This window comes from Maritimibacter sp. 55A14 (assembly GCF_003122205.1).
Classification (GTDB): Bacteria; Pseudomonadota; Alphaproteobacteria; order Rhodobacterales; family Rhodobacteraceae; genus QEYE01.
The window spans coordinates 1-56,350 of record NZ_QEYE01000009.1 but is presented as its reverse complement, the minus strand read 5'-3'; the positions used below and the strand labels follow the sequence as shown (position 1 = coordinate 56,350).

54 protein-coding genes and 1 pseudogene (1 of these 55 cut by a window edge) are annotated in these 56,350 nt (G+C 66.8%); 25 read left to right on the top strand and 30 right to left on the bottom strand.

Annotation, left to right across the window (positions count from 1 at the left end; translation table 11 throughout):
* The 13 genes from DDZ14_RS09330 to DDZ14_RS09270 form a co-directional block, all read right to left on the bottom strand.
* Window positions 1-1,125 carry the 5' portion of an ABC transporter ATP-binding protein gene (locus tag DDZ14_RS09330; protein ID WP_109424697.1) on the bottom strand. The gene continues 522 nt to the left of window position 1, outside the view, so 1,125 of the gene's 1,647 nt are visible here — the first part of the coding sequence; the start codon lies at window positions 1,123-1,125; its stop codon lies beyond the left edge, outside the window.
* A 12-nt stretch (window positions 1,126-1,137) separates the two neighbouring features.
* Window positions 1,138-2,211 carry an ABC transporter permease gene (locus DDZ14_RS09325; protein WP_109424696.1) on the bottom strand — a complete coding sequence of 358 codons (1,074 nt, stop codon included), beginning with the start codon at window positions 2,209-2,211 and terminating at the stop codon, window positions 1,138-1,140.
* Window positions 2,212-2,221: 10 nt separating this feature from the next.
* Window positions 2,222-3,178, bottom strand: coding sequence for an ABC transporter permease (locus DDZ14_RS09320; RefSeq protein WP_109424695.1), 957 nt, complete (start codon window positions 3,176-3,178; stop codon window positions 2,222-2,224).
* A gap of 215 nt (window positions 3,179-3,393) precedes the next feature.
* Complete coding sequence (locus DDZ14_RS09315; RefSeq protein WP_109424694.1) at window positions 3,394-5,007, bottom strand: ABC transporter substrate-binding protein; 1,614 nt, start codon at window positions 5,005-5,007, stop codon at window positions 3,394-3,396.
* 447 nt (window positions 5,008-5,454) lie between these two features.
* A complete protein-coding gene (locus DDZ14_RS09310; RefSeq protein WP_109424693.1) occupies window positions 5,455-6,831 on the bottom strand; it encodes a TRAP transporter large permease in 1,377 nt (458 codons plus the stop codon).
* Window positions 6,832-6,835: 4 nt separating this feature from the next.
* Window positions 6,836-7,525 (bottom strand): TRAP transporter small permease, encoded by a 690-nt coding sequence (locus DDZ14_RS09305; protein ID WP_109424692.1) that lies wholly within the window; start codon window positions 7,523-7,525, stop codon window positions 6,836-6,838.
* 75 nt (window positions 7,526-7,600) lie between these two features.
* A complete protein-coding gene (locus DDZ14_RS09300) occupies window positions 7,601-8,602 on the bottom strand; it encodes a DctP family TRAP transporter solute-binding subunit (RefSeq protein WP_109424691.1) in 1,002 nt (333 codons plus the stop codon).
* Between the two features lie 240 nt (window positions 8,603-8,842).
* On the bottom strand, window positions 8,843-10,075 hold the full coding sequence (locus DDZ14_RS09295) for a sigma-54 dependent transcriptional regulator (RefSeq protein ID WP_109424690.1): 1,233 nt from the start codon (window positions 10,073-10,075) through the stop codon (window positions 8,843-8,845).
* Window positions 10,072-11,880, bottom strand: coding sequence for an ATP-binding protein (locus DDZ14_RS09290; RefSeq protein ID WP_109424689.1), 1,809 nt, complete (start codon window positions 11,878-11,880; stop codon window positions 10,072-10,074). Before DDZ14_RS09290 ends, DDZ14_RS09295 begins: the two co-directional genes overlap by 4 nt.
* Window positions 11,881-11,946: 66 nt before the next feature.
* The gene (locus DDZ14_RS09285; RefSeq protein ID WP_109424688.1) at window positions 11,947-12,429 is read right to left on the bottom strand and encodes a DUF6505 family protein; all 483 of its coding nucleotides are present in this window, start codon (window positions 12,427-12,429) and stop codon (window positions 11,947-11,949) included.
* Window positions 12,426-13,142, bottom strand: coding sequence for a biotin/lipoate--protein ligase family protein (locus DDZ14_RS09280; protein WP_109424687.1), 717 nt, complete (start codon window positions 13,140-13,142; stop codon window positions 12,426-12,428). The genes DDZ14_RS09285 and DDZ14_RS09280 overlap by 4 nt, the downstream gene beginning before the upstream one ends.
* Complete coding sequence (locus DDZ14_RS09275) at window positions 13,139-14,212, bottom strand: Mrp/NBP35 family ATP-binding protein (protein ID WP_369914772.1); 1,074 nt, start codon at window positions 14,210-14,212, stop codon at window positions 13,139-13,141. The genes DDZ14_RS09280 and DDZ14_RS09275 overlap by 4 nt, the downstream gene beginning before the upstream one ends.
* A complete protein-coding gene (locus DDZ14_RS09270) occupies window positions 14,212-14,409 on the bottom strand; it encodes a DUF6494 family protein (protein ID WP_109424796.1) in 198 nt (65 codons plus the stop codon). Before DDZ14_RS09270 ends, DDZ14_RS09275 begins: the two co-directional genes overlap by 1 nt.
* A gap of 86 nt (window positions 14,410-14,495) precedes the next feature.
* On the opposite strand from DDZ14_RS09270, the gene DDZ14_RS09265 reads away from it, so the two are divergent.
* The gene (locus DDZ14_RS09265; RefSeq protein ID WP_109424685.1) at window positions 14,496-15,212 is read left to right on the top strand and encodes a cytochrome c; all 717 of its coding nucleotides are present in this window, start codon (window positions 14,496-14,498) and stop codon (window positions 15,210-15,212) included.
* Here DDZ14_RS09265 and DDZ14_RS09260 read toward each other — a convergent pair.
* A complete protein-coding gene (locus tag DDZ14_RS09260; protein WP_109424684.1) occupies window positions 15,206-17,161 on the bottom strand; it encodes a 4Fe-4S binding protein in 1,956 nt (651 codons plus the stop codon). The two genes, DDZ14_RS09265 and DDZ14_RS09260, sit on opposite strands and share 7 nt — an antisense overlap.
* A gap of 345 nt (window positions 17,162-17,506) precedes the next feature.
* On the opposite strand from DDZ14_RS09260, the gene DDZ14_RS09255 reads away from it, so the two are divergent.
* From DDZ14_RS09255 to DDZ14_RS09215, 10 genes are all read left to right on the top strand, one after another.
* On the top strand, window positions 17,507-18,058 hold the full coding sequence (locus tag DDZ14_RS09255) for a DUF3305 domain-containing protein (protein WP_233252534.1): 552 nt from the start codon (window positions 17,507-17,509) through the stop codon (window positions 18,056-18,058).
* A complete protein-coding gene (locus DDZ14_RS09250; RefSeq protein ID WP_109424683.1) occupies window positions 18,058-18,660 on the top strand; it encodes a DUF3306 domain-containing protein in 603 nt (200 codons plus the stop codon). The genes DDZ14_RS09255 and DDZ14_RS09250 overlap by 1 nt, the downstream gene beginning before the upstream one ends.
* Window positions 18,661-18,670: 10 nt before the next feature.
* On the top strand, window positions 18,671-19,279 hold the full coding sequence (locus DDZ14_RS09245) for a molecular chaperone (RefSeq protein ID WP_109424794.1): 609 nt from the start codon (window positions 18,671-18,673) through the stop codon (window positions 19,277-19,279).
* A gap of 52 nt (window positions 19,280-19,331) precedes the next feature.
* Window positions 19,332-19,523, top strand: a complete 192-nt coding sequence (locus tag DDZ14_RS09240; protein WP_109424682.1) for a twin-arginine translocation signal domain-containing protein — start codon at window positions 19,332-19,334, stop codon at window positions 19,521-19,523.
* A 111-nt stretch (window positions 19,524-19,634) separates the two neighbouring features.
* Window positions 19,635-22,532: a formate dehydrogenase subunit alpha gene (locus DDZ14_RS09235; protein WP_109424681.1), complete on the top strand. Its 2,898-nt coding sequence runs from the start codon at window positions 19,635-19,637 to the stop codon at window positions 22,530-22,532.
* A gap of 14 nt (window positions 22,533-22,546) precedes the next feature.
* The gene (fdh3B, locus tag DDZ14_RS09230) at window positions 22,547-23,140 is read left to right on the top strand and encodes a formate dehydrogenase FDH3 subunit beta (RefSeq protein WP_109424680.1); all 594 of its coding nucleotides are present in this window, start codon (window positions 22,547-22,549) and stop codon (window positions 23,138-23,140) included.
* Window positions 23,141-23,267: 127 nt separating this feature from the next.
* On the top strand, window positions 23,268-24,485 hold the full coding sequence (locus DDZ14_RS09225) for a formate dehydrogenase subunit gamma (RefSeq protein ID WP_109424679.1): 1,218 nt from the start codon (window positions 23,268-23,270) through the stop codon (window positions 24,483-24,485).
* The gene (locus DDZ14_RS09220) at window positions 24,485-25,783 is read left to right on the top strand and encodes a c-type cytochrome (RefSeq protein WP_109424678.1); all 1,299 of its coding nucleotides are present in this window, start codon (window positions 24,485-24,487) and stop codon (window positions 25,781-25,783) included. Before DDZ14_RS09225 ends, DDZ14_RS09220 begins: the two co-directional genes overlap by 1 nt.
* A 1-nt stretch (window position 25,784) precedes the next feature.
* Window positions 25,785-25,910 (top strand): hypothetical protein, encoded by a 126-nt coding sequence (locus DDZ14_RS20130; protein ID WP_255417499.1) that lies wholly within the window; start codon window positions 25,785-25,787, stop codon window positions 25,908-25,910.
* Window positions 25,911-25,929: 19 nt separating this feature from the next.
* Complete coding sequence (locus DDZ14_RS09215; protein ID WP_109424677.1) at window positions 25,930-27,300, top strand: sigma-54 dependent transcriptional regulator; 1,371 nt, start codon at window positions 25,930-25,932, stop codon at window positions 27,298-27,300.
* A 13-nt stretch (window positions 27,301-27,313) separates the two neighbouring features.
* Here the strand turns inward: DDZ14_RS09215 and hemC are convergent, their stop codons facing one another.
* Entirely contained in the window at window positions 27,314-28,261 is a 948-nt protein-coding gene (hemC, locus tag DDZ14_RS09210; protein ID WP_109424676.1) for a hydroxymethylbilane synthase, read from the bottom strand.
* A 104-nt stretch (window positions 28,262-28,365) separates the two neighbouring features.
* On the opposite strand from hemC, the gene hemE reads away from it, so the two are divergent.
* Window positions 28,366-29,397 carry a uroporphyrinogen decarboxylase gene (gene hemE, locus DDZ14_RS09205; protein WP_109424675.1) on the top strand — a complete coding sequence of 344 codons (1,032 nt, stop codon included), beginning with the start codon at window positions 28,366-28,368 and terminating at the stop codon, window positions 29,395-29,397.
* A gap of 19 nt (window positions 29,398-29,416) precedes the next feature.
* Here the strand turns inward: hemE and DDZ14_RS09200 are convergent, their stop codons facing one another.
* From DDZ14_RS09200 to DDZ14_RS09170, 7 genes are all read right to left on the bottom strand, one after another.
* Window positions 29,417-30,649 carry an MFS transporter gene (locus DDZ14_RS09200; RefSeq protein WP_369914764.1) on the bottom strand — a complete coding sequence of 411 codons (1,233 nt, stop codon included), beginning with the start codon at window positions 30,647-30,649 and terminating at the stop codon, window positions 29,417-29,419.
* Entirely contained in the window at window positions 30,636-32,519 is a 1,884-nt protein-coding gene (uvrC, locus tag DDZ14_RS09195) for an excinuclease ABC subunit UvrC (RefSeq protein ID WP_109424674.1), read from the bottom strand. The genes DDZ14_RS09200 and uvrC overlap by 14 nt, the downstream gene beginning before the upstream one ends.
* A 311-nt stretch (window positions 32,520-32,830) precedes the next feature.
* Window positions 32,831-33,616 (bottom strand): SDR family oxidoreductase, encoded by a 786-nt coding sequence (locus DDZ14_RS09190; protein ID WP_109424673.1) that lies wholly within the window; start codon window positions 33,614-33,616, stop codon window positions 32,831-32,833.
* A complete protein-coding gene (locus tag DDZ14_RS09185) occupies window positions 33,613-34,587 on the bottom strand; it encodes a calcium/sodium antiporter (RefSeq protein ID WP_109424672.1) in 975 nt (324 codons plus the stop codon). Before DDZ14_RS09185 ends, DDZ14_RS09190 begins: the two co-directional genes overlap by 4 nt.
* 33 nt (window positions 34,588-34,620) lie before the next feature.
* Window positions 34,621-34,806 (bottom strand): hypothetical protein, encoded by a 186-nt coding sequence (locus tag DDZ14_RS09180; protein ID WP_109424671.1) that lies wholly within the window; start codon window positions 34,804-34,806, stop codon window positions 34,621-34,623.
* Window position 34,807: 1 nt separating this feature from the next.
* Complete coding sequence (locus tag DDZ14_RS09175; protein ID WP_109424670.1) at window positions 34,808-35,614, bottom strand: S49 family peptidase; 807 nt, start codon at window positions 35,612-35,614, stop codon at window positions 34,808-34,810.
* 405 nt (window positions 35,615-36,019) lie between these two features.
* The gene (locus DDZ14_RS09170; protein ID WP_109424669.1) at window positions 36,020-36,496 is read right to left on the bottom strand and encodes a MarR family winged helix-turn-helix transcriptional regulator; all 477 of its coding nucleotides are present in this window, start codon (window positions 36,494-36,496) and stop codon (window positions 36,020-36,022) included.
* A 296-nt stretch (window positions 36,497-36,792) separates the two neighbouring features.
* On the opposite strand from DDZ14_RS09170, the gene ectA reads away from it, so the two are divergent.
* From ectA to DDZ14_RS09110, 12 genes are all read left to right on the top strand, one after another.
* Window positions 36,793-37,278, top strand: a complete 486-nt coding sequence (gene ectA / locus DDZ14_RS09165; protein WP_109424792.1) for a diaminobutyrate acetyltransferase — start codon at window positions 36,793-36,795, stop codon at window positions 37,276-37,278.
* A gap of 46 nt (window positions 37,279-37,324) precedes the next feature.
* Window positions 37,325-38,614: a diaminobutyrate--2-oxoglutarate transaminase gene (gene ectB / locus DDZ14_RS09160; RefSeq protein WP_109424668.1), complete on the top strand. Its 1,290-nt coding sequence runs from the start codon at window positions 37,325-37,327 to the stop codon at window positions 38,612-38,614.
* Between the two features lie 3 nt (window positions 38,615-38,617).
* Window positions 38,618-39,004 (top strand): ectoine synthase, encoded by a 387-nt coding sequence (locus DDZ14_RS09155; RefSeq protein ID WP_109424667.1) that lies wholly within the window; start codon window positions 38,618-38,620, stop codon window positions 39,002-39,004.
* A gap of 41 nt (window positions 39,005-39,045) precedes the next feature.
* Window positions 39,046-40,482, top strand: coding sequence for an aspartate kinase (locus DDZ14_RS09150; RefSeq protein ID WP_255417498.1), 1,437 nt, complete (start codon window positions 39,046-39,048; stop codon window positions 40,480-40,482).
* Window positions 40,483-40,751: 269 nt separating this feature from the next.
* Window positions 40,752-41,942, top strand: coding sequence for an ABC transporter substrate-binding protein (locus tag DDZ14_RS09145; protein ID WP_109424665.1), 1,191 nt, complete (start codon window positions 40,752-40,754; stop codon window positions 41,940-41,942).
* Between the two features lie 2 nt (window positions 41,943-41,944).
* Window positions 41,945-42,910 carry a YVTN family beta-propeller repeat protein gene (locus DDZ14_RS09140; protein ID WP_109424664.1) on the top strand — a complete coding sequence of 322 codons (966 nt, stop codon included), beginning with the start codon at window positions 41,945-41,947 and terminating at the stop codon, window positions 42,908-42,910.
* Window positions 42,911-42,947: 37 nt separating this feature from the next.
* A complete protein-coding gene (locus DDZ14_RS09135; protein WP_109424663.1) occupies window positions 42,948-43,388 on the top strand; it encodes a hypothetical protein in 441 nt (146 codons plus the stop codon).
* Between the two features lie 48 nt (window positions 43,389-43,436).
* Window positions 43,437-44,156, top strand: coding sequence for an ABC transporter ATP-binding protein (locus DDZ14_RS09130; protein ID WP_109424662.1), 720 nt, complete (start codon window positions 43,437-43,439; stop codon window positions 44,154-44,156).
* Window positions 44,153-44,944, top strand: a complete 792-nt coding sequence (locus tag DDZ14_RS09125; RefSeq protein ID WP_109424661.1) for an ABC transporter permease — start codon at window positions 44,153-44,155, stop codon at window positions 44,942-44,944. The genes DDZ14_RS09130 and DDZ14_RS09125 overlap by 4 nt, the downstream gene beginning before the upstream one ends.
* A gap of 61 nt (window positions 44,945-45,005) precedes the next feature.
* A complete protein-coding gene (locus DDZ14_RS09120; RefSeq protein ID WP_109424660.1) occupies window positions 45,006-45,728 on the top strand; it encodes a response regulator transcription factor in 723 nt (240 codons plus the stop codon).
* Between the two features lie 44 nt (window positions 45,729-45,772).
* Complete coding sequence (locus DDZ14_RS09115; protein WP_109424659.1) at window positions 45,773-46,939, top strand: FIST N-terminal domain-containing protein; 1,167 nt, start codon at window positions 45,773-45,775, stop codon at window positions 46,937-46,939.
* Complete coding sequence (locus DDZ14_RS09110; RefSeq protein ID WP_109424658.1) at window positions 46,936-49,140, top strand: PAS-domain containing protein; 2,205 nt, start codon at window positions 46,936-46,938, stop codon at window positions 49,138-49,140. The genes DDZ14_RS09115 and DDZ14_RS09110 overlap by 4 nt, the downstream gene beginning before the upstream one ends.
* Here DDZ14_RS09110 and DDZ14_RS09105 read toward each other — a convergent pair.
* Genes DDZ14_RS09105 through DDZ14_RS09095 form a run of 3 tightly spaced genes read right to left on the bottom strand, consistent with a single transcriptional unit; the run spans window position 49,130 to window position 51,458 of the window.
* A complete protein-coding gene (locus DDZ14_RS09105; protein WP_109424657.1) occupies window positions 49,130-49,723 on the bottom strand; it encodes an ABC transporter ATP-binding protein in 594 nt (197 codons plus the stop codon). The genes DDZ14_RS09110 and DDZ14_RS09105 overlap by 11 nt on opposite strands.
* Window positions 49,720-50,472 (bottom strand): ABC transporter permease, encoded by a 753-nt coding sequence (locus DDZ14_RS09100; protein ID WP_109424656.1) that lies wholly within the window; start codon window positions 50,470-50,472, stop codon window positions 49,720-49,722. Before DDZ14_RS09100 ends, DDZ14_RS09105 begins: the two co-directional genes overlap by 4 nt.
* Before the next feature lie 8 nt (window positions 50,473-50,480).
* The gene (locus DDZ14_RS09095; protein ID WP_109424655.1) at window positions 50,481-51,458 is read right to left on the bottom strand and encodes an ABC transporter substrate-binding protein; all 978 of its coding nucleotides are present in this window, start codon (window positions 51,456-51,458) and stop codon (window positions 50,481-50,483) included.
* Between the two features lie 68 nt (window positions 51,459-51,526).
* On the opposite strand from DDZ14_RS09095, the gene DDZ14_RS09090 reads away from it, so the two are divergent.
* Window positions 51,527-52,036 (top strand): DUF3280 domain-containing protein, encoded by a 510-nt coding sequence (locus tag DDZ14_RS09090; protein ID WP_109424791.1) that lies wholly within the window; start codon window positions 51,527-51,529, stop codon window positions 52,034-52,036.
* 137 nt (window positions 52,037-52,173) lie between these two features.
* Here the strand turns inward: DDZ14_RS09090 and DDZ14_RS09085 are convergent, their stop codons facing one another.
* The 5 genes and pseudogenes from DDZ14_RS09085 to DDZ14_RS09065 form a co-directional block, all read right to left on the bottom strand.
* Entirely contained in the window at window positions 52,174-52,722 is a 549-nt protein-coding gene (locus DDZ14_RS09085; RefSeq protein WP_109424654.1) for a PQQ-dependent catabolism-associated CXXCW motif protein, read from the bottom strand.
* Window positions 52,719-53,570, bottom strand: a complete 852-nt coding sequence (locus DDZ14_RS09080) for a substrate-binding domain-containing protein (RefSeq protein WP_199221323.1) — start codon at window positions 53,568-53,570, stop codon at window positions 52,719-52,721. The genes DDZ14_RS09085 and DDZ14_RS09080 overlap by 4 nt, the downstream gene beginning before the upstream one ends.
* Window positions 53,554-54,093: a c-type cytochrome, methanol metabolism-related gene (locus tag DDZ14_RS09075; protein WP_109424653.1), complete on the bottom strand. Its 540-nt coding sequence runs from the start codon at window positions 54,091-54,093 to the stop codon at window positions 53,554-53,556. The genes DDZ14_RS09080 and DDZ14_RS09075 overlap by 17 nt, the downstream gene beginning before the upstream one ends.
* A gap of 74 nt (window positions 54,094-54,167) precedes the next feature.
* Window positions 54,168-55,970 carry a lanthanide-dependent methanol dehydrogenase XoxF5 gene (xoxF5, locus tag DDZ14_RS09070; RefSeq protein ID WP_109424652.1) on the bottom strand — a complete coding sequence of 601 codons (1,803 nt, stop codon included), beginning with the start codon at window positions 55,968-55,970 and terminating at the stop codon, window positions 54,168-54,170.
* Between the two features lie 210 nt (window positions 55,971-56,180).
* Window positions 56,181-56,350, bottom strand: a pseudogene (locus DDZ14_RS09065) (S-(hydroxymethyl)glutathione dehydrogenase); the annotation flags it as partial.

The window sequence follows — 56,350 nt, the reverse complement described above, 5'->3', positions numbered from 1 at the left end:
GCAGATGCGCACCTTCGGATTGAGCGCCGTATCGGCCATCTGGTAGATCATCTGCGCTTGCCGCAACTGGTCGCGGCTGCGCTGGCGGTAACCCGCGGGCAGCGCGTCGCCCCTGAACAGGATCTCCCCGCTCGTCGGAGGCAAAAGCCCCGTGATGCAACGCGCCACTGTGGACTTGCCGGACCCCGACTCACCCACCACCGCGACGGTCATGCCTTCATAGATGTCGAAAGACACGTCGTGCAGGACCGGCGTCGTGCCGTAGGAGGCATCGACGTTCTTGACCGAGATGACGGGTGTCCCACCTGCCGGGCGCGACCTCTGCGCGCGCTTGAAGCTGCGCACCGCCCAGAGCGACTTGGTATAGTCCTCCTTGGGATTGTCGAGCATTTCCTCGGTGGCGGCCTCTTCCACCTCCTCGCCCTTGAGCAGCACCTTGATCGTGTCCGCCATCTGCGCCACCACGGCCAGGTCGTGGGTGATGTAGATCGCGGCGGTGTTGAACTGGTCCACGATGTCGCGGATCGCCGCCAGAACCTCGATCTGCGTGGTCACGTCCAGCGCGGTCGTCGGCTCGTCGAAGATGATCAGGTCGGGACGGCAGGACATGGCCATCGCCGTCATCGCCCGCTGCAACTGCCCGCCCGAGACCTGGTGCGGATAGCGGAAGCCGATCTCCTGCGGGTTGGGCAGGCGCAACCGCTCGTAGAGCTCCATCGCATCTTCCTGCGCCTCGGTGCGCTTGCGGATACGGTACTGGACCGGCCCTTCGGTATACTGGTCGATCAGCTTGTGCGCCGGATTGAAGGACGCCGCGGCGGATTGCGCGACATAGGCGATGCGCGAGCCGCGCAGCGCCCGCAAGTCCGATTCCGACGAGGTGGTGAGTTCCATCCCGTCGAATTCCACGGTCCCGCCCGAGATGCGCGTGCCGTCGCGGGCATAGCCCATCGCGGCGGCGCCGATCGTTGATTTGCCGGCGCCGGATTCGCCGATCAGCCCCAGCACCTCGCCGCGGTGGAGTTTCAGATCGACACCCTTGATGATGTCGACCCATTTCTCTTCCGAATAGCCCTGGATCCAGAGGTCATTGATTTCCAGGAGCAGGCTCTTGTCGTCAGTCATGTCACGTACTCCTTACGATTTCAGGCCGGAGGAGCGGTAAAGCATCCAGTCCACCACAAAGTTGACCGCGACGGTCAGCAACGCGATGGCGGCGGCGGGAATGAGCGGCGTGATCTCGCCGAACGAGATCAGGGTCGCGTTCTCGCGCACCATGGACCCCCAGTCCGCCGTCGGCGGCTGGATACCAAGCCCCAGGAAGCTGAGTCCGGCGATGAGCAGGAACACGAAGCAGAATTCCAGCCCGAACTCCGCCACCAGCGGCGCGGTGGAGTTGGGCAGAATCTCGCGCCGGATCAGGTACCAGTTGCCCTCGCCCCGCAGCCGCGCGGCCTCGATATAGTCCATCACCACGACGTTGCCTGCGACCGCGCGGGTCAGGCGGAACACCCGCGGCGAATAGATCACCGCCACGATCACGATGATGACCACCATGTTCGTGCCGAAGATCGACAGCATCAGCAGCGCAAAGATCAGCGCCGGGATCGACATGATCACGTCGGCGAAGCGCCCCATGAACTGGTCGAACCAGCCACCCCTGACCGCCGCGATCAGCCCGGCGAAGGCACCCATCAGGAAGGCCAGGATCGTGGCCACCAGCGCCAGCCCCACTGTGTTGCGCGCGCCATAGACGATGCGGCTGAACATGTCGCGGCCAAGCTGGTCCGCTCCGAGCAGCATGGTCTCGTCCGCCGGCGCGAAGGAGGAGGCGATCACCTCGGCCTCGCCGAAGGGTGCGATCAGGGGCGCGAAGAAGCCCAGGATCGCATAGGTGAAGATCACGAACATGCCGAAGCTCGCGGTCAGCGGTGCGGCGCGCAGCGCCTTGGCGACCTCGCTGCCCGAGTCGTGCCCGACGAGCACGATCAGGAACTCGCGGAAGGCATAGGAGACGCCCGCCGCGAGCGCGATCAGCCCCGCGATGACGGTTACGGCCTTGAGCGCCGGAATGCCGCCGACGATCCCCAGCACGAAGGAGACCAGTGTCAGCGAGAAGAGCAGCGTGAACGCGGAACGCTGCTTGTTGTAGGCGGTGTAGCAGGACGCGCCGATCAGCAGCGCGTAATATCCGATGACAAAGAAATTCATGTCTGTCCCCTCACTTCGGATGCCGCAGGCGCGGATTGGTCAGGATCGCTCCGATATCGGCCGCCAGGTTCAGCAGGATGAACGTGGCCGCGAAGATCAGGCAGCAGGCCTGAACGACGGGGAAGTCACGTTTGGACACCGCATCGACGAGAGTCTGGCCGATGCCCGGATAGACGAACACGACCTCCACCAGAACGACGCCGGTGATGAGGTATGCCAGGTTCAGCGCGACGACGTTGATGATCGGTGCCCAGGCGTTGGGCAGCGCATGCTTGACAATCACCTTCCAGGCCGGAACCCCCTTGAGCCGCGCCATCTCGATATAGGGCGAGGCCAGAAGGTTGATGATCGAGGCGCGCGTCATGCGCATCATATGCGCGGTGACGACCAGCACCATGGTCAGCGCGGGCAGGAAAGTCCGCTCCAGCACCTCCAAGAAGCTCATCCCGTCGTCGATACGTGCGAGCGACGGGAACCAGCCGGTCTGGACCGCGAAGTAGAGGATCAGGATGTAGCCCAGGAAAAACTCGGGCGAGGAGATGAAGGTCAGCGTCACGACGTTGGCCACCCGGTCGAAGATCGATTCGCGCAACAGCGCGACGATGACGCCCAGGATGATCGCCACCGGCACCGCGATCACGGCGGCGTAGCTTGCCAGGAAGAGCGTGTTGACGAAGCGCGGTCCGATCCTCGATGCCACGCTTTCGCCGGTTACCAGCGATACGCCGAAATCGCCGGTCACGGCGCCGGCCAACCAGTCCAGGTACCGGACAGGTGCGGGATCGTTGAGCCCCATGCGTTCGCGCAGCGCGGCCAGGTTTTCCTCGGTGGCGCCCATGCCGAGCACCGCTTGCGCGATGTCGCCGGGCAGAAGTTCGACGGCAAAGAAAATCAGAATGGAAATGATCAGCAGCGTGACCAGCCCAAGCCCCAGCCGTTTTACGATGATGCTTAGAACATCGTTCATGTCGTCCCTCCACTTGTCCGCTTCGCCTCGCGGACTGTCTTATTGTTGAGCTTCCCTCGGCGCCGTTCTCCGGGGATTTGTCCGCTGCGCGCTCTGATGTCGCTTGAGACGGGACGGAGAGGGCGGGAAGCCGGCGCGATCCGCTTGCGGTGCGGTATGGCGCGCCCTTGCCGAGCGAAGGGCCGGTCCCTTTCGGAACCGGCCCCCATGTCTTGTCAGCTTTCGAACCACCAGCGGCTGCAAGCGCGTGCGCCGTCGCACTGCCAGCTCGCCGCGAGCTTCCCGGTATGCTTGACGTTGCTGCGCCGCGCATAGACGAAGTTCGTGAACATCGGAATGACGGTCCCGCCGTCGTCCTTCGCCAGGATTGCCATCTCGCGGTACATCTCTGCCCGCTTGTCCTGATCGAGCTCCGACTTCGCCTGGCGGAGCAGCACGTTGAAGCGCTCGTTCTGCCAGTGGCTCTCGTTCCAGGCGGCATCGTCCTTGTAGGCCAGCGAGTACATCACGTCCGGCGTCGGACGCGCACCCCACTGCACGGTGCACCAGGGCTTCTTCAGCCACACATCGGAATAATAGCCGTCATTAGGCTCGCGCTGCACCTTGATGTCGATGCCGGCGGCCTTGGCGTGCTCGGCATAGAGCACACACATGTCCACCGCACCCGAGAACACGCTGTCCGCCGTGCTGAGGCTGACCGACAGCCCCTCGGCGCCGGCCTTCTTCAGCAGCGACTTGGCCTGATCGGGATCATACGGGCGCTGTTCGATATCGTCGGGCCAGTAGGGCATGGCCGGCGAATGATGGAAGTCGTTCGCCATCGTCGCCGTACCGAAGGCGATCTTGTCGATGATCTCCTGCCGGTTCAAAGAGAGTTTCAGCGCGTTCCGCACATCGACATTGTCGAACGGCGCCTGGTCACAGAACATCGGCATGGTGATCGCCGCGGCCGACGGCACGTTGTCGATCTCGATGTCGGGCGAACGCTGAAGCAGCGAAAGCGTCTTGAGCTCGAGCTGCGTGACGGCATCCACATCGCCGGTGACCAGCGCGGTCTGACGCGCGTTCGGGTCGTTGAGTACGACCAGTTCAACCGCGTCGAAATAGGCGCCTTCCAGGTGCCAGCCTTCGTGGCGGACAAGCTGCGCGCCCACACCGAACTGGTTGTCGACGATCTTGTAGGGGCCGGAGCCGTCGCCGGACTGCCAGTTGGCGCTGCCGTCCTCGTTGCCGGGCACGATGGCCAGGTGGTAGTCCGTCATCAGCCAGGGCAGATCCGCGTTGCCGGAGGCCAGCTTGAAGGTGACGGTGTGCTCGTCATCCTTGACGATGTCGTCAACGTCCTTCAGCAGTGCGGTTGCCGCCGAGGTGCTGTCCTCGCCGCGGTGAAGATTCATCGACGCGATCACGTCATCCGCCGTCACCGGCTTTCCGCTGTGGAAGCTGGCGTTCTTGTTGATCTTGAACGTCCAGTTCTTCGCGTCCGGCGTGGCTTCCCAGGATTCCGCGATATCCGGACCCAGATCGTTTTCGGGCGTGATCAGCGTCAGGTAGCTGCGGTAGGTATGCGCAAGCTGAATGATCGAGAAGCTGAGATAGGTACCCGGATCGTGGCTGTCCGAGGTGTTGCCGTCATGCGTGCCCAGGCGGAAGGTGCCGCCCTTCTGCGGTGCGGCCTGTGCGGCGGTTGTGGTCCACAGACCGGATGCGGTCGTGGACGTGATCCCGGCCGCCATGGCGTAGTTCATGAAGGCGCGGCGCGAAACGCGACCGCGCTTGGCAGCCTCTACGAGGCGCTCCATGCTTTCGGGAGTGGTTGATTTCGTCATAGTACCTCCACTGGTGTGTTGCGTTCCGGGCCTTTCCGGCGCCGCGCAACTCTTCGTATCCCCCCCTCAGTTCCCGAGGGCTGTTCTTGGTCGATTCCGACGCGGGGCCGAGCGCCCCCTGCGGCATCGAGGCAACAGAAGCACATTTTTCCCTTTGGTTCCAAGAGGAAATATGACTTTTCCGCGTATCTCGCGCGCCACCGCACGCATCAAAAACGACATCATTCGGCCAAGGCGCTTGGGTTGAGGCAAGTTACCTTTTTGAAATGGTGACAGATTTCAGTTAGACTAAAGTAGTATATTTTTGTATACACTTCGTATACGAGCTGCATTCCCATCGCATATTTTTTCGCTGTGCCCGGCGGTTCGCGCGCGTGCGGCCCACGCCAGCCGCACCGCGCCGGCGCGATTCCCGCAGTGCTGCGCCCGCATGGCACCCATCCGCGTCTAGTTGGTGATGATCTCGGGGCCCATGAAGATCGTCGGCAGGTAGGTCGAGAGCCAGGGGATGTAGGTCACCATGATCAGGAACACGAAGAGCACCGCCAGGAAGGGCAGCGCGGCGCGTACAACCCGCATCATCGGCATGCCCGCCACGCCGGACGTCACGAAGAGATTGAGCCCCACCGGCGGGGTGATCATCCCGATCTCCATGTTGACCACCATGATGATGCCCAGATGGATCGGGTCGATGCCCAGTTCGATGGCGATGGGAAAGACCAGCGGCGCGACGATCACGATCAGGCCCGATGGCTCCATGAACTGCCCGCCGATCAGCAGGATGACGTTCACGATCACCAGGAACACCACCGCGCCGAAGCCCGCCTCCAGCATCATTCCCGCGATATGCTGCGGGATCTGCTCGTCGGTCAGAACATGCTTGAGGATCAGCGCGTTGGCGATGATGAACATCAGCGTCACGGTCAGCTTGCCCGCCTCGAAGAGCGTGTTGCGCGTATCGCGGTGGAAGAAGGCCGTCACCAGCGCGATCGGCTTTCTGATCAGATGCAGGTTCGGCGCCCCGTCCCGTCCCGCGAGCGGCCCCATGTCGCGATAGACAAAGCAGGCGATGAAGAAAGCATAGACGGCGGCGACCGCGGCCGCCTCGGTCGGGGTGAAGATGCCACCATAGATGCCACCCAGGATGATGACGATCAGCAGCAGGCCCCAGCCGGCTTCCATCCCCGAGGAGACGACCTCGCCCCAGCCCAGCCACTCGCCCTTGGGCATGTTGCGGCGCCGCGCGATGACATAGATCGTGACCATCAGCATGAACCCCGCCAGGAGGCCCGGAATGATGCCCGCAAGGAACATCCGCCCCACCGAGACATCGACGGCGCTGGCATAGACGACCATCACGATGGAGGGCGGGATCAGGATGCCCAGCGTACCGGCATTGGCGATCACGCCGGCCGCGAAATCCTTGGTGTAGCCGACCTCGCGCATGCCCGCGATCACGATGGAGCCGATCGCCACCACCGTTGCCGGGCTTGACCCCGAGAGCGCGGCGAAGAGCATGCAGGCAAAGACCCCGGCGATCGCCAGACCGCCGTGGAAATGGCCCACGCAGGCGATGGAGAACCGGATGATCCGGCGCGCCACGCCGCCGGTGGACATGAAGGACGAGGCGAGAATGAAGAACGGGATCGCCAGCAGCGTGTAATGCCCCGCCATCGCCTGAAAGAACGTCTGCGCGATGGAGGCCAGCGACGTGTCGCCCAGCACCAGCAGGAACAGGATCGAGGAGATGCCCAGGCTCACCGCGATCGGCACTCCGATCAGCAACAGACCGATGATCATCCCGAAGAGGATTGCGACTTCCATGATCTCAATCCTCCCGGTTCATGCGTGCCACGTCTTCGACCGCATCCTCGGCCTCGTGGCTGACGATCAGGCTCTCGGCGTCGCCGCGCAGCAGCCGCAGCGTGGCCTGCGTGAAACGCAGGAGCAGCAGCGCCATGCCCACCGGCAGGATCGCATAGGGGATGAAGCGCGGCAGTTTCTCATAGGATTCGCCGTCGTTCATCAGCGGTTCGATGAAACGCAGGAACTCGGGCATGGGCACATCGACGACCTCGTACCAGCCGCGAAAGGAGGTGCGCGTCATCTCCTCCAGCCCGGTCGGGAACCAGCGCCCCGTGGTCTGCGGCAGGTTGGCGAAATTGGCCCAGTAATCCCAGGCGCCCTTGAGCAGAAGGAACGCATAGGCCATGCAGATCAGCCCGGCCAGGACGCCGATGCCGCGGCGCAGCCGCGGGTTGACCGCGTTGATCACCGCATCCACGCCCAGATGCGCGGTGACCTTGACGGCGTGGCTGATCCCGAAAAGCACCAGCCAGGCGAAGAGGAAGGTCGTGGCCTCCAGCCCCCATATGAGTCCGGTGTTGAAGCCGTAGCGCAGCACGACATTGACGAAGGTGATCGCCGTCATCAGCCCCAGGAGCACCGCGATGACGGTTTCCTCGAAGTCATGGACGGCTCGACCCAGAAGGGTCTCCGGCTCGTAATGCGTGGACATGCCCAACCTCCCCCGTTCGCATGTGCTGGAACCCCGGCCCGCGTCGGGGCCGGGGATGCGGCGGCTTTTCGCGCCTTAGCTCTCGCCGTTGATGGCCTGTGCGGCTTCGATGTTCTCGGCGCCGACATCGTCGGTGAACTGGTCCCAGACGGGCTTCATCACCTCGACCCATTCGGCGCGCTGCTCGGGCGTCAGCGTGCGCACCACGCCACCCGCGTCGATCACCGCCTGCTTGGCGGCCTGGTTCACCGCGAAGGACTCCGAATTGCGGGTCTGGGAAACCTCGGCCACGATGGTGGCAAGCTGCTCGCGCACGTCATCGGGCAGCCCCTCCCACCAGTCGACATTGGTCACCAGCAGGTAGTCGATGACGCCGTGGTTGGTCTCGGTCACGCCGTCCTGGACCTCAAAGAACTTCTTGCCGTAGATGTTCGACCAGGTGTTCTCCTGCCCGTCGACGACGCCGGTCTGCAGCGCGCCGTAGACCTCGGAGAAGGCCATCGGCTGGGGCGAGCCGCCCAACGCGGCCATCTGCGCCTTGAGCACCTCGGAATTCTGCACGCGGAACTTCAGCCCCTCGGCATCCGTGGGCGACAGCAGCGGCTTGTTGGCGGACATCTGCTTCATGCCGTTGTGCCAGAACGCCAGGCCCAGCAGCCCGCGGCGCACCATGCTCTCCTTCATCGCCTGGCCGATCTCGGATGCCTGGAAGGCGTCCACGGCCTCGATGTTCTTGAACATGAAGGGCAGGTCGAAGATGCGGAACTTCTTGGTGAACTGCTCGAATTTCGACAGGCTCGGCGCGGCGAGCTGCACGTCGCCCTGAAGCATCGCCTCCAGCACCTGGTCGTCATTGTAGAGCGTCGAGTTCGGGAAGACCTCCATACAGGCCTTGCCATTCATCTCCTCGTTCACGCGGCTCTCCAGCAGGCTGGCCGCGATGCCCTTGGGGTGCTTGTCGGTGTTGGTCACATGGCTGAACTTGATGACGATCTCGCCATCGTCGCAGGCCGCAAGCGCGGAGCCCGCACTCAGGCCAAGGGCGAGGGTCGCCGCGGCGGCGGTGATGAATTTCATCGGATCTCCTCCCAGAGAAAACTGTGTCGGTTTCCGGCATCCCGTCGGGGATGTCCGCGCCAAGGGAAGCCGAGTTGGGCACTCGCCTCAAGCGAAACTTCGCCACACCGGATGCGAAATCCCAAGCTCTTGTCTTTTCACGATTTTCCAATTTCCCAAAAGCACGGGACGGGCGGGAGCGGCGGGAATCCACACATCCAAGGGAGAGACCTGTGCGGAAATCCGCACAGCTTGCGGGACTCAAGCCCCGCGATATATCTCCGCCCGGATGCCGTGACGGGCGAGCTTGTCGTAAAAGGTCTTGCGCGGCAGGTCGAGCGCGCGGGCGGCCTCGGTCGCGTTGCCGCCCGCGCGGCTCAGCGCCTCCACCAGCAGCGTGCGCTCCACCTGCGCAAGCTGCGCCGCAAGCCCCTGCGGCGCATCCACCGCAGGCTCCGAGAGCCCCATGGCGAAGCGCATCGCCGTGTTCATCAGCGCGCGCGCATTGCCCGGCCAGTCCTGCGCCATCAGCCGGGCGATCAACTCGGGCGGGATCTCGGGCTCGGGAAGCGCGGCCTGCTCGCAGGCGATGGCGACGTAATGGCGGAAGAGCACCGGGATGTCCTCGGCCCGCTCGCGCAGCGCCGGGATACGCACCCGCATCACGTCGAGCTTGTAGAAGAGATCGGGGCTGAAGCGTCCCGCCTCCGCCTCGGCGCCCAGATCGCGCGTGCTGCCCGCGACCAGCCGCGCCGGCAGGTCGGCGTCAAGCGCCTCGTTCAGCGCGAATTGCGCGCCCGGCGGCAGCGCCGCCACCTCGTCGAGAAAGAGCGTCCCGCCCTCGGCCTCGGCCAGCAGGGCGTCCAGCGCCTCGGGCGTGACCGACGCGGCGGAGCGTTTCACGAAGGGCCGCACCGAGCCCGCCGACAGCAGGTGGACCACCTCGGCCACCTTGGATATGCCGGTGCCCGGCTCGCCCGTCACCAGCACCTCGACCGAGGCGCGCGCCACCCGGCGCACCCGGTTGCGCAACTCCTGGGCCAGGGCGGATTGCCCGAAGAGCATCCGCGCCGCGGCGTCGCCATCCTCGAGCTGACGCCTGAGCCTGCGGTTCTCGATCACTAGCGCGCGGGTCTTGAGCGCCTTCTCGACCGCCGCCAGCAGCGCCTTGGGGGCACACGGCTTTTCCAGGAAGTCGAAGGCGCCCGCGCTCATCCCGCGCACCGCGGTGGGGATGTCGCCCTGCCCGGTCAGCAGGATCACCGGCAGGTCCGCGTCCTGCCCCTGCACGTAATCGAGCAGCGCAAACCCGTCCTTTCCGGGCATCCGGATGTCGCTGACCACCACGCCCGGAAAATCTGCGGCGATGTGGTCCTTCGCCTCGATATAGGAGCCCGCCTGGATCGCCTCGATCCCGGCCAGTTCCAGTGTCTGGCCCAGCGCCTCGCGCACCTGGCGGTCGTCATCGACCAGCAGGACCCGCCCGGCGCTCATGCCACGGCCTCCATGTCGGCGCTGTCGAGCTCCACCGTGAAGATCGCGCCGCCGTCGGGGTGGTTTTCGCCCCGGATCGCGCCGCCGAAGCTCTGCACCAGCCCGTATGAAATCGACAGGCCAAGCCCCATCCCCTCGGACCGGCCGACCTCCTTGGTGGTGTAGAACGGGTCGAAGATGCGCGGCGGCTCGGCGATGCCGGGACCGGTGTCGCGCACGATCAGCACCACGCGCGCCGCAACTCCGGCCTTACGGCCCAGCGCGATCTCCAGCCGCCGCTCCGCCGCGCCGTCCATCGCGTCGAGCGCGTTGGTCACGAGGTTGAGCACCACTTGCTGTAGCCGCACCTCGCCGCCCCGCACCATCACCGCGACGCCGGGCCGCTGCCACTGCAGATCGACGCCGGCGCGGGCGATCCGGGTTTCGGTCATCTCCAGCACCGCGGCGACGACGCCGCCCATCTCGACCTCCGCGATTGGCTCGTTCTCTTGCCGGGCGAAGGCGCGCAGGTTGCGTATGATCCGCCCCATGCGCCGCGCCAGTTCGGAGATGCGGCCCAGGTTCTCGCCCGCCCGCGCGGCCTCGCCGCGGTCCACCAGAAGCGCACCGTTCTCGGCGAAGGACCGGATTGCCATCAGCGGCTGGTTCAACTCGTGGCTGAGCCCGGCGGACATCTGGCCCAGCGCGCTCAGCTTGCTGGCCTGCACCAGTTCGTCCTGCGCGCGGGTCAGCGCGGCCTGCGCCTCCTCGCGCTCGACAATCTCGCGACGCAGGCGCTTGTTGGTTTGCGACAGCTCGCGGGTGCGCGCCACCACCCGCCGCTCCAGCTCCGCATTGGCGGCGGCCTTCACCGCCAGCCGGTCGGCCAGCGCGCGCCGCCGCTGCGCGAAAAGATAAAGCACCGCACCGAAGATCAGGCAGGTCGCCGCCGCCACCGCCGCCTGAAGCCCCGCGATCCGCGCCGCGGGGCGGGTATCGACCAGCAACTCCGCCGTCAGCCCGATCACCGGCAGGGGCTGGCTCAGGTGCAACGCGCGCGACGGCAGGTAGCGACCGCCGTCGATCCGCCAGATCTCGTGCGGCCCGTGCCGGGTCTCATCCACATCGGGAAACGCGGCGAGCTTACCGGGATCGTGCCCGAAGCGGGCGGGATCGACATCGCCCGGCGCGCGGCTACGGAACATCAACTCACTGCGGTTGCTCACGAAGACGACACCGGAAGCATCGGTGAAGTAGACCGCCTGCGGATCGCCCAGCCACGCCCCCTCCACCGACTCGGCGTTCTGATCGACCAGCACCGCACCCTGCGGCGCGCCGGCGGCCGAAAAGATCGGCGCGGCGAAGCTGAAGACCCGCGCGCCGCGCGGCAGCCGCATGTGATGCATGCCCAGTGCGCCGTTGAACGCGCGCCGCAGCGCCGGGTCGGCGTGGCCGGGACTGCGCCCGCCCGGCGCGGCCCGCGCCAGCACCCTGCCGTCACGGGCCACCAGCACGATGTCGCGCGCCCCGGTGCGGTCGGCTGCACGGCGCAGGATGCGCGCGGCCTCACCCGACACCGGCGCACCGCCGAGCAGGGCGTTCAGGGTCGGATGCTCGGCCATCACCACAGCCAGTTCACGGTATTTCTGCACCTCGCCCACCAGACGGTCCGCGGCCAACGACAGGTCCGCCCGGCCCCGGTCGCGAAGCTGATCGAGCGCCGCTCCATAGCCCAGCCACCAGACGGCGCCCGAAAAAAGCGCCACCGCCGCGAGGAAGAGCGCGGTGACGACGAAAACGGGACGGCCTGCGGCAGGAGCGGTCATGGCGCCAAGACTAGAAAGCCCGCGACGAAAACGCCAGACGGTTACGGGCCGCGTCGCGGCCGGATGTCAGCCCTCGTCCAGCGAGCCGTGGATGGCAATCTGGGAAATGTCGGCCGCGCCCGCCTCGATCGCGCGGTACTGTTCGCGCACCCCCGCCTCGGTCAACTCGCGCGCCACGGTCAGCAGCGTGTTGGGATCGTGATCCTCGCAGAGATCGGCCATATGCGCGATCTCCTCGCGCGCGGTGCCCAACGCCGCCTCAACCGAGGGCGCGCCGTAGATATCGACGAAATGCCGCGCCAGCCCGTGGACCAGCGCCTCGGCCTCGGTCGCCTCGACCTGCGTGACCGCGACGAAGGTGACGCGGCCGAAGGTCTCCAGCCCGAGCCACCCGTTGGCGAAGGCCTGTCGCGCCTTGCCCACCAGGTCGCCCTCGCCCCAGTTGGAGAACTCGAACCCGCCGCTTATCGCCCATTCGCCGGTGCGTGCCGGGTTGTGGAAAATCCGCGTGTCGCTCTCGTCGAAATGGATCGCGCGGGCCAGTTTCATGCGGCCTCCCCTTCCTCGAGACGGCTGGAAAGCGGGATCAGATGCGTGTCCCGCCCGTCGCGCAGCAGCATCCCGAACCGCTCGTCCACGCCCAGGAACGTGCCCTGCCGCCCGTCCACCGCGACCGCCTCGCCCACTCGCTTGGCCAGCCCCATCCATTCGGTGTGGATGCGCGCCGCGCCCGCGTCCTCCCAGGTGTTGAGCCAGACGAGCATGTGCCGCGCCCAGGCTTCGAGCAGCGCCACGCCGTCCACCTCGGCGCAACCTTCGGCATAGAGCGAGGTCCGCTCCGGCGTCGCGCCAGGGGCATCGTCGTCCACGGGCAGAAGCGGCAGGTCGAGCCCGATCACCAGCCAGTCCGGCACGGCCTGCGGATCGCGGGTGGAGGCCGCGGCGCGAAACCGCCCGCAGGCGGCGCCGTTGACCTCGATACCCCCGCTCCAGGTTAGATGGACCGCAACCTCCGGCGGGGCGAGCGCGCCCAGCGCGTTCTGGAAGCCGATGCCGCAAACCGGCAGGGCGATCATCGCCTCCTCCAGCGGCCGTTCGGGCGCGAAGACGATCGCCGCGCGCAACCGGTCCGCCTGCACGTTGTGGACCACCAGCCCCGCGTCGCAGCCCAGCACCGCCAGCGCGCAGGCCTTGGCGAAGGGATCGGTCACGCCATCCACGGCGCGGCCGGTCAGAAGCGGCGGGAAGGTCGCGGCGGTCATGCAGGCGCGCCCTCCGCCCAGGATGCGGTCAGGCTGCGCGCCAGCGCCCGGAAGGCCTCGGCCTGCGGGCTGCCGGGTTTCGACACCACGATGGGCGCGCCGCCGTCGGACGCCGTTCGGATGTCGATATGCAGCGGGATCTCGGCTAGCAGCGGCACCCCCAGCTTCGCGGCTTCCGCCTTGACACCGCCATGACCGAAGACATGCTCCTCATGCCCGCAATTGGAACAGATATGGGTGGACATGTTTTCCACCAGGCCAAGGATCGGCGTCTTCATCTTGGCGAACATGTCGATGGCCTTGCGCGCATCCATAAGCGCCACGTCCTGCGGGGTGGAGACCACGATCGCGCCGTCCACATGGGCCTTCTGCGTCAGCGTCATCTGCACGTCGCCCGTGCCCGGCGGCAGATCGACGATCAGCACGTCGAGCGCCCCCCATTGCACCTGCCCCAGCATCTGCTGGAGCGCCCCCATCAGCATCGGCCCACGCCAGACGACGGCCTCCTCCTCGCGCGTCAGGAGCCCGATCGACATCAGCGTGACGCCATGATTGCGCAACGGCAGGATGGTCTTGCCGTCGGGCGAGGCCGGGCGGCCGGAAATGCCCAGCATCCGGGGCTGCGAGGGGCCGTAGACATCGGCATCCAGCAACCCGACGCGCAGCCCATCGGCCGCCATCGCCACCGCCAGATTGGCCGCGACGGTGGACTTGCCGACGCCGCCCTTGCCGGACGCGATCGCGATGATCCGCGCGATGCCGGGCAATTTCTGCGGCCCCTTGGGTTCCACCGCGCGCGGCTTGAGCTCGGGCGGCGGCTTGGGCGCGCTATGCGCCGTCATGACCGCGGAGACGCTCTCCACGCCTGCAACGCTCCGCGCCGCGTCCTCGGCCGCGGCGCGCACGGGCTCGTAGGTCTTGGCCCGCGCCGGGTCGATCTCCAGCACGAAGCGCACGGTCCCGCCCTCGACGGTCAGCGCGCGGACCAGGCCCGCAGACACGATATCCCCGCCGCTCAACGGATCGGCGACCGCCTTGAGTGCCTCCAGCACAGCATCGCGCGTGGCCATCAGTCCTCCTGCCCCGTGATCTCGCCCTCGACCACATGCTCCAGGTCGAGCCCCTCGACCGTCAGCACGACGCGGGCCTTGTAGGTCTTGCCGGCGGTGTCACCGGCATTGCGCATCGCCTCCTCGATGGCCTGTTGCGAGGTCACGCCGACCTGCTTGAGATACTTGCGCATCGACATGTTGAAATCGCCGCTCATCTTCATCCTCCGTGGCTGTGAGTTGACCCGAGGGGCATCCCGCCCCTAGGCTTGATGGGTTCCGTCGGCAAACACAAGATAGCCTGATGTCCGCAATCCTGCGAACGGCGCTCGCCCTTCTGTTGCTCGCCGCCCCGGCCGCGGCTGGGGAGCGCGGCTTCACGCTGCGCGCCGATCCGTCCCTCGTGGCGTCCGGCCTGATGGACTTCATCCTGCCGCGCTTCTCGCTCAAGACCGGCGTCCAGGTGACGCTGACCGAAGACGCCGCCGACGCGGTCCTTGGCCCCGGCGGAAAGCGCGCGGCCATCAGCGGACCGGACAGCATTCATCGTATCACCGCCGAGGGCGAGCATGCCAGCCGTTTCGCAGACTGGCTGTTGTCGGATATCGGCCAGAGAACCGTCGCCGATTTCCCGCCCTATTCGGGCGCCGCAACGGGTGAGGCGGCCACGGACGACGCCGGGTTCGAGGGCAACGCCCGGCTGGGCGAGGAACTGGCGCTGACCCATTGCGGCCGCTGCCACGTGGTCAGCGAGGCGAACCGCATGAGCGGCATCGGCTCCACCCCGTCCTTCGCCGCGCTGCGCGGCTTCGCGGACTGGGATACGCGTTTCGCGGGTTTCTTCACGCTCAACCCGCACCCGTCCTTCACCCAGATCGCGGGGGTCACGCCGCCCTTCCCACCCGAGCGGCCCGCTCATATCGTGCCGGTCGAGCTGACGATGGACCAGCTCGACGCGATCCTGGCCTATGTCACCGTGCTGGAGCCGGCCGATCTGGGGGCGCCCGTCCAAGTTCAGTGATCCTTGCGCTTGGAGTAGTAATCCTCGGTGGTGCGCGGCCGCGGGCGCTCGCCGCCCTGGAACGGGTTGTCGGCGGAATGGTACTGCGCCTGCACCCGGCAATCGTCGCACATGCGGATCATCCTGGTCTTGTCTTCGCTGTCGTACATGTAGTGGCTGCCGCCCAGCTTGGCCACGATCCGCTCGACGGTGGATTTCACACCGAAGGGCTTGCCGCATTCGATACACTCATAGGGCTCTTCCTCGTGCAGCACGCGCTGCGCCATAACCCCGTCGCCCAGGTCCATCTGCGGGCGCAGCGTGATCGCGTCCTCGGGGCAAATATTGGCACAGAGCCCGCATTGGAGGCACGCATCCTCCTGGAACCGCAGTTGCGGCGAGTCGGGATTGTCGCCCAGCGCCCCTGACGGGCAGAGCCCGGCGCAGGACAGGCAGAGCGTGCAGGCTTCGGTGTCCACGAGCACCGCGCCATAGGGCGCGCCCGCCGGCAGGTCCAGCACCGTATCCGCCGGGTTGAGCGCCTTCGCCGCCAGCCGCGCGACCTGGCGGCGGCTGCCCATCGGCAGCACCGGCTCCAACGGTTGCGCCTCGGGCCGCTCGGAATAGAGCATCTCAGACAGCCCGTCCGGATCATCCGCGTCGAGCACCCGGATGGGCCGCCCGCCCGACAGCGCCTCGGCCAGCGCCTGCTCGCGCGCCAGCACGTCGCGTTCGGTCTCGGGTGCCGGCAGGATATCCACCGCGGCGAAACCGCAGGCCAGCGCGGCCAGCATTTCCGCATGGCCGAAACCCGCCAGCGTGGCCATTTCCAGCGGCACCACATCGGCGGGCAACCCGCGCCCGAACCGCGCGGCGAGCGAGATCATTTCCGAGCCGAACCCGGCATCCGTCACCAACATCCGCGGCGCGGTGCCACCCGCTTTTCGGTAGGCCGTGGCCATGGCCTCAATCCGGCGGAAAACATGGCGCACCGGCGGCGCGTCAAAGGAGATCGCGCCCGACGGGCAAAGCGCCGAGCACGCCCCGCAGCCCGCGCAGATGTTCGGGTCCACCGCGACGTGATCGCCCGCCGGGCTGATCGCGCCGGTGGGGCAGGCGTCCAGGCATTTGGTGCAACCGGTCTGACCGGCGCGGGAATGCGCGCAAAGTTGCGGCTCGAGCGCCACGTAAAGCGGCTTCTCGAAGGTCCCCACAGCCTGCCCGGCCTCGAAGACCGCCGCGGCGACCGCGTTTGGATCGCCCGGATCGGCGCGGAAATAGCCGTCGCGCTTGCGATGCGCGGGAAAGAGCGGCGGCGCGCGGCGCAGGTCGAGAATGACGTCGCAGACGCTCTTGCCCCCGTCCCTGGGTTCGGTCAGTCCGAAGGCCCCGCGCCCGCCCGGCTGAAGCAGTTGCAGCGCGTCGATGCGCAGGCTGAAATCGCCGAGCGACCCGGTCGCGGAGACGAGCCGCCCGACCGTCACGTCGAAAGCCCGGCTGACCGGCAACTCGGCTGGCGTGTCCAGCAGCACGGTCACCGCCAACGCCTCCGACAGCCGTTCGGCGGCAGACAGCGCCACATCGGCCGCCCCCAGGATCAGGCAGAGCCCTTCGGAGGCAACCTCCATCAGTTTCGTGTCCGGTTCCGGCAACAGCGCGTCGGCGACCAGCGCAGCCATCTTGGGCCCGGCCTCCGCGGCCTCGTCGGACCAGCCGGCACGGTCGCGGATATCTACGAATTGCGGCGTTTCGGCTCCGATCTCGGCGGCGAGTTCCTCGAACCGCTCGCGCTCCTGCATGCAGGCGATGGCCACGTCGCCCCCGGCCATGGCCTTGGCGGCGGTTTCGGCCTGGTGCAGGCAAAGTCCGGTATGGATTTTCGAGCAGCCGAGCCCCGCGCCGCGCTCGATCGCCCCGGCGTCGATGGTCTGGCTGCCCAGACAATCACACAAAATCAACTTCTTGACCATGATGCTCCCCTATTCGGGCATGCCGAACCCCGGATCCGCCCCGCCGCGCGGCACATAGCCTTATGCGCGGTATTGGTAAGGATTCATAACCAACTGATTCGGTTTGAAAAGGGCGGATTTTCCTGACAAATACAGTCTGATTTGCCAATATTGGACATTTCGTCCAATGCCGCCGCCGATCCGCCGGTTGCCCGGACAATTTGACCCCCGCCACCCCGCTCCAGGACGGTAACATCCCCGACATACCCGCTGAACGGCCAGAAAAATCTTGGTCGACGGGCGCAATGGCCTCAAACTGATTCCCAAGCTGGGCATTGCGCCCCGGCCAGGGAGGAAACGGCAAGAATGGCGCTCAGCCACGCTTCGATGCCTTTGGGGATCGTTATCCGGAAGTCGCCCGGCGTTACACGCTGGGCCAAATGGGTTTGGAAGGCGGTCGCGGTCCTGCCGGGCGCCGCCCCGGCCAATTGGCTCGAGATGCGGCGCGAGGGCGAGGTCGTGGAATACCACGCCGCAACGCTGCCGCTGGAACTGTGGTCCTCCGACACCGAAGCCTATCTCGCCGGGCTTTCGGCGCGCATCCCCACCGTGGCCGTCGTCATGCGCGAAACCACGGGCGGACCGGAGCCGATCGAGCCGCTTCTCGTCACCGCCTCGCCCTACGAGGCGCAGGACTATCTCGACAGCGGCGAAGAACAGGTCGAACTCGTGCCGATCCCGCACGGTCTGGTGGCCTGGATTCGCGACTTCGTGCAGGCCCATCACGAAGACGAGATCTTCGTCAAGCGCCAGCGCGACCGCGCCCGCGTGGACCGGGTCGAGGACGGCAAGGGCGATGTCCGAATTCCGCAGATGTCCGATGTCTACCGCGCCCCGCACAAGCGGAGGGTAAGCTGATGGCCGATTTCTGGTCCCACCGCCGCGCCGCCGTCGCCGCCGAGGATGCCGCCGAGGTCCGCGCGTCCGAAGCTGCCGCCGAGGGCGAACGCAACGCCGCGCTGGAAGAACGGGACGACGAGGAGATTCTGGCCGAACTCAATCTGAAGGCGCCCGAGGAGATGCGGCCGGGCGATGATTTCAGCGCCTTCATGAAGGCCGCGGTACCCGACCGCCTGCGCCGCCGCGCGCTGCGCGTTTTGTGGCGGTCGAACCCGATGCTCGCCAATCTCGACAGCCTCGTGGACTATGGCGAGGATTTCACCGACGGCGCCACCATCATGGCCAACATGCAGACCACCTATCAGGTCGGCAAGGGCATGCTGCGACACGTCACGAGCATGGCGGAGGCGGCCGAAGCCGACGCCGCCGCGCCCCCTGCCGAACCGGGCGAGGCGGAGGCGGATGCGCCGGCCCTGGCCGAGACGGAGGAAACCGAGGGCCTGCCCGAAACTGGCGCCGAACCACAGGAAACAGCCGCCGACGCGCCGCCCGAACCCGAAACCGCCACGGACGAAGCCCCGCCTTCGGCCCCGCGCCGCATCCGCTTCGATTTCGCCTGAAGGAGACATGATGACCGCCGCCGAAACGCCCCAAGCCATTGCCGAAGAAGACAAGCTGCGCGCCGATCTCTACGATTTCCTGGGCGCCCTGCTTGCCCGGCCGCCCTCGAAGGCGCGGCTGAAGCAATGCGCGGGCCTGACCGGCGACGACAGCGAATTGGGACGGGCGATCCGGGCCCTGTCGCGCGTGGCGCAGGCCACGACCGAGAAAAGCGCCGAGAGCGAGTTCAACGCGCTCTTCATCGGACTGGGGCGCGGCGAATTGCTGCCCTATGCCAGCTACTACCTGACAGGCTTTCTGAACGAGAAGCCACTGGCCATGCTGCGCAATGACCTGGCCGCAAACCATATCGAACGTGCGCCGAATGTCTTCGAGCCGGAGGACAATCTGGCAAGCCTCTGCGAGGTAATGGCGGGGCTGATCACCGGCCGGTTCGGCGCGCCGGCCACGCTGGAGCGCCAGCGCGAATTCTTCAACCGCCACATCGCCCCTTGGGCGACCCACTGTTTCACTGATTTGGAAGCCGCCAGGAACTCGGTCTTCTATGCCCCGGTCGGCGCGATCGGCCGGGCCTTCATGGAGATCGAGCGCGAGGCGTTCCGAATGACGGCGAGCTGACAATCGGCCCGCCCCAACCGGCACCCCGGTGCCACAAGAAGAGGAGACCCAGATGAGCAAGAAGGAGGAGAGCGGCAACAGCCGGCGCGATTTCCTGAAGCTGGGCCTGACCGCCGCTCCGGCGGCCGTGGCCACAGCCGCGCTCGGATCGGCCGACACGGCCGAAGCCGCGTCCGGCGCCCCCGAGGAGGGGATGCAGGACACCGCGCATACCCGCGCCTATTACGAAAGCGCCCGTTTCTGACGGACCCTTTCACCCCAAGCCATGGCCAACGGTTGCGTGACGCCCTGCGGCCATAAAACCACAACCCACCCGATGCCCCGACAAGCGGCGGGGTCCATGAGGGAGAGAGACATGCTCAGGAAAAAGACCAACGGGGTTGCGAAACGCCCCCAGCGGACCGGCCTGCTGTCCAGCGTCGCCGGGAAATCCGTCGACCGACGGACATTTCTGCGCGGCTCCGGTCTGGCGATCGGCGGCCTTGCCGCCATCGGCGCGACCGGCGGCACCGTGACGAAAGCCTCCGCGCAATCGGCCGTCGACGGCGCCGTGGAGACGGTCAAGTCCGTCTGCACCCACTGCTCGGTCGGCTGCACCGTCATCGCCGAAGTATCGAACGGCGTCTGGACCGGGCAGGAACCCGGCTGGGACAGCCCGTTCAACCTCGGTGCGCATTGCGCCAAGGGCGCCTCGGTGCGCGAGCACGCGCATGGCGAACGCCGCCTCAAGTACCCGATGAAGAAAGAGGGCGGCGAGTGGAAGCGCATCAGCTGGGAACAGGCGATCGACGAGATCGGCGACGGCATGATGAATATCCGCGAGGAAAGCGGGCCGGATTCGGTCTATTGGCTGGGCAGCGCCAAGCACAATAACGAGCAGGCCTATCTCTTCCGCAAGTTCGCCGCCTATTGGGGCACCAACAACGTGGACCATCAGGCGCGGATCTGTCACTCGACGACCGTGGCCGGCGTTGCGAATACATGGGGCTACGGCGCCATGACCAACTCCTACAACGACATCCACAATTCCAAGGCCATCTTCATCATCGGCGGCAACCCGGCCGAGGCGCATCCCGTCTCGCTCCTGCACGTCCTGAAGGCCAAGGAGGAGAACAACGCCCCGCTCATCGTCTGCGACCCGCGCTTCACGCGCACGGCCGCGCATGCCGATGAATACGTGCGCATGCGTCCCGGTTCGGACGTGGCTCTGATCTGGGGCATCCTGTGGCACATTTTCGAGAACGGCTGGGAGGACAGGGAGTTCATCCGCACCCGTGTCTGGGGGATGGACCAGATCAAGACCGAGGTCGCCAAATGGACGCCCGAGGAAACCGAGCGTGTGACCGGCGTGCCGGGCAGCCAGCTTCGCCGTGTGGCGCGCACGATGGTCAACAACCGTCCGGGCACCGTGATCTGGTGCATGGGCGGCACCCAGCACACCAACGGCAACAACAACACACGCGCCTACTGTGTCCTGCAACTGGCGTTGGGCAACATGGGCACGTCGGGCGGCGGCACCAACATCTTCCGCGGCCATGACAACGTGCAGGGCGCGACCGACCTGGGCGTGCTCAGCCACACCCTGCCCGGCTATTACGGGCTGAGCGCCGGCGCGTGGGGCCACTGGGCCCGTGTCTGGGGCGAGGATCTCGACTGGCTCAAGGGGCAGTTCGTCACCACCACCGGGGCCGACGGCACGGAGAAGGCGCTGATGAACCTCGCCGGCATTCCGGTCAGCCGCTGGATCGACGGCGTGCTGGAAGACCCCGCCAACATGGACAACCCCAACAAGGTCCGTGCCATGGTCTTCTGGGGTCATGCGCCGAATTCGCAAACGCGCCTGAAGGAGATGAAGACGGCGATGGAGCAACTCGACATGCTTGTCGTGATTGACCCCTACCCGACCGTCTCGGCGGTGCTGCATGACCGGACCGACGGCGTCTATCTGCTGCCGGCGGCGACGCAGTTCGAGACCCGTGGCTCGGTCACGGCCTCCAACCGCTCGCTCCAGTGGCGTGACACGGTGGTCAATCCGCTGTTCGAATCCAAACCGGACCAGGAGATCATCGGTCTCTTCGCGCAGAAATTCGGCTTCCACGACCGCATATTCCGCAACATCAAACTGGAAGACGACGGCGTGACACCGGAAATGGAAGACACGCTGCGCGAGATCAATCGCGGCATGTGGACGATCGGCTATACCGGCCAGTCGCCGGAGCGGCTGAAACTGCACATGGCCAACCAGCACACGTTCGACAAGACGACGTTGCAGGCGGTGGGCGGTCCCGCGGATGGCGATTATTACGGGCTGCCCTGGCCAAGCTGGGGAACGCCGGAGATGAACCATCCGGGCACGCCGAACCTCTACGACTTGTCCAAGCCCGTCAGCGAGGGCGGCCTGACCTTCCGCGCCCGGTTCGGGGTGGAACGCGATGGCGACAACCTTCTGGCCGAAGGCGTCTATTCGGCGGGATCGGAAATCAAGGACGGATATCCGGAATTCACCATGCAGATGCTGATGGATCTCGGCTGGGACAGCGACCTGACGGACGAGGAGCGCGCCGCCATCGACGCGGTGGCCGGTCCGGACACCAACTGGAAGACCGACCTTTCCGGCGGCATCCAGCGGGTGGCGATCAAGCATGAATGCGCACCCTTCGGCAATGCCAAGGCCCGCGCGGTCGTGTGGACCTTCCCCGATCCGGTGCCGCTGCACCGCGAGCCGCTCTATACCAGCCGGCGCGATCTGGTGGCGGATTATCCGACCTACGAGGACCGTTTCGCCTATCGCCTTCCGACCATGTATGCCTCGATCCAGAAGCAGGATTTCTCCAAGGACTATCCGATGATCCTGACATCTGGGCGCCTTGTGGAATACGAGGGCGGCGGCGACGAGACCCGGTCGAACCCCTGGTTGGCCGAGTTGCAGCAGGACATGTTCGTCGAGATCAACCCGCGCGACGCCAACAATCTGGGCGTGCGGGACGGCGCACAGGTCTGGCTCGAGGGCCCGGAAGGCGCCAAGGTCAAGGTCATGGCCATGGTCACGGAACGCGTGGGAGCGGGAGTGGCGTTCATGCCCTTCCACTTCGGCGGTCATTTCGAGGGCAAGGACCTGCGGGACAAGTACCCCGAAGGCGCCGATCCCTACGTTTTGGGCGAGAGCTCCAACACCGCTCAGACCTATGGCTATGACTCGGTCACGCAGATGCAGGAGACGAAAGCCACTCTCTGCAAAATCTGGGCCGCTTGAAGGAGGACTGATCAATGGCAAGAGCTAAGTTTCTCTGCGACGCGGAACGCTGTATCGAGTGCAACGCCTGCGTCACTGCCTGCAAGAACGAGCACGAGGTGCCCTGGGGCATCAACCGGCGGCGCGTCGTCACGATCAATGACGGCAAGCCGGGTGAGCGCTCCATCTCGGTGGCGTGCATGCACTGCTCGGACGCGCCCTGCATGGCCGTCTGCCCGGTGGATTGCTTCTACCAGAACGAGGAAGGCGTGGTCCTGCACTCCAAGGACCTGTGCATCGGCTGCGGCTATTGCTTCTACGCGTGCCCCTTCGGCGCGCCGCAATACCCGCAGGCGGGCAATTTCGGCTCCCGCGGCAAGATGGACAAATGCACGTTCTGTGCAGGCGGACCGGAGGAGAACCACTCCACCGCCGAGTTCCAGAAATACGGCCGCAACCGGATCGCCGAAGGCAAGCTGCCGATCTGCGCCGAGATGTGTTCCACCAAGGCTCTGCTGGCGGGCGATGGCGACACCGTGTCGGCGATCTACCGCGAGCGCGTTGTCGCGCGGGGCTTCGGCTCCGGCGCCTGGGGCTGGGGCACGGCCTACGGCCAGAAGGGCGGCTGAGCGGCGGGGGCCGTCCGCAAGAACGGTCCCTGCTCCGGTCACGCGATGTCATGACGGCGCAGGGCGGCTCTCCGGGCCGCCCTGCTGACCTTCCGACTCCGGCATTCTCCAACGTGGGATTTTGATCATGCGCACCATCCTCGCCGCCTTTCTCTCCATGCTACTGCTGGGCGCCCTGCCCGCGCCGGCCGCCGCACAGGACGCCACGGGCGCCGCGCCCGACCGTTCCGCCACCGGCGGGGCGCAAACACTGGAAGACATTCTCGCGCGCCAGCGCGGCGAGAAGGTCGATAACGATTTTCGGCGCAACGCCACGTCCGACGGGCAGATCCCCGGCGCCCCGGCGCCGCAGCTTGCGCCGCTCGGCGGGCTCTCCGATTCCGAGATCTGGCGCGACCTGCGCTTCAACGAGGCCGATGTCTCAGCCTCGGCCCGCGGCCCCGCGGCCGGCGTTCTGGTGCAGGACGGCGGGATGCGCTGGCTGCAACTGCGCGACGGTCCGCTGCGCGTCTATGGCGGCTATCTGCTGCTCGGCATGATCGCCGTGATCGCGCTCTTCTACCTGATTCGAGGCCGCATCCGTATCGACGGCGAGAAAACCGGCCGCACGATCCTGCGCTTCAACAGCGTCGAACGCTTCGCGCACTGGACGCTGGCGGGCTCCTTCATCCTGCTGGGCATCACCGGGCTGGTGTCGCTCTTCGGGCGCGTGGCGCTGATCCCGCTCTTCGGCAAGGAGGCGTTCTCCACACTCGCCTTGGCCTCCAAATGGGTGCACAACAACGTGGCCTGGGCCTTCATGCTGGGCCTCGTCCTGGTCATCGTGCTCTGGGTGATCGAGAACATTCCCAACCGGCACGACCTGAAATGGCTGGCCGTGGGCGGCGGGCTCTTCTCCAAGGGCGTCCACCCGCCGGCCAAGAAGTTCAACGCGGGCCAGAAGCTGATCTTCTGGGCGGTGGTGATCCTCGGCGTGTCGATCTCGGCCTCGGGGCTGTCGTTGCTCTTCCCGTTCGAGCTGCCGATGTTCGCCGCGACCTTCGAGACGCTCAACGCGCTCGGCATCCCGCAGGCGATTGGCCTGGGCGAGTTGAACACCGCGCTGGCGCCGCATGAGGAAATGCAGCTCGCGCAGCTCTGGCATGCCATCATCGCCTTCATCTTCATGGCGATCATCATTGCGCATATCTACCTGGGCAGCCTGGGCATGGAAGGCGCCTATGACGCAATGGGCTCGGGCGAGGTCGAGGTGCAATGGGCGAAGGAGCATCACCGCCTGTGGTACGATGAAGTGACCGCAGGTTCGGAGGATGCGCCGCAGGCCGGGCGGACCCCGGCGGAATAATGCGCGCCATCCTGGTCACCCTGTTGACCCTGATCCCCACGCTGGCCGGTGCGGGCGACTTCTTCACGCTCAAGGGGCATGGCGGCCCGGTGCGCGGCCTGGCCGAGGGGCCGGACGGCGCGATCCTGACCGCGAGTTTCGACAATTCCGTGGGCTACTGGCAGGGCGCGGAGCCGCGCTGGTTGGAAGGCCACCGCGCCGCAGTCAACGCCGTGGTCTTCGCGGGCCCTGGCTGGGCGGTTTCGGCAAGCGACGATTTCGACCTGCGGGTCTGGGATCTCGAGAGCGGCGCGGCGCGTGTTCTTTCGGGCCACAAGGGCAAGGTGATGGGGCTTGCGGTCTCGCCCGATGGCGGCACCGTCGCCTCGGCAAGCTGGGACGGAAATATCGGGCTCTGGCCACTGGACGGCGGCGGGGCGCCGCGCTTCCTGACCGACCACACGGCCGGCGTCAACGATGTCGTCTTCTCGCGGGACGGCAAGACGCTCTACTCCGCCTCAACCGATGGCACGATCCGCGTCTGGGACGTGGAGACCGGCGATGAGCGGCAGATCCTCCTGCGCCACGGCTTCGGCATCAACGCGCTCTGGCTGGACGAGACCGCGGGCTGGCTGGCCTATGGCGCGGTGGACGGCGCGACACGGGTGGTCGATCCCGCCAGCGGCGACACGATCGCGGATTTCACGCTGGACCGGCGGCCCATCCTGGACCTGGCCGGGCATCGCGGAGCAGGGCTCCTAGCGGCGGCTGACGGCCAAGGCTTCATCATGGTAATCGACACAGCGGACTGGCGCATCCGCCGGGATTTCCGCGCCGCACGCATCGGGCCGGTCTGGGCGTTGGCCTTCTCGGCCGACGGAACCAACATCCATGCCGCGGGGCTGGACGACATCATGTATTCCTGGCCTGTCGATGCGATGGACGACTACGCCAAGATGACGGCTACCGCGCGCAGCTTCCTCAAGGACCCCACAACGATGAGCAATGGCGAGCGGCAGTTCATGCGCAAATGCTCCATCTGCCATGCGCTCGGCCCCGACGGCAAACGCCGGGCCGGGCCCACGCTGCACGGCATTTTCGGGCGTCCGGCGGGCAGCCTGCCCGGCTATCGCTACTCCCGGACGCTGCGCGACTCCGACATCGTCTGGACCGAAGAAACCATCACCGCCCTGTTCGATCTGGGCCCCGATCACTATATTCCGGGCAGCAAGATGCCCATGCAGCGCATCACGCGCGCGGAAGACCGCGCCGATCTGGTGGATTTCCTGCGCCGCGCCACAACATCGCTGGGAGACTGACATGAAAGCCATGCTGACCGCATTCGCCGTGATCGCGATCATCGCCGTTGCCGCGCCGCTGGTTCTCGAACGCGCGGGCTTCTCCGCGCAGGAGCGCAGCGCGAGTACCGCGACCCGCCTGGATTGAAGCCGGCCGCTGTCCAGCCATGAACCAGCCCCAACACCCTTCCGCCAGGGACGGAACGCCGGCCGTCGCGCCCGCCTTCGGTGCGGACCTGGCGCATGCATCGATCCTGGTGGTCGATGGCGACCCGGAGGCGCGCGACCTGCTGTCCTCTGTCCTCGGACCGCATGTGAGGCGGATCGAGGCGGCGGCATCGCCGGAGGACGCCTCGCGCTGCCTCGATACCGGCCATTTCGACATCGTGATCCTGGAGAACGCTTTGCCCGGCAGGACCGGGCTGGACTGGCTGCGCGAGCAGAACGAGGTGGGGCTCTTCGCCGAGACAATCCTTGTGACCGAAAATGCGCATATGGAGACGGCGATAGAGGCGTTGCGCGCAGGGGCCGCCGACCTGGTGCTCAAGCCGTTCGGCTCAAGCCAGATACTGAGCGCTGTGGGGCGCTGTCTGGACCGGTTGCACCAGCGCCGCGATAATTTCATCCTGAAGGGCGCGGAGAGGCGCGGGCGGCTTCTGGGCACCTCCCCGGCAATCGCCGGGATCGTGGAGACGCTGGAGAAGCTCGCGCCGCTCGCCACGCCGGTGCTGTTCACCGGCGCGACCGGCACCGGCAAGGAAGTGGCCGCGCGCACGCTGCACGCCCTTTCGGACCGGGCGGAGAAACCCTTCGTGCCGGTCAATTGCGCCGCGATCTCGCCCGGCCGGATCCATGACGATCTCTTCGGATCGGTCTCTGCCGCCGGCACCGAACGCCGGGACGGGCTGCTTCTGCATGCGAATGGCGGCACGCTCTTCCTGGACGAGATCGCGGAAATGCCGCGCCCGGTGCAGGGCGCGATCCTGCGGGTGATCGAGGAACGGCGCATTCGCCCCGCCGGCGCCACGCGGGAGCTGCGGCTGAACCTGCGTTTCCTCATCTCCACCAATGCCGATCTGGACAGGGCGGTGGCCGCCGGCCGGTTCCGCGCCGACCTCTTTCACCGCATCAGCGTGATGACCGTGCGGATGCCCTGCCTGAAAGACCGGCTGGAAGACCTGCCCGCGCTGGCCGATGCATTCATCCACACAATCGCCCGCGACCGCGGCGTGAAGCCGCTCGACCTGACCGGGGAGGTGCTCGCCAACCTGGCGCGCCATGACTGGCCGGGCAATGTCCGCGAACTGCGCAACACGATCGAACGCGCGCTGGTCCTGGGCCGGTTCCCCGACGAGATCGCCGGGCACGGCCCGGCCCCCGGCGTCAGCGGCGACCCGGTGGACTCGCTTCAGGCGGTGGAAAGGCGGCATATCCTGGGCGTCCTGGAAGCCTGCGGGGGCAACCGGGCCGAGGCCGCCCGCCGTCTGGGCATCGCGCGCAAGACCATCGACCGCAAATGCGCCATGTGGAAGGTCTGAGGCGCCTCCGCGCTCAGCCGCGCCAGTCGAAGAAGCCCCGCCCCGCCCGGCTCAGCAGCGTTTCGGCCAGCGCGCGCCCCATCTCGGGGCCGTCGGCGACCGGGCCCTCGATGGCGTCGGCATGCGCCTCCGACCCGTCGGGGCGCAGGATCTCACCGCGCAGGCGCAGCGCGCCGCCCGTCACCTCGGCAAGCCCCGCGATGGGCGTCTCGCAGGAGCCGTCGAGCGCCGCCAGGAAGGCGCGCTCGGCGGCCAGCTGCTCGGCGGTGGGTGTATCGTGGATCGGTTCCAGCAACGCGGCGATGCGGCTGTCGCCGCTGCGCCGTTCGATACCGATCGCGCCCTGCGCGACGGCGGGCAGCATGTCGGCGGTGGAGACCGGCCCGCGCGCGACATCCGCACACCCGAGCCGGTTGAGCCCGGCCTGCGCCAGGAAGGTGCAGCGCGCCACGCCCTCGTCGAGCTTGCGCAGCCGGGTCTGGACGTTTCCGCGGAATTCCACCACCCGCAGCGCCGGATACCTGTGCAAGACCTGCGCGCGGCGGCGCAGGCTCGAGGTGCCCACGATATCGCCCTCCGACAACTCCGCCAGCCCCGCCACATGGGGCGAGACGAAGGCGTCGCGCGGGTCCTCGCGCGGCAGGTAGCAATCAAGCACCAGCCCGGCGGGCTGGTCCACCGGCATGTCCTTCATGGAATGCACCGCGATGTCGATCCCGCCCGACAGCATCGCCTCCTCGATCTCCTTGGTGAAGAGCCCCTTGCCGCCGATTTCCTTGAGCGGCCGGTCCTGCACCCGGTCGCCGGTGGTCTTGATGACCACGATCTCGAAGGCATCCTCCGCGGTATCGTGGGCAGCCATGAGGCGCGCGCGCGTCTCATGTGCCTGGGCGAGCGCCAGCGGCGAGCCGCGCGTGCCGATCCGGAGGGGGGTGTCGGGGGTGGGTATGGCCAGTGTCATGTCATCCCTCGTACCCCCGGCCGCGGCGCTGCGCAACTCTCTCGCATTGACATCCCGCGCCACCCGCGTGACAGATCGGCCCGATAGATGCGGGGGGCGATACCATGGCCGATGACAGACTTCTGATGCGCGCGCTGGCGGGCGAGACCCTTCCGGTGCCACCGGTCTGGATGATGCGCCAGGCGGGCCGCTACCTGCCGGAGTACCGCGCCACCCGCGCGCAGGCGGGTGATTTCCTGTCGCTGTGCTACACGCCCGAACTGGCCGCCGAGGTCACGCTGCAACCGATCCGCCGCTACGGCTTCGACGCGGCGATCCTGTTCGCGGACATCCTGCTGGTGCCGCAGGCGCTGGGTGCCGATCTGTGGTTCGTCACCGGCGAGGGCCCGCGCCTGTCCACCGTCACCGGGCCCGGCGACTTCAAGGCGCTGAAACCCGCGGGCGCGATCCACGACCGGCTGGGCCCGATCTACGAGACGGTGCGGCTGCTGCGCCGCGACCTGCCCGCCGAAGTGCCGCTCATCGGCTTCGCGGGTGCGCCCTGGACGGTGGCCACCTACATGATCGCCGGGCGCGGCACCCCTGACCAGGGGCCGGCGCATGCGCTCAAATCCTCCGACCGCGCGACCTTCACCGCGCTGATCGACCGGCTGACCGAAGCCACGACCGAGTACCTGCTGGCCCAGATCGCCGCCGGGGCGGAGGTGGTCAAGCTCTTCGACAGTTGGGCCGGATCGCTCAAGGGCGACGATTTCGACGACTTCGCACTGGCGCCCGCGAAACGGATCATCGCCGCGCTGAAGGCGGCGCATCCGGATGTCCCGGCGATCGCCTTCCCGCGCCAGGGCGGCGCAAAGCTCGACGGGTTCGCCGCCGCCACCGGGGCCGATTGCCTGGCGCTCGACACCGAGGTGGACACGGACTGGGCGGCGCGGGTGTTGCAGCCGCAGTCCTGCGTTCAGGGCAATCTCGATCCGCAGCTTCTGGTCGAGGGCGGGCAGAGACTGATCGACGAGACCCGCCGCATCCGCGACGCCTTCTCGGGCGGGCCGCATATCTTCAACCTCGGCCACGGGATCACGCCCGATGCCGACCCGGCGCATGTCGATGTCATGCTGAAGGCGCTTCGGGGCTGATTGCGCGCTGATCGCAGGCTCAGTCCCCGGCGGGCCAAACTCGGCGCGCGACCAGAAGCGCCACGGCACCGGCCCCGCCCATCGCCAGCATCGTCAGCCCCAGTCCCAGCGCCGGGCCCAGGAAGCCCGCCAACGGATAGCCCACCAGCCAACAGGCGTGGCTGAGCGCGAATTGCGCGGCGAAGAGCGCCGGGCGGTCCCGCGGCAGGGCGGAGCGGCGCAGGAGCCGCCCCGCCGGCGTCAGGATCGTCGAGAGCCCCAGCCCCAGCACGAACCAGATCGCCAGGAAGACCGGCCATGCGGGCCAGCCCGCCAGCGTCACGCCCAGCCCCGCCGCCGCCATCGCACCCGCAGCGAGCGTCCCGCCGGCCAGCATCACCGCGCGGTCGGCCAGACGTTCCAGCAGCCGCGGCAGCGCCAGCGCGGCCAGCATGGAGCCTGCGCCATGCGCGCCCAGCGCCACCGCCAGCGCGACCTCGCCGCCGCCATAGATGCCGCGCGCGATCACCACGCTCTGCACGATCACCACGGCCCCGACCGCCGACACTGTGGCGCTGAGCGCCAGCAGCCCGCGCAGTCGCGGCGCCGCGAAATAGAGCCGCACCCCGCGTGTGAGACGGTCCGCGAAGCTCTGCGGCTGACCCGATGCCACGGCGGGCAGCGCCGTGGCCGCGACCAGCATGGCCGAGGCCAGAAAGCCCGCCACCGTGCCGCCGAAGAGCCACGGCGCGCTGACCACGGCCAAGAGCAGCCCGGCCAGAACCGGGCTGAGCAGGTTCTCCAGATCATAGGCGAGGCGCGCCAGAGACAGGGCGCGGGTATACTCCGCCTCATCCTCCAGAATATCCGGTATCACCCCCTGGAAAGTGGGCGTGAATGTGGCCGAGGCCGCTTGCAGCACGAAGATCAGCAGGTAGATCTGCCAGGCCTCCGTGACGAAGGGCAGGCAGAGCGCGGCCGCCGCGCGCACCAGGTCGGCCGCAATCAGCACCCGCCGCCGATCAAGCCGCGCGACAACCGCATGGGCCAAGGGCGAGAGTCCCACATAAGCCACCATCTTGATGGTCAGTGCCAGACCCAGAACGGTACCCGCGCGCTCCCCCGCGATCTGGTAGGCCGTCAGACCCAACCCGACGGTCAGCAGCCCGGTGCCCAGTAGCGCGATCACCTGCGCCGCGAAGAGCCGCGCATAATCCGGGTGGGCCAGCACCCCCAGCAGCCCGGCACGGCGGCCCCGGTCATCCCTGTTCATGGAAGTGATCGTAGATGGTCTGCGCCAGCGCCGCGGATATTCCGTCCACCGCCTTCAGGTCGGCCAGCCCGGCGCGTGACACCGCCTTGGCCGAGCCGAAATGCGTGAGCAGCGCGCGCTTGCGCGTGGCGCCGACGCCCGGCACGTCGTCGAGCGGTGTGGCGCCCACGGCCTTGGACCGCTTGGCCCGGTGCGCGCCGATGGCGAAACGGTGCGCCTCGTCGCGCAGGCGCTGGATGAAGTAGAGCACCGGATCGGTGCGCGGCAGCGCAAAGGGCCGGGCATGGCCGGGGCGGTGGAACTCCTCCTTGCCCTGGTCGCGGTCGATGCCCTTGGCCACGCCGATCACCGGCACGCCCTCCACGCCGAGATCGGCCATGATCGAGGCGACCGCGCCGACCTGCCCCGCGCCCCCGTCGATGAGCAGCAGATCGGGCCAGGTGCCGCCTTCGCGATCCGGATCGTCCTTGAGCAACCGCCGGAAGCGGCGCGCCAGAACCTCCTTCATCATGCCGAAATCGTCGCCCGGTGTCAGGTCATCGGCACGGATGTTGAACTTGCGGTACTGGTTCTTCTCGAAGCCCTCCGGCCCGGCCACGATCATCGCGCCCACCGCATGCGCGCCCTGGATATGGGAGTTGTCGTAGACCTCGATCCGTGCCGGCGGCGCGTCGAGGCCGAAGGCATCAGCCACGCCGGCCAGCAGCTTGCCCTGCGCCGCGCTCTCGGCCATGCGGCGGCCCAGGCTCTCGCGTGCATTTCGTGCCGCGCCTGCGACCAGTTCCGCCTTCTCGCCGCGCAACGGCACCGCCAGCGTCACCTTGCGGCCCGCGCGCCCCGACAGCGCCTCGGCCATCAGGTCATCGTTTTCGATCGGGTGAGAAAGCAGCACCAGCCGCGGCGGCTCCTTGCCGTCGTAGAACTGGCCCAGGAACGCCTCCAGCACCTCGGCCTCGCCCGCCCCGGCACCGGTGCGTGGATAATAGTCGCGGTTGCCCCAGTTCTGGTTGGCGCGGATGAAGAAGACCTGCACGCAGGCCTGTCCGCCTTCCATGTGGAGCGCCACGACATCCGCCTCGGCCACGCCGCGCGGGTTGATCCCCTGAACCTGTTGGACCTGGGTGAGCGCGCGGATGCGGTCACGCAGGGCGGCGGCGCGCTCGAACTCCAGCGCCGCCGACGCCTCCTCCATCCGGCGGGCCAGATCCTCCTGTATCCGCGTGGACCGGCCGGACAGGAACCGCTCCGCATCCCGGACGAGCGCGGCATAGTCGGCCTTGGAGACATGCCCGACGCAGGGCCCCGAACAGCGCTTGATCTGATAGAGCAGGCACGGCCGCGTGCGGCTTTCGAACGTGGCATCCGAGCAGTTGCGCAGCAGAAACACTTTCTGAAGCTGGTTGAGCGTCCGGTTCACCGCGCCGGCGCTGGCGAAAGGGCCGTAATAGCTGCCCTTCTCGGACTTGCGGCCACGATGCTTCTTGATCTGCGGGAAGTCGTGACCGCCGGTCACGATGATGTTGGGAAAACTCTTGTCGTCGCGCAGCAGCACGTTGTAGCGCGGCTTGAGCTGCTTGATGAGGTTCTGCTCCAGCAGCAGCGCTTCGGTCTCGGTCCGCGTCGTCAGGAACATCATCGACGCGGTCTCGCGGATCATCCGGACGATGCGCGCGGAATGGCCGGCGGGCTTGGCATAGCTGGCGACCCGTTTGCGCAGATTGCGCGCCTTGCCGACATAGAGAACCTGCCCCCGCGCATCGAGCATCCGGTAGACGCCCGGACTGTTGTCGAGGGTTTTCAGGTGGGCCTGCACGCAGGCATATCCCGTCGGGGCGTCTGCGGCGGATCGGTCTTCGGTCGGCTCGGTCATGGGCGCTGCGTGATTCCCTCGTCTGGCTGCATCGTCGCGCAGATCAATGCAAGGTTAAACCTTTCCACGGTTCCTGTGGATAAACCTGCGAACAACATCCGGGCATTCAAATTTTAAGTTGGGATTCAAACTGGTTCGAAAGAATGCCTAATTTTTAGGCAATTCTTTAACTTATTGAATTCACGCCTAAATTATTTTTACAGAGATCAACAGACTGAAAATAATGAAGAAATCGTAACATCTCTGTGACGTGTGCGGCGCACGTGGACAAGTGGCGCGGGCGCCCGGCCCGCGGCGCCCGGCAAGGCGCATTATTCAACCCCAAGGATATCGGGTGTGCGCCAGCCCAGATGCTGGCCGCCATCCATGCAGATGATCTGTCCGGTGAGCGCCGGCGCATCCAGGATGAAGGCCATCGCGGCGATTACGTCATCGGGATTGGCGCCGCGTCCCAGCACCGTCGCCGCACGCTGGCGCGAGAAATGCTCCTCGCTTTGCCGGAGACCGCGTACCGTCGGGCCTGGACCGATCGCGTTGACGCGGATCGCCGGGGCGAGGGCCTGCGCGGCGGTGCGCGTGAAGGCCCACAATCCCATCTTGGCGATGGTGTAGGTCATGAATTCCGGCGTCGGCTTCAGCACCCGCTGGTCGATCATGTTGATCACACAGCCCGAGGCCAGCGGTTCGCCCGCCGGATCGGCTCCCGCCGGTAGGGCCTGCCGCGCGAAAGCCTGCGTCAGGACGAAGGGCGCGCGCAGGTTCGATCCGATATGGCGGTCCCAGGTCGCCGGCGTCGCGCTCTCCAGCGTGTCGTACTCGAAAATCGAGGCGTTGTTGATCAGGATGTCGAGCGGCCCGCCCAGCGCGGCTGCCGCACGCTCCACCAGGGTCTCGGTTTCCGCCTCGCACAGCAGATCGGCCTGAAGCGCAGCCGACCCGACGCCCATCCCCGCGATCTCCTCGGCCACGTCATTGGCTTCGTCTGCGGAGTTGGCGTAATGGACGGCGACGGCAGTGCCGCGCGCGGCCAGCGCCAGGGCCATGTCGCGGCCCAACCGCTTGCCCGCACCCGTCACCAGCGCCCGTTTCTGGATCATGCCGCAACTCCGCCCGCAACCACGAAATAGACATAGACGATATAGGCCGCCGTCAAGGCCGCGCCCCAGGCCCGCGTGATGTTGCGGCAGTACATGACGAAGGGGACAAGGATCAGCGACGCACCCAGCATCACCCACAGATCGAAGCGCAGGAAGCTCTCGTCCACGGGTATCTTTCCGAAGAGGGCGGCCACCCCGATGATACCCAGGAGGTTGAACATGTTGGAGCCGATCACATTGCCCAGCGCCACATCCGCCTGGCGCCGGAATCCGGCCATCACCGTCGTCGCAAGCTCCGGCAGCGAGGTGCCGAGCGCGACGATCGTCAGGCCGATCACCGTGTCACTGACCCCGAAGCGGCGCGCGATGATCTCGGCATTGTCGACCAGGATATCGGCACCCAGCGGCAGTCCGACCAGCCCGAGGACAAGGAAGAGCCCGATCCGCCATCCCGGCATGTGGGGATCGGCCTCCTCCAGGATCTCGACATCGGCCGCCTCCGCCGCAGCGGCACGGCTGTCGGCCCGGTGCTTTCTGGCGGCGAAGAAGTTCTCGCCCAGCATCAGCGCCAGGGCCGCCAGCAAGATCAGCCCGTGCAGCCAGTGGAGCGGACCGAAGAAGCACAATCCGATGAAGAGCAGCGACGCCGCGAGCATCATCAGATAGCTGCGCTTGGAGTCGCAGTCGCTCATGTAGATGCCCGACAGGAGCGCGGGAATGCCCAGCACCAGCAGGACATTCGCGGTGTTCGAGCCCACGACATTGCCCAACGCCAGCCCCGGCACGTTCTTCAGCACCGCATTGACCGAGATCAGCAATTCCGGAGCCGAGGTCCCGAAGGCGACGACCGTCAGGCTGACGATCAGTGCCGGAATGCCGACGCGCAGGCTGAGGTTGACCGCGCCGCGCACCAGCGCATCGCCGGCAAGCAGAAGGATCACGAGTCCCAGAACGAGATAGAAGATTTCCATGCCGGGCTGAATTCCTCGTTCCTCCGGGTGGTCCTATTTGCGGGTCTCGCACACGCAGCGGCCGCCGCCCGGATTGGGATTGCCGCATTTCGGGCAGGTCTTCACGCGGGTCAGCTTCATCTTCTCGGCGGCGCGCCGGACCGAGGGAACGCGGAGCTTGCCGAACATCGCGAGCACGCCCATCGCGACCAGGAAGAGGGTGACGATCTTGACGATCATGTCACAACCCGTAGCGCGCCCACAGGGCGCGCTCCTCGATCATGGCGTGGGCGTCGTCCAGCACCCGCGCCCCGAACCGGGCCAGAAGCGGTCGGCGGGGGCCCAGCATTCGGAACTCCACCTTGTCGCCTAAGCGCGACTTCATCACCGGGACCAGATGGCCGATTCCGTCGGCCAGCCCCTTGTCCACGGCGGCCTGCCCAACCCAGATATCACCGGTGAAGAGGTCGTCGTCCCCCGCCAGCCGGTTGCCGCGGCGCTCCCGCACCTGGGCGATGAAACTGTCATGGATCTGCTGTTGCAGCGCCGTCAGCCGCTTCACGTCCTCCTTCCGCTCGGGGCGGAACGGGTCCAGAATGGACTTGTCCTTGCCGGCGGTATGCACGCGCCGCTCGATCCCGTGGCGGCTCATCAACTCGTGAAAGCCGAAGGACGCGGAGATCACCCCGATGGAGCCCACGATGGAGGACGTGTCCACGAAGACCTCGTCGGCGGCGGTGGCCAGCCAATAGCCGCCCGACGCCGCGACATCCTCGACGAAGGCGAAGACCGGGACGTTCTTTTCCGCCGCCAGCCGCCGAATGCGTGCTGCGATAAGCGAAGACTGCACGGGCGAGCCGCCGGGCGAGTTCAGCAGCAACGCCACCGCATCGGGCTTGCCGCGCGTGAAGGCTTTCTCGATCACCGGCGCCAGGCCCGCATCGTTGAGCGCCTGGCTGCCGATCCGTCCGCCCGCGACAATCATGCCCGATAGCGGAACAACCGCGACACGCGGCGGCTTCTTCATGAAAGGCAGGCGGATTTTCATGCATCAGCATGTAGACACTGGAAAATGCCAGAACAAGCCGGAATACGCGCCACGCCCGGTTTTGTAATCCGCGCGCAACGCCCGCGGCGACCGGGTGACGCCACGAAATCCACTGTTGACAACACCAGGTATTGGCCGAGGCGCGGATTCCCTGTGCGGCACGGCCGTGCCGGGCGGAGCCGCGCCCGCAGCCGGCCATGCGGCCCGGTGGGGGCGCATGGAATGCCGCGGAGCCCTTTGTTGACAAGGCCCCGATAACTCCGAACGCCTCCGGCCGGGTCCCGGCGCGAGGCGCATTGCGCGCTGGCGCACGGCGCGGGTGCATGCGTTGTGTATGCAGGCAGGGCTGTGGATATGTTTGTGGGAAATTAATCTTCGTTAACGCGTGGCACCCGCCCGCGGCGATCACGTCGCCTTGCGGATATCGCCCACGTCGAGCACCGGCGCCGCGTCGATCTTGGCCGCGCCCAGCATGTCCGCCACGCGCTCCAGCGCCGAGACGAGCATCGCCTGCTCCCAGTCTTCCAGAGCCTCGAACTGGCGCACGTAACGCTGTTGCAGCGCGTCGGGCGCATTGGCAATCGTCTCGCGCCCGCGCGCGGTGATGGAAATGTTCATCTGCCGCCGGTCGGCCTCGGACCTGGCGCGGTCGACCATCCCGTGCGCTTGCAGCTTGTCGACCAGCGAGGTCACGGTGGCCTGCGAGACGCCCATGCGCGTGGAGATGTCCTTGGGCGTGCAGCACCCGGTCTCGGCCACGATCTGAAGCACCCGGAACTGGACCGCCGTCAGCCCCGCCGCGCGGGCAAGCTCACGTCCGAAAAGCTCCGTCGCGCGCAGGATGCGCCGCAGCGCGATCAGGCTGACATCCGTCCGATCCATCCGCAACCTCGTGTTTTGAACCCCGTAATGCGGAGGTTTGCAAACATTCATGTGCGTTTCAATCTTCATCGCACCACTCATGGGTCATTACTTCGGTTTCCTAATTAACATAATTTCTGAATTTAAATCAACATAACGCGCTATTAGCGGCATATCGGCACAGTCTTGCCATAGTCTCCTTCGTTACTTGAAACGAATCCGCGGATAGGTTATTTAGTCTTTCAAAGTAACAGCAGAGGCGAAAACCCGTGGCAGAGACAGCGACGACGCTCACCCCCAGCAAACTGACCTTCCGGATGCCCGTCGACACCGACGGCGCGGCAATCTGGGACCTCATCCGGGCCTGCAAGCCGCTCGATGAGAATTCGATGTATTGCAACCTGATCCAGTGTTCCGATTTTGCGGAGACTTGCGTGATCGCCGAACTTGACGGCGAAATCGTCGGCTGGATTTCGGCCTACATCAAGCCGAGCGAGCCGGACACCGTCTTTGTCTGGCAGGTAGCCGTGTCCGAAGCGGCGCGCGGCATGGGTGTCGGTTCCAGGATGTTGACCGAGCTTTTCGAGCGCGACGTTTGCGCCGGCGTGACCACGCTTCAGACCACGATCACCCGCTCCAACGAGGCGAGTTGGGCGCTCTTCTCGCGCTTCTGCGACCGTGTCGACGGCGACATGGAGCACGAGCCGCACTTCACCCGCGAAGAGCATTTCGACGGCAAGGCCGCGACCGAACACATGGTCACCATCGACCTGGTGGCCGAGGGGATGAAGAAAGCCGCCTGATCCGGGCCGCCCGTCCCCTGTCCTTTTCCGATAACCGAGGTATCTCATGTCGACTGACCGATCAGCCGAGTTTTCCATCTTCACCCGCCGCGAATCCGAGGCCCGCAGCTACTGCCGGGGCTTCGACACGGTCTTCACCTCCGCCTCCGGGTCCGAGATGACGGACGCAAGCGGCCGCAGCTATATCGACTTCCTGGCCGGGTGTTCGTCGCTCAATTACGGCCATAACGACCCGGACATGAAACAGGCGTTGGTGGATCACATCGCCTCCGACGGAATCGCGCATGGGCTCGACCTGCATACCGACACCAAGGCGGGGTTCCTGACCGCCTTCGAGAAGCATGTCCTCGGCCCGCGCGGCATGGATCACCGGGTGATGTTCACCGGCCCGACCGGCGCCAACGCCGTCGAGGCGGCAATGAAGCTTGCGCGCAAGGTCACCGGCCGCACCAACATCATCGCGTTCACCAACGGCTTTCACGGCGTGACGATGGGTGCGCTGGCCGCGACCGGCAACTCCTACCATCGCGGGGGCGCGGGCATGACGCTGAACGGCGTCACCCGGATGCCCTTCGACGGCTACATGGGCGACGGTTTCGACACCGCCGATCTGCTGGAAACGATGCTCGACGACCGCTCCAGCGGCGTGGACGCACCTGCGGCCATCATGCTGGAGACGGTGCAGGGCGAGGGCGGGCTCAACGCCGCCAGCCCCGGCTGGGTGCGCCGCGTGGCCGCGCTGGCCCGCAAGCATGGCGCGCTGCTGATCGTCGACGACATCCAGGCCGGCTGCGGGCGCACCGGCACCTTCTTCTCGTTCGAGGAGATGGACGTGCAGCCTGACATCGTGACCATGGCGAAATCGGTCTCGGGCTTCGGCCTGCCGCTGGCCCTGATGCTGGTGAAGCCCGAATACGACATATTCGGTCCCGCCGAGCATAACGGCACCTTCCGCGGCAACACGCACGCCTTCGTCACCGCGCGCGTGGCGATCGAGAAATTCTGGGCTGACTACGAATTCCAGAAAAGCCTCGCGGTGAAGTCCGTGGCGCTGACCACCGCCTTGCAGCAAGTGGCGGACATGATCCCCGGCGCGTTCCTCAAGGGGCGCGGCCTGATGCAGGGCGTGGATGTCGGCTCGGGCGAGCTGGCCGGCGAGATCTGCGCGCGCGCCTTCGAGAAGGGCCTGGTGATCGAGACCTCCGGTTCGGAGGATCAGGTCGTGAAGGTGCTGGCACCACTCACCACCCCGATGGAGACCTTCCGCAAGGGTTTCGAGATCCTTCTGGAGGCCACCGCGGAGGCCACCCGGACCGGCAAGATCGCAGCGGAGTGACCCATGATCATTCGTGATTTCCATGATCTGAGCAACACCGACCGCACCGTATCGGACGCCAACTGGACCTCCGTGCGGATGCTGCTGGCCGATGACGGGATGGGGTTTTCCTTCCACATCACCTTCCTGGAGGCCGGGTCGGAACACACGTTCCACTACAAGAACCATTTCGAGAGCGTCTATTGCATGCAGGGCAAGGGCTCGATCACCGATCTCGCCACCGGCGAAACGCATGAGATCAGGCCGGGGGTGATCTACGCGCTCAACGAGCACGACAGGCACACGCTGCGCGCCGACGAGGAACTTGTCATGGCCTGCGTGTTCAACCCGCCCGTCACAGGCCGGGAAGTGCATCGCGAAGATGGCTCATACGCCCTGGAAGACGCATGAAATCAGAGGGTCCGGCGCAAAACAGGCCGGGCGAAAGACCAGTGACCTTTTCAATTCATACCGTCGAGAAGATCGGCGGCACCTCCATGTCGCGCCTGAAGGAACTTCTGGACACGCTCTTCACGGGCGGGCGCAGCGGGGCTGATCTCTATGGCCGGGTCTTCGTCGTCTCGGCTTTCGGGGGCATCACCGACCTGCTTCTGGAGCACAAGAAATCCGGCGCGCCGGGCGTCTATGCCCTCTTCGCCAATGACGACAACAACCACGGCTGGCTCGACGCGCTCAACCGCGTGGCCGAAGCGATGGAAGCCGCCCACGGCGCGGTGCTGGACAATCCCCGCGATGTCAGCATGGCCGACGATTTCGTGCGTGAACGCATCGAGGGTGCGCGAAGCTGCCTGATCGATCTGCAAAGGCTCTGCTCCTACGGGCAGTTCCGGCTGTCGAGCCACATGGCCGTGATACGCGAGCTTCTGTCGGGGCTGGGCGAGGCGCATTCGGCCTTCGTCACGACGCTGCTTCTGACCCGCGCGGGCGTGAATGCGCGGTTCATCGACCTCAGCGGCTGGCGCGACGAGGGCGAATATACGCTGGAGGAACGAATCCGCGACGGGCTGAAGGATTGCGACATCGCCACGGAAATGCCCATCGTCACCGGCTATGCCCAGTGCAGGGACGGGCTGATGCGCGAGTTCGACCGCGGCTATTCGGAAGTGACCTTCAGCCAGATCGCAGCCCTGACCGGCGCACGCGAGGCGATCATCCACAAGGAGTTTCACCTGTCGTCGGCCGACCCCAAGCTCGTGGGTGAGGGCAAGGTGCGCAAGCTGGGCCGGACCAATTACGACGTGGCCGACCAGTTGTCGAACATGGGCATGGAGGCTATCCATCCCAAGGCCGCCAAGACGCTGCGCCAGGCCGATGTGCCGCTGCGAATAACCAACGCTTTCGAGCCAGACGATCCGGGCACGCTGATCGACGACCAGCCAGCCGACGCGCCGGGGGTGGAGATCGTGACCGGCCTCAACGTCGTGGCGTTGGAGGTGTTCGAACAGGACATGGTCGGTGTGAAAGGCTACGACACCGCCATCCTGGAAGCCCTGCGCCGACACAATGTGCGCATCGTCTCCAAGACGTCGAATGCGAACACGATCACGCATTACCTCGACGCCTCGCTCAAGACGATCCGCCGGGTGGAACGCGATCTGGCCGGCCTCTATCCGTCCGCCGAGATCACCGTGCAGTCGCTTTCCGTGGCCTCGGCCATCGGGCGCGACCTGAACGGGCTCAAGGTCCTGACCCGCAGCCTGGCGGCGCTGGAGGAGGCCGATGTCGAGGTGATCGCCGTCCATCAGACCCCGCGCAACGTGGATGTGCAGGTCGTGGTCGCACGCGACGACCTGGAGACGGCAATCGCCGCACTTCACGACGCGCTGGTCGCATCGCCGCCCGCTCGGATCGCCTGCAAGGCGGCCTGAATCAGGTCCTCCGACCAAGGTATGAGACACCGGCAAGCCACTGGTTTGCCGGTGTTTTTCGTACATTCCCCCTGCGCAAGGCAATCATTGCGCGGGGCGCGCAACCGCCGGGGGGCGACAGTCCCGACCATTATGCTAGACTTTCCCGGTACCGGCGCGGAATCAGCCGAAATTCCGCGCCGTGGACGGGAGGATGACATGACGACGACCGGGTGCGCCGCCGCCGATGCCATCGCTTTGCGCGCGGGGACCGCCGCCGGAGACCGCCCATGATAGGCCGGCTGCTGACCGTCTGCGTCAGCCTTTGCGCGCTCGCACAGCCGCTGCACGCCCAGGACGTGACCGCCGCGGTTCTGCGCGTCGATTACCCAGCGCTGCTGCCGGTCTCACGGCTCGACCTGCCGCCGGAGGACCTGGGCTTTGCCGGCGCCGTTCTGGCCACCGAGGATAACCAGACCACCGGCCGGTTCATGGGCCAGACCTATGCGCTGGAAACCCGCGCAACCGCACCGGAGGAGGCGCTGGGCGCGCTCGCAGAACTGGAAGCCGCCGGCATCCGCTTCATCGCCGTGGACGCACGGCGCGACACGCTGCTGCAACTGGCCGACGCCGCCGGGCCTGATACGCTCATCTTCAATATCGGCGCGCCGGATACCGACCTGCGCGACGACGCTTGCCGGGCCAATCTATTGCATGTCGCGCCCTCGCGCCGGATGCTGACCGACGCGCTGGCGCAGTTCCTGGTCTGGAAGAAATGGCGCGACTGGGCGCTGATCCACGGCTCCCATCCCGCGGACCGGGCACTGGCCGAAAGCTACCGCACCTCCGCCACCAAGTTCGGGGCGCGGATCACCGACGAGAAGGAGTTCGAGGATACCGGTGGCGCGCGGCGCACGGATACCGGCCATGTGCAGGTGCAGCGGCAACTGCCGCTCTTCACCCAGGGGCTGGAGGATCACGACGTGATCGTGGCAGCCGACGAGACCGACGTCTTCGCAATCTACCTGCCCTTCCACACCTGGTCGCCCGCGCCGGTCACAGGCTCCGCCGGTCTGCGCCCGGCGACCTGGCATCCCGCGCTCGAAGCCTGGGGCGCCACCCAGATTCAGCGCCGCTTCGAAGCTTTGACGGGCCGCTACATGCGCCCCGAGGACTACAATGCCTGGCTGGCACTGCGGGTGCTGGGCGAGGCGGTCACGCGCACCGGCGACGCCACCGCGGACGCAGTGCGCGCCTATGCTTTAAGCGACAAGTTCGAGTTGGCCGCCTTCAAGGGCCAGAAAGTCACGTTCCGCGACTGGAACGGGCAATTGCGCCAGCCGATCCTGCTGGTGGACGGGCGCATCATGGTCAGCGTCTCCCCGCAGGAGGGGTTCCTGCACCAGGTGTCGCTTCTGGACACGATGGGGCTCGATCGGCCGGAAAGCCGCTGCACAGCCTTTGCCACGAGGGAGAACTGAACATGCGCCGACTTGCCATCGCGACCGCCGTCGCCGCGCTCATGGCCACGCCCGCTTTCGCGGGAAAGGTCTTCGTCAGCAACGAACGCGGCAACACCATCACCGTGGTGGACAGCGAAACCTGGGAGGTTCTGGCCGAGTTTCCCGGCGGCAACCGGCCGCGCGGGATCACCGTCAGCCCGGATGGCAGCAAGCTCTATGTCTGCGCCTCCGACGATGACCTGGTGCGCGTCTTCGACACGGAAACCTACGAGCAGTTGCACACGCTGCCCTCCGGCCCCGACCCGGAGCTTTTCGTGCTGCACCCCTCGGGCAACCCGCTTTATATCGCCAACGAGGATGACAACCTGGTCACGGTGACGGATGTCGAGACCCACACCATCCTGGCGGAGATCCCCGTGGGGGTGGAGCCCGAGGGCATGGCCATCTCGCCGGACGGGAAATACGTCGTCAACACGTCCGAGACGACGAACATGGCGCATTTCATCGACACCGGAAGCTACGAGATCGTACAGAACACGCTGGTTGATCAGCGCCCACGTTTCGCACAGTACACCGCCGATGGCAGCCTGCTCTTTGTCAGCGCGGAAATCGGCGGCACGGTCAGCGTGATCGACCCCGCCACGGGCGACATCCTGCACAAGATCACCTTCGAGGTGCCCGGCATCGCGCCGGAACTGCTGCAACCCGTGGGCGTGCGCATCACCTCCGACGGCAAGAAGGTCTTCGTGGCGCTGGGCCCCTCGAACCGGGTCGCGCTTGTCAATGGCGAGACATTCGAGGTGGAGGAATATCTGCTGGTCGGCCAGCGCGTCTGGCAACTCGCCTTCGATGCGGCGGAGGAATACCTCTATACCACCAACGGCAATTCCAACGACATCTCGATCATCGACGTGGCGGCCGGGAAGGTCGTCAAGTCGGTTCAGGTCGGGCAGCAGCCCTGGGGCGTCGTGGTGACGCCGGATTGAGCCGGGATCGTTTCAAGAGGACAAGGGAGACGGAAGAATGCGGAAATTCGTGATGGCCGTGGCGCTGGCCGCGCTGGCTGCACCGGCGGGTGCGGCGCCGCTCTGCGACGATCTGGGCTTTGCGGGGCTTCTGGCCAAATGTAACCGCGGGCCCGAGATCGAGGTGACGCTCGCCTCCGGCAAACCGCTGGGCGAGGGGCCGATCGCGCTGCAATCGGGCGCCTATTACAAAATGCAGATCACCGCCGACGGATCGGCCGAACTCGCGCTGACCGGGCCGGAATTTTTCCGCGCCATCTGGATGGACGAGATCGTGATCAACGACATCGAGGTGCGGCCGATGGCCATCGACAGCCTGGAATTCGACGACGCCGGCACCGCCGAACTGTCCTTCATCGCCATCAAGCCGGGGCGCTATTTCGTTCTCATTCCCGGAACGACCGGTGAAAGCCAGCGCCTGGAATTAACGATTCAGTAATCCCGCGCTCCCGCCTATGCTTGGAACTCGAGAGGCATGAGAGGCAACATGAGCGGGCTGAAGGTCGAGGGGCTGGGATTTTCCTACGGTGCCAAACGAGCGCTGGACGGCGTGTCCTTCGACGTGGCCGAAGGCGCGTTCTGCGCGCTCCTGGGACCGAACGGTGCGGGAAAATCGACGCTCTTCGCGCTGCTCACCCGGCTTTTCACCACCGCCGAGGGGCGCATCGAGATCGCCGGGCACGATATCGCGCGCAGCCCGCGCAAGGCGCTGGCCCGCATCGGCGTGGTCTTCCAGCAGCCGACGCTGGACCTCGGGCTGAGCGTGCGCCGCAACCTGCGCTATTTCGCGGCCCTGCACGGGCTGGCGGGGCGCGAGGCGGAGGCACGGATCGAGGCCGCGCTGGAGCGCCTGGGCATGGCCGCGCGCGCCGACGAACGCGCCCGCGACCTCAATGGCGGGCACCGCCGCCGGACCGAGATCGCGCGCGCCCTGATCCACCGGCCCGCCGTGCTGCTGCTCGACGAGCCCACGGTGGGGCTCGACGCCGAGGCCCGCCGTGCGATCACCGGCCATGTCCATGACCTCTGCACCGAGGACGGGCTGACCGCGCTCTGGGCCACGCATCTGACCGACGAGGTCCGCCCCGACGACCGCCTGGTGATCCTGCATCGGGGCCGGGTGCGCGCCGACGGCATCGCCCGGCAGATCGCGGGCGAGGCGGGCCTGACCGACCGCTTCCTGGAGATCACGGGAGGCCCGGAATGAAGCCGCTCCTCATCGCGCTGACCGCGATCGTCACCCGCGAGGCGCTGCGCTTCGCCCAACAGCGCGAGCGTTTCATCGCGGCGCTGGTGCGCCCGCTGGTCTGGCTGCTGGTCTTCGCGGCGGGGTTCCGCGCCGCGCTCGGCCTGTCGATCATCGCGCCCTACCAGACCTACATCACCTACGAGACATATATCGTGCCCGGGCTTTGCGGGATGATCCTGCTCTTCAACGGGATGCAATCCTCGCTCAGCCTCGTTTACGACCGCGAGATGGGCTCGATGCGGCTGCTGCTGACAAGCCCTCTCCCGCGCTGGTGGCTGCTGCTGTGCAAGATCCTGGCCGGCACGGTGATCTCGATCCTGCAATGCTACGTCTTCCTGGCCATCGCGGCGGCGCTGGGCATCGCCATGCCGCCCGCGGGGTACATCCTCGTGCTGCCGGCGCTGCTGGTCGCGGGGCTGATGCTGGGGGCGCTGGGGGTCGCGCTCTCCTCCTTCATCCGGCAGCTGGAGAATTTCGCGGGCGTGATGAATTTCGTGATCTTCCCGATGTTCTTCCTGTCGACCGCGCTCTACCCGCTCTGGCGCATGGCAGAAAGCTCTGAACTGCTGCGCGACATCTGCGCCGCGAATCCGTTCACCCACGCGGTCGAGCTGATCCGCTTCGCGCTTTACGGACAGTTCAACGGCATGGCGCTGGTCTGGACGCTGCTGGCGGCCTGCGTCTTTCTGGGCCTGGCGATCCGGGGCTACGATCCCGGCCGCGGCCTGGTGCGCCGCAAGGGATGAGGCGCGGGTCAGACCAATGTGGCAGTATCGCGCGAACCGGCGCTTTGCTAGGCTGCCGGACATGACCGAGAGAGCGGCCCGACCCATGTCGCAAGACGCCAAATCCCAGACGCCGCGCGCCTTCCGCTCGGCCCTGATCGTGGACGATCATCCGCTGTTCTGCGACGCGCTTTCGATGACGCTGAAGTCGGTCGCAGGCATCGCGCAGGTCGATAGCGCCGAATGCCTGGAGGACGCGCTGGAACAGCTCGAGGCGGGCGCGCAGCCGGAAATCATCGTGCTCGACCTGAACCTGCCGGATGTCACCGGGCTTGACGGGCTGATCCGGCTCAAGACGGCGGTCGGCGATGCCCCGATCGTGGTCGTCTCCTCGATGTCGGAGAGCCGGATCGTCTGTTCCGCGATCCAGGCGGGCGCCTCGGGCTATGTGCCCAAGCACAGCCAGCGCCAGGTCTTCCGCGCCGCGCTGGAGGTGATCGGAAACGGCGGCGTCTTCGTCCCCGAAGGTATCGTGCTGACCGCAACGCAGGGCGCACCGGTCAACGACCGCGACGAGGCGATGCAGCGCCTGGCGCTTCTGACCCGCCAGCAGGCGCGGATCCTGCAACTGATCTGCGAGGGCCGGCTCAACAAGCAGATCGCCTATGAGCTGTCGATCGCCGAAACCACGGTCAAGACCCATGTCACCGCGATCATGCGCAAGCTGGGCGTGCAGACCCGGACCCAGGCGGTGCTGATCTCGCAGATGGCCAGCTTCTCGAACGTCTTGCGCGACTCCGAATAGGCGGACTACCCTTTCCGCGCGCCGCCGCGCCCGAGGGAGGAGACATGGAAGGCATCGCCAGCCCGTCCGCTGACGCAGGCGCCATCCTGCGCCGCGCGCAGGTGCGCCACGACGCGCCGGACCCCATCGCCGCGATCCGCGCGGAGATGGGCGATACGGCCCTGTCGCTGGTGCTCTTCTTCGTCACGCCCGAGGCCGATTTCGAACCGCTGATGGTCGAGGCCGCGCAGCGCTTTCCCGGCGCGCATTGCGTGGGCTGCACCACCGCGGGCGAGATCGGCGAGGACGGCTACACCAGCGGCGAGATCGTCGCCATCGGCTTTGCCGCGGATCATTTCCACGCCATCGTGCAGGTGATCGAGAACCTGCGCGACTTTACCCCGCACACCTTCGTCTCGCAGTCCGTGCGCGCCCGCGCCCGGCTGGCCGGCGAAGCTTCCGACTGGCCCAACGAGTTCGCCTTCCTGGCCGTGGACGGGCTGTCGATGAAGGAGGACGAGCTTGTCGCCGCGCTGGCCGCCGGCCTCGGGCCGATGCCGCTCTTCGGCGGCTCCGCGGCGGATGGGGAGCGCTATGCGGAAACGCTCATCGCCTGCGACGGTGCGGTGCTGCGCAATGCCGCCGTGGTCTGCATGCTGCGCACCGACTGCCCGGTGCGGGTCTTCCGGCTGGACCATTTCCACCCGACAGAGCGGCGCATGGTCGTGACCGAGGCCGACCCGGCGCGTCGCGTCGTGCGCCGCATCAACGCCGAGGTCGCCGCGCAGGAATACGCCCGCATCCTGGGCAAGCCGCCCGAGGGGTTGGCGGCCTCGACCTTCGCGGCCAATCCGGTGGTGGTGCGCATCGGCGGCCAGCACCATGTCCGCGCCATCCAGAAGGTGGAGGAGAACGGCGATCTCCGCTTTTTCTCGGCCATCGACGAGGGGCTGGTCCTGACGCTCGCGGAATCCGAGGACATGACGGCCCATCTGGAAGCCGAGCTTGGCCAGCTCTCGGTGGATCAGCCACCGCTTGCGATCCTGGCCTGCGACTGCATCCTGCGGCGCACCGAGGTCAACCAGAAACAGATCGGCCGGCAGGTTTCGCGCATCCTCGCCGCGCACGGCGTGCTGGGGTTTTCGACCTATGGCGAGCAGATCAACGGGCTGCATGTGAACCAGACCATGACCGGCGTGGCGATCTACCGCCCGGACGGGGGTGAGCCATGATGCAGACGCTCATAAATCCGTCCGACCCGCTGGACCGGCAGAACGCCAAGCTGATGAAGATCGCCGAGGTGCTGATGCGCCGGGTGGAGCAGGACACCGACGACGGCGGTGCAGCCTACGCCCATTTCGAACGCGCGGTGATGCTGGAGGACCAGATCACCGACCGCACGCGCGAGCTGGAGCGCGCGCTTGACCTGCTCAACGAATCCAACGCCCAACTGGCCGAGGCCATCCGCGAGGCCGAAATGGCGCGTTCGGACCTGGCCAATGCCATCGAGGCGATCCAGGAGGGTTTCGCGCTCTTCAACGCCGACGGCGTGCTGGTGCTCCACAACAGCCGGTTCGGGATGTACATGCCCGATCTGGTGGCCCATCTGCGGCCCGGCCTGGGCTTCGCCGAATATGTCGACATCGCCAGCCAGAGCCACGCACTGGAACTGCCGGATGGCCAGAGCCGCGCCGACTGGGCGGCGCGCCGGATGCAGCGCCACCAGGAAAACCACGTGATGTTCAACCTGCGCCTGACCGGCGACCGCTGGGTGCAGGTCAGCGAACACCGCACCCGCGACGGGCAGACCGTGATCCTGCAGACCGACATCACCGACATCATCCGGCTGGAGCGGCGCGAGCGCGGCAAGATGCTCGACGATCAGGCGCGGCTGATCCGGGCCACGCTCGAACATATCGACCAGGGGGTTTGCATCTTCGACCGCAAGCGGCGGCTGGTGGGCTGGAACCAGAACGCCGGCACGATGCTGTCGATCCCGCTCAGCCGGTTCCGCATCGGCATCGAGTTCGATCTGATCCTGCGGCGCATCAGCAGCGAGTTCGAGATCCTCGGGGGGCTCGCGCCCGACGATGTCGCGGCCTGGGTCCGGGCGGAAGAACGCCCCGCCCCGCTGCGCTTCGAGATGCGCTGCGGCACCACCACCACGCTCGACGTCTTCGCCCGCGAAATGCCGGACCGCGGCTTCGTCATCAGCTTCTCCGACGTGACCGCCGAACGCGAGGCCGCGCGCGCGCTCGCCCATGCCAACGAGCGGCTGGAGCAGCGCGTGCTGGAACGCACGCTGGAACTGGAGGACGCGCTGACCGATGCCGAGCGCGCCAATGCCTCCAAATCGCGCTTCGTGGCCGCCGCCAGCCATGACCTGCGCCAGCCGCTCTCGGCCGCGCGGCTATACATGGCCTCGATCTTCGACGAGCTGCGCGATGACGAGCAGCGCGGGGTCATGTCCAAGGCGCAGAGCGCCCTGACCAGCGTGGAGGAGATCATCGACGCCCTGCTCGACATCTCGCGGCTGGAATCGGGCAAGGTGGAGGTCGACGTGACCGCCGTTCCGATCGACCGGGTTCTCGATCAGCTCCGCGACGAGTTCGCGCCCCATGCGGCGCTCAAGGGGCTGGAGCTGCGCTTCGTGCGCTCCACCTGCCTGGTGGAAACCGATGCGAGCTATATCCGCCGGATCCTGCAAAACCTCATCGCCAACGCGATCCGCTACACGCCCGCGGGCCGGGTTCTGGTCGGCGCGCGGCGGCGGGGCAACACTTTGCGGCTGGAGGTCCGCGATACCGGGCCGGGCATCGCGCTCGCCGACCAGGACAGCATCTTCAAGGAGTTCCACCGCCTGGACGCGCATGTCAGCGCCAGCGAGGGGATGGGCCTGGGTCTGGCGATCGTGGACCGGGCCTGCGCGCTACTGGGCCATCCGCTGGAATTGCGGTCCGATCTGGGCTGCGGCGCGGCCTTCACGGTCAACGTGCCGCTTGCGCGCGGCACCAACGGCCTGCCGCGTGGCGAGGCGCCCGCACCCGATCCGGGGCCGCCCGCGCTCGACGGGCTGATCGTCCTGCTGGTGGAAAACGACCCGGAGCTGCGCCAGGCCATGACGCTGCTGCTGCGCGGCTGGGGCGCGGATGTGCTCGACGCGGCGGGGCCGGCAGACGCATTCGCGCAACTGGGCGATCTGGACATTCCGCCAGACGCGATCCTGATGGATTACGAGCTTGACGACGGCGTGACCGGCCCCGATCTGATCGCGCAAATCACGGCGCGCTATGGCGAGCGGCCGGCGCGCATCATCACCGGGCATCTTAGCGCCGCGGTCCGCGCGCACTGCCGCGAAGCGGGGCTGGAAGTGCTGGAAAAACCCCTCAACCAGGCCAGGCTCGAAGCCTTCCTGGGCGGGCTCAACCGCTGAGCACGGCCGGCACGCCGTCCAGCGTCAGGACACGGTGGGCCAGCCGGCGCGCCTCCGCCCGAGAATGCGTGACGAAGAGCAGCGCCGGGCGGTGCTCGTCCAGCATCGCCTCGGTCAGCGCGATGATCTCCTCCGCCTTGGCGGGATCGAGCGACACGAAAGGCTCGTCCATGATCAGGAAATCCGGCGTCCCGGCAAAGGCGCGCGCCAGCGCCGTGCGGCGCTGCTGACCCAGCGACAACTGGCCGGGGAAAAGCGCCGCCTTACCCTCCAGCCCGACCCGCGCCAACATCGCCTGTGCCGCCGCGCGCGGCAGCCCGGCATTGGGGAGCGCCACATTTTCGAGTACGCTGCGCCAAGGCAACAGCGTGGGATCCTGAAACACCATCGCCGTGCGCTCCGGCTGCGTGACCGAGCCGTCGAATTCCGTGTCGATGCCCGCGACGATGCGCAGGAGCGTGGTCTTGCCCGCCCCTGACGGCCCCAGCACCGCGACACGTTCGCCCGCGCCGAGCGTCAGCCGGATGGCGCCCAGCACCGGCGTCGAGCCGAAACTCCTGGCACGGATATCGACCCGGATCATGGGGCGCGCCAGCGCCGGGCGCGCCGCTCCCAGGGTTGCAGCGCGAACGTCTCCACCGCCAGCATCACCGCGATGAACGAGAGCGCATAGATCAGCACCATCCCCACGTCGAATTGTTGGAAGAAGAGGTGGATCTTGAAGCCGATCCCGTTGGAGCGGCCCAGGAACTCCACCACCAGAACGATCTTCCAGATGATCGCCAGGCCCGAGCGCCCCGCCGCCGACAGATAGGGCGCAAGCTGCGGGACCAGCACATGGCGCAGGCGCGTCGCGGGGGACATGCGGAAGACCCGCGCCATCGCGTCCAGTTCCGGGTCGAGCGCGCGCGCGCCCTCGCGCACCACGGCCACGACATTGGGCACCTTGTTGAGCGTCACCGCGACGATGGCGGCGGTCTCGTTCAGCCCGATCCATAGATAGCACAGCACGATAAGCACCAGTGCGGGCAGGTTCAGAAACACCACCAGCCAGGCATCGAGCCAGCGGTCCATTGCGGGAAAACGCCCCATCGCGAATCCCAGCACCGCACCCAGGCTCATCGCCAGGGCGAAGGCCCAAAACACGCGGATGAAAGTCCGCCCCAGGTGATAGGGCAACTCGCCCGACGCGATCTCGGCCCATGCGGGGGCGATCAGCGCGCCGGGCGCGGGCAACACCGTCGCATCCGCCGTCAGCCGCGCCGCCAGCGCCCAGAGCGCCACCAGCATGAGCAACGACAATATCCGGGTCAGCGCCGCCCTGCCGCGCATGGCCGCGCTCAATCCGGCACCGGCAGGAAAAGCCCGCCGGGCGGTGTCTGCGCCTGCCCGGTCAGGTCCGCGCCGCCCAGGTCGGCAAGCAGTGCGAAGAGCCGCGCCGCCGCGTCGCGGTCGACCGGCCCCGCGGGCGGTATGCCTGCCAGGAAGCCCGCGCGCAGCGCCGCCGCCTCGGCCTCGGACTCCGCCGGCATCAGCGGCCGGATCGCCTGCCAGGCCGCGTCGTCCCGCCTCAGCAACTCCTTCGCTGCGCGCGAGGCGCGGTAGAGGCCGCGCGCGACCTCCGGCCGGGCTTCGGCGTCGGCGCCCTTCAGCACATAGACCAGCAGCGGCGTGTCGGGGTCGAGGCCCAGCGCCGTCGCCGCCTCCCGGACCGAGATCACCTCGCGCATTCCGGCGGCTTCCATCCGGGCCAGAAAGTGCCAGAAGTTGATCGCCCCGTCGGTCTCGCCGCGCAACGCGGTCTTGTAGATGAGCGGCGGAGCGCCGAAGACCTGTTCGGTTTCGGCCCGAAGGTCCATGCCATGCACCCGCCGGGCATAGGCACGCAGGATCAGCCAGCTCTTGTCGAGCGGCCCGCCCGCGATGCCTATCTTGCCGCCGCGCAGGTCGGTCAGGTCGCGCACCGGGCTTCCCGCCGGCACGACCAGCCCGCCAACAGCGGTGGAATAGGGAATCGCGACATAGTCCTTGCCCGCCGCGCGCTGCCGCGCCACCCAGATCCAGTCGGCTACGACCACATCAGCCGCATCGCCCGCGAAGGCCACACGGGTGCCGCCGTTGTCGGCCATGCCCTGCACCTCCAGCCGGAAGCCGTTCGCGCGGTCGAGCCCGTTTCGGCGGATCGTCTCCAACTCCCAGTTGACCGTGCCGTTCTCGAGCACCGCGACACGAAGCACTGGCAAGTCCGCTGCGTGCGCGAGCCAGGCCACACCCAGCAAGGCCAGCACCAGAGTGGCCGCTCTCGCGATCTGCCTCATAATTCTCGCTCCTGCGCCGAAAGTCCCACTAGGTGGGCGGCGTGCCCAAGCCTAGACTGCTGCGCATGATGCGTCATGTTCTCTGTCTTCTGCTGGCCTGCCTGCTTGGCGCACCGGCTGCGGCCCGCGAACTGGAACCGCTGCGCGCGGGCGCGGACGTGGCGTTCCTTGGGCTCACCTTCATCGACACCTCCACCGAGGGCGCTTATTTCGACCCGCGCGAGGACGAAGCCGCGCGCCTGCGGATGCTGGAGCGGCTGGTCGAGGCGCGTTTCACCGAGGAAGGTTTCAACCTGCTCGACCTCGCGCCGGTGGCCGAGGAGATGGACCGGATCAAGAACCCCGCCGACTGCTATGGCTGCGAGCTTCGGATGGCCGAAAGGCTGGGCGCCGACTACGTTCTGGTGGGCGAGGTCCAGAAGGTCTCGAACCTGATCCTGTCGATGAACCTCGTGATGCGGGACGTAGCGGACGGCCATGCGGTGCGCGCGCTTGCGGTCGATATCCGATCCAACACCGACGAGTCCTGGACGCGTGGCATGCGCTATATCTTCAAGACCCATTTCTTTGCGGAATGACTGCCCATGATCGCGCGCCGCCTTCTTCTGCTCGCGCTCACCTTCGGCCCCGCCATGTCCGCGGCGGGTGGCACTGCGTGGAATGATATCCGCACGGTCCTGCCTGCCTGCTGAGCCGGGAACCGCTGCGCGCGGCATCACTCGAACCCGGCAGGGTCCGCCAGTTCCGTCGGAAGCCCTTCCGCCATCCATCCATCCGTCCCTTCCGGGTACCAGTAGACGCTGCTGTAGCCGTAGCCCAGCGCGCGCTTGCCCGCGTTCCAGGACATCCAGCACTCCGCCAGGCAGAAGAAGAGCACCGGATGCGCCCGATCCCCGCCCGTTGCGGCCGCGAGCCCGGCGCGGAAATAGGCATCCGTTTCGGCGGCGATCACCTCATAACCGACATTGGGCAGCCAGGTCGCGCCGGGGATGGAATGGCGCGGCTTGGGCCGCCAGATCGTGTCCTCGGGCAGGTTCCCGGGGCGCGGCGGGCGCGGCAGCACGTCGATGAAGGCAACCGTACCCTCCTGCCATAGCGCGTGTGCCTGCTGCGCGGTGACGACCGTCGCGCCGGAGAGCGTCGCAGGCACCGGCGCGCGGTAGGGCGGCCCGCGGAAGCCTTCGGGCTCGGCCACATTGCCCGCCGCGGCGGGTGTCGCGAGAAGCAGGGCAATCAGCGCCAGCCCCTTGCGCAGTCGCTTCATTTGGCCACCGTCTTCAATTCGGTTCCCATGTCGGTCAGGATCGGAACCCCGGCGCGGGCCAGGATGGCGTCGATCCCGGCCTGGTTGCGGCGGATCAGCGAATTGAGTTCCCGTTTCCAGACATCCTCGCCCCGGCGCACGCCCATCGTGATGCGGTAGAAGAGCTTGGGCGGCAGCGTCTCGTGGATCAGCGGCGTCACGGTCAGGCCCGGATGGTCGCGCTTCACCAGCGGCCCGCCGATCGGCCCCCACATGATCGCCGCGTCGATCTCGCCGGCCTCCAGATCGGCCAGCATATCGTCGGCGGGGGACTGGTAGCGGCGGTCCACGAAAAGCGGATAGGGCCGCGACATGGCCACCAGCCCGTTGCGTGCCATATGCGTCGCCGGCGGGGTGCCCGCGACGATGCCGATCCGCGCATCCGCCAGCCTCTCGTCCGAGAGCGTGTCGACATCCGCGAGCGGGCCGTCTTCCCGCGCGATCAGCACGAAGGCCGACGTCATGTAATGGTTGGTATTCTGAACCAGTTCGTGACCCTGGGCGAAACCGATGATCACGTCGCATTCGTTGGCCTGGAGGGTCTTGCGCACGAAACCCGTGGCCATCGGAAACCAGGTGTATTCAACCGGACGGTCAAGCGCCCCGGCCATCAGATCGGCGATCTCGTTCTCGAATCCGCTGCCATCCTCCATCGACATCGGATCGTTGGCGGGATCGGCACAGACCCGGAAGGCGGTGGTCGAGACAAGCTCGGACATCTGCGCCGCACCGGGACCGGGGGCGAGAATGGCCAGCGCCAACGCAAGCACGGGCGCCAGCCGCAAGGGGCGTTCAGCCCATGCAGGCATCTTCCGCCTCCTGGATCGCATCTGATTTGCCGACCTTCTTGGCCGGACGCCCGCGATCCACCGCGCCGGTCCCGCGCGCCTTCAGATAAACGTAGATGTCGTCGAGATAGCACATCACGTTGGGGTTGGTGCCGAAGGAGGGCATCACGGATTGCTGGGAGGCGCCCACATTCTCGCGTCCGTTCACCACCACCGCGACGAAATCGTAGTAATCCATGTTCAGGGCCGATTTCTTCAGCGCCGGCGCATAGCTTGACCCCTCGCCGTCCGGCCCGTGGCAGACATGGCACTCGGAATGGTAGCGGCGGAACCCCGAATAGGTCAGCCAGTCCACCTTGCCCTCGTCATTGATGAAATAGGTCGGCACGTCGTCTTCGGTGTAGTAACGCCCGCCTTCCTCATAGGCCACGGCCACGTTGGGATCGCTGGACCAGTCCTTCTTCTCTTCGGCGGTGGCGGTCTGGGCCAGGACTGTCAGCGCGCAGGTCAGGCCGGCCGACAGAATTGTGCATTTGGTCATCATGGGCTCCCTGTGAAGGCGATGAACCGGCGCGGGCAGGGTCGCGCCGCGCCGGTTCGCGTCAGGTCGGTTCCGGATCAGTCCGGCAGGGCGAAGACGGTCAACTGCCCGCCCAGCGCGGTGTAGTCGCTCAGCGCGGCATAGCCGCCCACGGCGCCAAGACCCGCAGTCGGATCGGTCAGACCCGCCGCCAGGCCGATGCCGGCCCAGCCGCCGATGCCCGACAGGATACCGACATACTGCTTGCCGTCATGCTCGTAGGTCATGACGTTGCCGATGATCCCCGAGGGCGTCTTGAAGCTGTAAAGCTCGTCGCCGGTCTCCGAGTCGATCGCCTTCAGGTATCCCTCCAGCGTGCCGTAGAAGACCACGTCGCCCGCAGTCGCCAGAGCTCCCGACCAGACCGAGAACTGCTCCGGGATGGACCACTTGATCTCGCCGTTGATGTTGTCCCAGGCGACGAAGTTGCCCATGCCGCCGTGGCTGCCGGGCGCCGGGTACATCGAGAGGGTCGCGCCGACATAGGGCTGGCCCGCGGTGTAGCTGACGCGGAACGGCTCATAGTCCATGCAGACATGGTTGGTGGGGATGTAGAAGAGCCCCGTCTTCGGGCTGTAGGCCGAAGGCTGCTGGTCCTTGGTGCCGAGCGCCGCCGGGCAGATGCCGGTCGAGTTCACGTCCTCGCCGTTCTGTTCGGTCGAATACTCGGCCACCACCGCCGGACGCCCGTAGGTGTCGGAGCTGGGGTCCATATCGACGCCGGTGGTCCAGTTCACCGCCGGGTCGTATTTCGCGGCCACCAGAAGCTCGCCTGTCTCGCGGTCCAGCGTGTAAGCAAGGCCGTTGCGGTCGGGATGGGTCAGAAGCTTGCGCGTCTCGCCATCGACTTCCTGCTCGGTCAGGATCATCTCGTTGACGCCGTCATAGTCCCATTCGTCATGGGGCGTCATCTGGTAGAGCCACTTGGCCATGCCGTCATCGGGGTCGCGCGCCATGATGGTCATCGACCAACGGTTGTCGCCGGGCCGCTGCGCGGGGTTCCAGGTCGAGGGGTTCCCGGTGCCGTAATAGATCAGGTCCAGCTCGGGATCGTAGGAATACCAGCCCCAGGTGGTGCCGCCGCCGATCTTCCACTGGTCGCCTTCCCAGGTGGCGGTGCCGGAATCCACGCCGACCGGCTCGCCCAGATGGGTGGTGTTCTCCGGGTCCATCAGCGTGTCGCTGTCCGGGCCCATCGAATAGGCGCGCCATTCCTGCTCGCCGGTTTCCATGTTGTAGGCGGTCACATGGCCGCGCACGCCGAACTCGCCGCCCGAGATACCGACGATGACCTTGTCCTTGACCGGCAGGACCGTCGCGGTGTTGGTCTCGCCCTTCGCGGGCTCGCCATTGACGGCGGACCACTTCACTTCGCCCGTCTTGGCGTCGAGCGCGACCACCGTGGTGTCGGCCTGGTGCAGGAAGATGGTGTCATTGGCATAGGCCACGCCACGATAGACCGTGTCGCAGCACATCACCGGGATAACGTCCGGGTCCTGCTTGGGCTCGTATTTCCAGAGGATCTTGCCGTCCTGCGACAGGTCGAGCGCGTAGACGATATTGGGGAACGGCGTGTGGACATACATGATGTCGCCGATCACCAGCGGCGCGCCCTCGTGGCCGCGCAGAACCCCGGTCGAGAAGGTCCAGGCCACCTGGAGATCGCCCACGTTGTCCTTGTTTATCTGGTTCAGCTCGGAATAGCGCTGGTTCTTGTAGTCGCCGGTCTGGATCGCCCATTGCGCCGGGTCGTCGATCAGACCCTGAAGCGCCTCGTTCGCGAAGCCCGCACCGGATCCGCCGATCAGAAACGCGGCGGAAAGTAGCAGTGAATTTCTCATGTCTTCCTCCCTGGATTTAAGAGCCTTGTTGCCTTGCCGCCGGTCTGCGCGCGTACCCCTTATCCGGGGACAGTCATGCAGTCCGGCGGGGGGCCAGCGGGGTCCGCCGCGCCACTTCGGCTCGGGCAGCGGGCTGGCCCAATTCATCTTCTGTCTCGCAACCTCCTCCTGATGACCTGGCCGGGCTCGCCCGGCACGCGCGCGTGATTGTCAGTAGACGACGACGGCGCGGATGGATTTGCCCTCGTGCATGAGCTCGAAGCCCTTGTTGATCTCGTCGAGGGTCAGGGTGTGGGTGATCATCGGGTCGATCTCGATCTTGCCCTGCATGTACCAGTCGACGATCTTCGGCACATCGGTGCGCCCGCGCGCGCCGCCAA

Coding starts and splice junctions, on each gene's coding strand:
- DDZ14_RS09325 (WP_109424696.1), bottom strand. CDS start 2,211: ATGAATTTCTTTGTCATCGGATATTACGCGCTGCTGATCGGCGCGTCC.
- DDZ14_RS09320 (WP_109424695.1), bottom strand. CDS start 3,178: ATGAACGATGTTCTAAGCATCATCGTAAAACGGCTGGGGCTTGGGCTG.
- DDZ14_RS09315 (WP_109424694.1), bottom strand. CDS start 5,007: ATGACGAAATCAACCACTCCCGAAAGCATGGAGCGCCTCGTAGAGGCT.
- DDZ14_RS09310 (WP_109424693.1), bottom strand. CDS start 6,831: ATGGAAGTCGCAATCCTCTTCGGGATGATCATCGGTCTGTTGCTGATC.
- DDZ14_RS09305 (WP_109424692.1), bottom strand. CDS start 7,525: ATGTCCACGCATTACGAGCCGGAGACCCTTCTGGGTCGAGCCGTCCAT.
- DDZ14_RS09300 (WP_109424691.1), bottom strand. CDS start 8,602: ATGAAATTCATCACCGCCGCCGCGGCGACCCTCGCCCTTGGCCTGAGT.
- DDZ14_RS09295 (WP_109424690.1), bottom strand. CDS start 10,075: ATGAGCGCCGGGCGGGTCCTGCTGGTCGATGACGACCGCCAGGTGCGC.
- DDZ14_RS09290 (WP_109424689.1), bottom strand. CDS start 11,880: ATGACCGCTCCTGCCGCAGGCCGTCCCGTTTTCGTCGTCACCGCGCTC.
- DDZ14_RS09285 (WP_109424688.1), bottom strand. CDS start 12,429: ATGAAACTGGCCCGCGCGATCCATTTCGACGAGAGCGACACGCGGATT.
- DDZ14_RS09280 (WP_109424687.1), bottom strand. CDS start 13,142: ATGACCGCCGCGACCTTCCCGCCGCTTCTGACCGGCCGCGCCGTGGAT.
- DDZ14_RS09275 (WP_369914772.1), bottom strand. CDS start 14,212: ATGGCCACGCGCGATGCTGTGCTGGAGGCACTCAAGGCGGTCGCCGAT.
- DDZ14_RS09270 (WP_109424796.1), bottom strand. CDS start 14,409: ATGAGCGGCGATTTCAACATGTCGATGCGCAAGTATCTCAAGCAGGTC.
- DDZ14_RS09265 (WP_109424685.1), top strand. CDS start 14,496: ATGTCCGCAATCCTGCGAACGGCGCTCGCCCTTCTGTTGCTCGCCGCC.
- DDZ14_RS09260 (WP_109424684.1), bottom strand. CDS start 17,161: ATGGTCAAGAAGTTGATTTTGTGTGATTGTCTGGGCAGCCAGACCATC.
- DDZ14_RS09255 (WP_233252534.1), top strand. CDS start 17,507: ATGGCGCTCAGCCACGCTTCGATGCCTTTGGGGATCGTTATCCGGAAG.
- DDZ14_RS09250 (WP_109424683.1), top strand. CDS start 18,058: ATGGCCGATTTCTGGTCCCACCGCCGCGCCGCCGTCGCCGCCGAGGAT.
- DDZ14_RS09245 (WP_109424794.1), top strand. CDS start 18,671: ATGACCGCCGCCGAAACGCCCCAAGCCATTGCCGAAGAAGACAAGCTG.
- DDZ14_RS09240 (WP_109424682.1), top strand. CDS start 19,332: ATGAGCAAGAAGGAGGAGAGCGGCAACAGCCGGCGCGATTTCCTGAAG.
- DDZ14_RS09235 (WP_109424681.1), top strand. CDS start 19,635: ATGCTCAGGAAAAAGACCAACGGGGTTGCGAAACGCCCCCAGCGGACC.
- fdh3B (WP_109424680.1), top strand. CDS start 22,547: ATGGCAAGAGCTAAGTTTCTCTGCGACGCGGAACGCTGTATCGAGTGC.
- DDZ14_RS09225 (WP_109424679.1), top strand. CDS start 23,268: ATGCGCACCATCCTCGCCGCCTTTCTCTCCATGCTACTGCTGGGCGCC.
- DDZ14_RS09220 (WP_109424678.1), top strand. CDS start 24,485: ATGCGCGCCATCCTGGTCACCCTGTTGACCCTGATCCCCACGCTGGCC.
- DDZ14_RS20130 (WP_255417499.1), top strand. CDS start 25,785: ATGAAAGCCATGCTGACCGCATTCGCCGTGATCGCGATCATCGCCGTT.
- DDZ14_RS09215 (WP_109424677.1), top strand. CDS start 25,930: ATGAACCAGCCCCAACACCCTTCCGCCAGGGACGGAACGCCGGCCGTC.
- hemC (WP_109424676.1), bottom strand. CDS start 28,261: ATGACACTGGCCATACCCACCCCCGACACCCCCCTCCGGATCGGCACG.
- hemE (WP_109424675.1), top strand. CDS start 28,366: ATGGCCGATGACAGACTTCTGATGCGCGCGCTGGCGGGCGAGACCCTT.
- DDZ14_RS09200 (WP_369914764.1), bottom strand. CDS start 30,649: ATGAACAGGGATGACCGGGGCCGCCGTGCCGGGCTGCTGGGGGTGCTG.
- uvrC (WP_109424674.1), bottom strand. CDS start 32,519: ATGACCGAGCCGACCGAAGACCGATCCGCCGCAGACGCCCCGACGGGA.
- DDZ14_RS09190 (WP_109424673.1), bottom strand. CDS start 33,616: ATGATCCAGAAACGGGCGCTGGTGACGGGTGCGGGCAAGCGGTTGGGC.
- DDZ14_RS09185 (WP_109424672.1), bottom strand. CDS start 34,587: ATGGAAATCTTCTATCTCGTTCTGGGACTCGTGATCCTTCTGCTTGCC.
- DDZ14_RS09180 (WP_109424671.1), bottom strand. CDS start 34,806: ATGATCGTCAAGATCGTCACCCTCTTCCTGGTCGCGATGGGCGTGCTC.
- DDZ14_RS09175 (WP_109424670.1), bottom strand. CDS start 35,614: ATGAAAATCCGCCTGCCTTTCATGAAGAAGCCGCCGCGTGTCGCGGTT.
- DDZ14_RS09170 (WP_109424669.1), bottom strand. CDS start 36,496: ATGGATCGGACGGATGTCAGCCTGATCGCGCTGCGGCGCATCCTGCGC.
- ectA (WP_109424792.1), top strand. CDS start 36,793: ATGCCCGTCGACACCGACGGCGCGGCAATCTGGGACCTCATCCGGGCC.
- ectB (WP_109424668.1), top strand. CDS start 37,325: ATGTCGACTGACCGATCAGCCGAGTTTTCCATCTTCACCCGCCGCGAA.
- DDZ14_RS09155 (WP_109424667.1), top strand. CDS start 38,618: ATGATCATTCGTGATTTCCATGATCTGAGCAACACCGACCGCACCGTA.
- DDZ14_RS09145 (WP_109424665.1), top strand. CDS start 40,752: ATGATAGGCCGGCTGCTGACCGTCTGCGTCAGCCTTTGCGCGCTCGCA.
- DDZ14_RS09140 (WP_109424664.1), top strand. CDS start 41,945: ATGCGCCGACTTGCCATCGCGACCGCCGTCGCCGCGCTCATGGCCACG.
- DDZ14_RS09135 (WP_109424663.1), top strand. CDS start 42,948: ATGCGGAAATTCGTGATGGCCGTGGCGCTGGCCGCGCTGGCTGCACCG.
- DDZ14_RS09130 (WP_109424662.1), top strand. CDS start 43,437: ATGAGCGGGCTGAAGGTCGAGGGGCTGGGATTTTCCTACGGTGCCAAA.
- DDZ14_RS09125 (WP_109424661.1), top strand. CDS start 44,153: ATGAAGCCGCTCCTCATCGCGCTGACCGCGATCGTCACCCGCGAGGCG.
- DDZ14_RS09120 (WP_109424660.1), top strand. CDS start 45,006: ATGACCGAGAGAGCGGCCCGACCCATGTCGCAAGACGCCAAATCCCAG.
- DDZ14_RS09115 (WP_109424659.1), top strand. CDS start 45,773: ATGGAAGGCATCGCCAGCCCGTCCGCTGACGCAGGCGCCATCCTGCGC.
- DDZ14_RS09110 (WP_109424658.1), top strand. CDS start 46,936: ATGATGCAGACGCTCATAAATCCGTCCGACCCGCTGGACCGGCAGAAC.
- DDZ14_RS09105 (WP_109424657.1), bottom strand. CDS start 49,723: ATGATCCGGGTCGATATCCGTGCCAGGAGTTTCGGCTCGACGCCGGTG.
- DDZ14_RS09100 (WP_109424656.1), bottom strand. CDS start 50,472: ATGCGCGGCAGGGCGGCGCTGACCCGGATATTGTCGTTGCTCATGCTG.
- DDZ14_RS09095 (WP_109424655.1), bottom strand. CDS start 51,458: ATGAGGCAGATCGCGAGAGCGGCCACTCTGGTGCTGGCCTTGCTGGGT.
- DDZ14_RS09090 (WP_109424791.1), top strand. CDS start 51,527: ATGCGTCATGTTCTCTGTCTTCTGCTGGCCTGCCTGCTTGGCGCACCG.
- DDZ14_RS09085 (WP_109424654.1), bottom strand. CDS start 52,722: ATGAAGCGACTGCGCAAGGGGCTGGCGCTGATTGCCCTGCTTCTCGCG.
- DDZ14_RS09080 (WP_199221323.1), bottom strand. CDS start 53,570: ATGCCTGCATGGGCTGAACGCCCCTTGCGGCTGGCGCCCGTGCTTGCG.
- DDZ14_RS09075 (WP_109424653.1), bottom strand. CDS start 54,093: ATGATGACCAAATGCACAATTCTGTCGGCCGGCCTGACCTGCGCGCTG.
- xoxF5 (WP_109424652.1), bottom strand. CDS start 55,970: ATGAGAAATTCACTGCTACTTTCCGCCGCGTTTCTGATCGGCGGATCC.